The organism is Mesorhizobium sp. P2_F8 (genome assembly GCF_056403655.1).
Genome location: NZ_JBFUFB010000014.1, coordinates 55024 through 112150 on the forward strand (window position 1 = coordinate 55024; position 57127 = coordinate 112150).

The 57127-nt window shown below is 63.8% G+C and carries 50 protein-coding genes, 1 tRNA gene and 1 riboswitch (1 of these 52 cut by a window edge); of the genes, 27 read left to right on the forward strand and 24 right to left on the reverse strand.

Annotation, left to right across the window (positions count from 1 at the left end):
* Positions 1 to 432: 432 nt before the first annotated feature.
* The 4 genes from proS (at position 433) to AC1DZP_RS28595 (ending at position 5509) form a co-directional block, all read left to right on the forward strand.
* A complete protein-coding gene (gene proS / locus AC1DZP_RS28580) occupies positions 433 to 1761 on the forward strand; it encodes a proline--tRNA ligase (RefSeq protein ID WP_477307036.1) in 1329 nt (442 codons plus the stop codon).
* Complete coding sequence (locus AC1DZP_RS28585; RefSeq protein WP_477228755.1) at positions 1758 to 3044, forward strand: lipoprotein-releasing ABC transporter permease subunit; 1287 nt, start codon at positions 1758 to 1760, stop codon at positions 3042 to 3044. The genes proS and AC1DZP_RS28585 overlap by 4 nt, the downstream gene beginning before the upstream one ends.
* A complete protein-coding gene (locus AC1DZP_RS28590; protein ID WP_206073731.1) occupies positions 3041 to 3733 on the forward strand; it encodes an ABC transporter ATP-binding protein in 693 nt (230 codons plus the stop codon). The genes AC1DZP_RS28585 and AC1DZP_RS28590 overlap by 4 nt, the downstream gene beginning before the upstream one ends.
* A gap of 525 nt (positions 3734 to 4258) precedes the next feature.
* Positions 4259 to 5509: a site-2 protease family protein gene (locus tag AC1DZP_RS28595; RefSeq protein WP_477307039.1), complete on the forward strand. Its 1251-nt coding sequence runs from the start codon at positions 4259 to 4261 to the stop codon at positions 5507 to 5509.
* Positions 5510 to 5579: 70 nt separating this feature from the next.
* Here AC1DZP_RS28595 and lipB read toward each other — a convergent pair whose 3' ends face one another.
* Positions 5580 to 6323 (reverse strand): lipoyl(octanoyl) transferase LipB, encoded by a 744-nt coding sequence (lipB, locus tag AC1DZP_RS28600; RefSeq protein ID WP_477307041.1) that lies wholly within the window; start codon positions 6321 to 6323, stop codon positions 5580 to 5582.
* A gap of 234 nt (positions 6324 to 6557) precedes the next feature.
* Between lipB and AC1DZP_RS28605 the strand changes: the two genes are divergently transcribed.
* Positions 6558 to 6642: transfer RNA gene (locus AC1DZP_RS28605), tRNA-Leu, on the forward strand.
* Positions 6643 to 6778: 136 nt separating this feature from the next.
* Here AC1DZP_RS28605 and AC1DZP_RS28610 read toward each other — a convergent pair.
* The 7 genes from AC1DZP_RS28610 to AC1DZP_RS28640 form a co-directional block, all read right to left on the reverse strand.
* Positions 6779 to 9463 carry a phosphoenolpyruvate carboxylase gene (locus AC1DZP_RS28610; RefSeq protein WP_477307043.1) on the reverse strand — a complete coding sequence of 895 codons (2685 nt, stop codon included), beginning with the start codon at positions 9461 to 9463 and terminating at the stop codon, positions 6779 to 6781.
* A 70-nt stretch (positions 9464 to 9533) separates the two neighbouring features.
* Entirely contained in the window at positions 9534 to 10502 is a 969-nt protein-coding gene (locus AC1DZP_RS28615) for a 2-hydroxyacid dehydrogenase (RefSeq protein ID WP_477307045.1), read from the reverse strand.
* 77 nt (positions 10503 to 10579) lie between these two features.
* A complete protein-coding gene (gene sucD, locus AC1DZP_RS28620; RefSeq protein WP_095087264.1) occupies positions 10580 to 11479 on the reverse strand; it encodes a succinate--CoA ligase subunit alpha in 900 nt (299 codons plus the stop codon).
* A 14-nt stretch (positions 11480 to 11493) separates the two neighbouring features.
* Positions 11494 to 12678: a malate--CoA ligase subunit beta gene (locus AC1DZP_RS28625; protein WP_477307047.1), complete on the reverse strand. Its 1185-nt coding sequence runs from the start codon at positions 12676 to 12678 to the stop codon at positions 11494 to 11496.
* A gap of 21 nt (positions 12679 to 12699) precedes the next feature.
* Positions 12700 to 13662, reverse strand: coding sequence for an HpcH/HpaI aldolase/citrate lyase family protein (locus AC1DZP_RS28630; RefSeq protein ID WP_477307049.1), 963 nt, complete (start codon positions 13660 to 13662; stop codon positions 12700 to 12702).
* Positions 13663 to 13675: 13 nt separating this feature from the next.
* Positions 13676 to 14866: an aminotransferase class V-fold PLP-dependent enzyme gene (locus tag AC1DZP_RS28635; RefSeq protein WP_477307051.1), complete on the reverse strand. Its 1191-nt coding sequence runs from the start codon at positions 14864 to 14866 to the stop codon at positions 13676 to 13678.
* 134 nt (positions 14867 to 15000) lie between these two features.
* Complete coding sequence (locus tag AC1DZP_RS28640) at positions 15001 to 15624, reverse strand: response regulator transcription factor (protein ID WP_095087975.1); 624 nt, start codon at positions 15622 to 15624, stop codon at positions 15001 to 15003.
* A gap of 448 nt (positions 15625 to 16072) precedes the next feature.
* On the opposite strand from AC1DZP_RS28640, the gene mgtE reads away from it, so the two are divergent.
* Both mgtE and AC1DZP_RS28650 read left to right on the forward strand, forming a co-directional pair.
* Complete coding sequence (gene mgtE, locus AC1DZP_RS28645; RefSeq protein ID WP_477307053.1) at positions 16073 to 17491, forward strand: magnesium transporter; 1419 nt, start codon at positions 16073 to 16075, stop codon at positions 17489 to 17491.
* A gap of 150 nt (positions 17492 to 17641) precedes the next feature.
* On the forward strand, positions 17642 to 18028 hold the full coding sequence (locus AC1DZP_RS28650) for a MerR family transcriptional regulator (RefSeq protein ID WP_006203215.1): 387 nt from the start codon (positions 17642 to 17644) through the stop codon (positions 18026 to 18028).
* A 5-nt stretch (positions 18029 to 18033) separates the two neighbouring features.
* Here the strand turns inward: AC1DZP_RS28650 and AC1DZP_RS28655 are convergent, their stop codons facing one another.
* Complete coding sequence (locus tag AC1DZP_RS28655; protein ID WP_184873484.1) at positions 18034 to 18510, reverse strand: methyltransferase family protein; 477 nt, start codon at positions 18508 to 18510, stop codon at positions 18034 to 18036.
* The gene (locus AC1DZP_RS28660) at positions 18507 to 19505 is read right to left on the reverse strand and encodes a heparan-alpha-glucosaminide N-acetyltransferase (protein ID WP_477307056.1); all 999 of its coding nucleotides are present in this window, start codon (positions 19503 to 19505) and stop codon (positions 18507 to 18509) included. Before AC1DZP_RS28660 ends, AC1DZP_RS28655 begins: the two co-directional genes overlap by 4 nt.
* Before the next feature lie 221 nt (positions 19506 to 19726).
* Here AC1DZP_RS28660 and AC1DZP_RS28665 point away from each other — a divergent pair, with 221 nt between their 5' ends.
* Positions 19727 to 20926 carry an MFS transporter gene (locus AC1DZP_RS28665; protein ID WP_477307058.1) on the forward strand — a complete coding sequence of 400 codons (1200 nt, stop codon included), beginning with the start codon at positions 19727 to 19729 and terminating at the stop codon, positions 20924 to 20926.
* A gap of 3 nt (positions 20927 to 20929) precedes the next feature.
* On the opposite strand, the gene AC1DZP_RS28670 is transcribed toward AC1DZP_RS28665, so the two are convergent.
* Complete coding sequence (locus AC1DZP_RS28670; RefSeq protein ID WP_477307060.1) at positions 20930 to 22105, reverse strand: aromatic ring-hydroxylating oxygenase subunit alpha; 1176 nt, start codon at positions 22103 to 22105, stop codon at positions 20930 to 20932.
* 140 nt (positions 22106 to 22245) lie between these two features.
* Positions 22246 to 22443, forward strand: a riboswitch (cobalamin riboswitch).
* Positions 22444 to 22479: 36 nt separating this feature from the next.
* Here AC1DZP_RS28670 and AC1DZP_RS28675 point away from each other — a divergent pair.
* Genes AC1DZP_RS28675 through cobO form a run of 4 tightly spaced genes read left to right on the forward strand, consistent with a single transcriptional unit; the run spans position 22480 to position 24611 of the window.
* Positions 22480 to 22659, forward strand: a complete 180-nt coding sequence (locus AC1DZP_RS28675; RefSeq protein ID WP_095087280.1) for a CbtB domain-containing protein — start codon at positions 22480 to 22482, stop codon at positions 22657 to 22659.
* A gap of 15 nt (positions 22660 to 22674) precedes the next feature.
* Positions 22675 to 23478, forward strand: a complete 804-nt coding sequence (locus AC1DZP_RS28680; protein ID WP_095087281.1) for a CbtA family protein — start codon at positions 22675 to 22677, stop codon at positions 23476 to 23478.
* A complete protein-coding gene (cobU, locus tag AC1DZP_RS28685; protein ID WP_477307062.1) occupies positions 23471 to 23986 on the forward strand; it encodes a bifunctional adenosylcobinamide kinase/adenosylcobinamide-phosphate guanylyltransferase in 516 nt (171 codons plus the stop codon). Before AC1DZP_RS28680 ends, cobU begins: the two co-directional genes overlap by 8 nt.
* Before the next feature lies 1 nt (position 23987).
* Complete coding sequence (cobO, locus tag AC1DZP_RS28690; RefSeq protein WP_095087285.1) at positions 23988 to 24611, forward strand: cob(I)yrinic acid a,c-diamide adenosyltransferase; 624 nt, start codon at positions 23988 to 23990, stop codon at positions 24609 to 24611.
* A 22-nt stretch (positions 24612 to 24633) separates the two neighbouring features.
* Here cobO and cbiB read toward each other — a convergent pair whose 3' ends face one another.
* Positions 24634 to 25602, reverse strand: coding sequence for an adenosylcobinamide-phosphate synthase CbiB (gene cbiB / locus AC1DZP_RS28695; RefSeq protein WP_477307064.1), 969 nt, complete (start codon positions 25600 to 25602; stop codon positions 24634 to 24636).
* Here cbiB and cobD point away from each other — a divergent pair.
* Both cobD and AC1DZP_RS28705 read left to right on the forward strand, forming a co-directional pair.
* On the forward strand, positions 25601 to 26650 hold the full coding sequence (gene cobD / locus AC1DZP_RS28700; protein ID WP_477307066.1) for a threonine-phosphate decarboxylase CobD: 1050 nt from the start codon (positions 25601 to 25603) through the stop codon (positions 26648 to 26650). The two genes, cbiB and cobD, sit on opposite strands and share 2 nt — an antisense overlap.
* Positions 26647 to 27156, forward strand: a complete 510-nt coding sequence (locus AC1DZP_RS28705) for a tyrosine phosphatase family protein (RefSeq protein WP_477307068.1) — start codon at positions 26647 to 26649, stop codon at positions 27154 to 27156. Before cobD ends, AC1DZP_RS28705 begins: the two co-directional genes overlap by 4 nt.
* A 41-nt stretch (positions 27157 to 27197) precedes the next feature.
* Here AC1DZP_RS28705 and AC1DZP_RS28710 read toward each other — a convergent pair whose 3' ends face one another.
* Complete coding sequence (locus tag AC1DZP_RS28710; RefSeq protein ID WP_457150509.1) at positions 27198 to 28001, reverse strand: creatininase family protein; 804 nt, start codon at positions 27999 to 28001, stop codon at positions 27198 to 27200.
* 54 nt (positions 28002 to 28055) lie between these two features.
* Entirely contained in the window at positions 28056 to 28439 is a 384-nt protein-coding gene (locus AC1DZP_RS28715) for a RidA family protein (protein WP_140778289.1), read from the reverse strand.
* A gap of 264 nt (positions 28440 to 28703) precedes the next feature.
* On the opposite strand from AC1DZP_RS28715, the gene AC1DZP_RS28720 reads away from it, so the two are divergent.
* From AC1DZP_RS28720 to AC1DZP_RS28750, 7 genes are read left to right on the forward strand one after another with little or no spacing between them, the layout of a single operon-like run.
* Positions 28704 to 29708 (forward strand): ABC transporter substrate-binding protein, encoded by a 1005-nt coding sequence (locus AC1DZP_RS28720; RefSeq protein WP_095087295.1) that lies wholly within the window; start codon positions 28704 to 28706, stop codon positions 29706 to 29708.
* 11 nt (positions 29709 to 29719) lie between these two features.
* Positions 29720 to 30550: an ABC transporter ATP-binding protein gene (locus tag AC1DZP_RS28725; protein WP_477307071.1), complete on the forward strand. Its 831-nt coding sequence runs from the start codon at positions 29720 to 29722 to the stop codon at positions 30548 to 30550.
* On the forward strand, positions 30537 to 31388 hold the full coding sequence (locus AC1DZP_RS28730) for an ABC transporter permease (protein WP_477307073.1): 852 nt from the start codon (positions 30537 to 30539) through the stop codon (positions 31386 to 31388). The genes AC1DZP_RS28725 and AC1DZP_RS28730 overlap by 14 nt, the downstream gene beginning before the upstream one ends.
* Positions 31389 to 31392: 4 nt before the next feature.
* Positions 31393 to 32694, forward strand: coding sequence for a cytosine deaminase (locus tag AC1DZP_RS28735; protein WP_477307075.1), 1302 nt, complete (start codon positions 31393 to 31395; stop codon positions 32692 to 32694).
* A complete protein-coding gene (locus AC1DZP_RS28740; protein WP_477307136.1) occupies positions 32694 to 34097 on the forward strand; it encodes an FAD-binding oxidoreductase in 1404 nt (467 codons plus the stop codon). Before AC1DZP_RS28735 ends, AC1DZP_RS28740 begins: the two co-directional genes overlap by 1 nt.
* Positions 34097 to 34678, forward strand: a complete 582-nt coding sequence (locus AC1DZP_RS28745) for an NAD(P)H-dependent oxidoreductase (RefSeq protein ID WP_477307077.1) — start codon at positions 34097 to 34099, stop codon at positions 34676 to 34678. The genes AC1DZP_RS28740 and AC1DZP_RS28745 overlap by 1 nt, the downstream gene beginning before the upstream one ends.
* Entirely contained in the window at positions 34678 to 35265 is a 588-nt protein-coding gene (locus AC1DZP_RS28750) for an NAD(P)H-dependent oxidoreductase (RefSeq protein WP_477307079.1), read from the forward strand. The genes AC1DZP_RS28745 and AC1DZP_RS28750 overlap by 1 nt, the downstream gene beginning before the upstream one ends.
* Positions 35266 to 35432: 167 nt before the next feature.
* Here the strand turns inward: AC1DZP_RS28750 and AC1DZP_RS28755 are convergent, their stop codons facing one another.
* The 5 genes from AC1DZP_RS28755 to AC1DZP_RS28775 form a co-directional block, all read right to left on the reverse strand.
* A complete protein-coding gene (locus AC1DZP_RS28755) occupies positions 35433 to 37883 on the reverse strand; it encodes a GcvT family protein (protein WP_477307081.1) in 2451 nt (816 codons plus the stop codon).
* Positions 37880 to 39061 carry a pyridoxal phosphate-dependent aminotransferase gene (locus AC1DZP_RS28760; protein ID WP_477307083.1) on the reverse strand — a complete coding sequence of 394 codons (1182 nt, stop codon included), beginning with the start codon at positions 39059 to 39061 and terminating at the stop codon, positions 37880 to 37882. The genes AC1DZP_RS28755 and AC1DZP_RS28760 overlap by 4 nt, the downstream gene beginning before the upstream one ends.
* Entirely contained in the window at positions 39054 to 39959 is a 906-nt protein-coding gene (locus tag AC1DZP_RS28765; protein ID WP_477307085.1) for a homocysteine S-methyltransferase family protein, read from the reverse strand. The genes AC1DZP_RS28760 and AC1DZP_RS28765 overlap by 8 nt, the downstream gene beginning before the upstream one ends.
* Positions 39956 to 42409: a GcvT family protein gene (locus tag AC1DZP_RS28770; protein ID WP_477307087.1), complete on the reverse strand. Its 2454-nt coding sequence runs from the start codon at positions 42407 to 42409 to the stop codon at positions 39956 to 39958. The genes AC1DZP_RS28765 and AC1DZP_RS28770 overlap by 4 nt, the downstream gene beginning before the upstream one ends.
* A gap of 104 nt (positions 42410 to 42513) precedes the next feature.
* Positions 42514 to 43056: a helix-turn-helix domain-containing protein gene (locus AC1DZP_RS28775; protein ID WP_477307138.1), complete on the reverse strand. Its 543-nt coding sequence runs from the start codon at positions 43054 to 43056 to the stop codon at positions 42514 to 42516.
* A gap of 225 nt (positions 43057 to 43281) precedes the next feature.
* On the opposite strand from AC1DZP_RS28775, the gene AC1DZP_RS28780 reads away from it, so the two are divergent.
* Complete coding sequence (locus AC1DZP_RS28780; protein ID WP_477307089.1) at positions 43282 to 43986, forward strand: nitroreductase; 705 nt, start codon at positions 43282 to 43284, stop codon at positions 43984 to 43986.
* 42 nt (positions 43987 to 44028) lie between these two features.
* On the opposite strand, the gene AC1DZP_RS28785 is transcribed toward AC1DZP_RS28780, so the two are convergent.
* The 5 genes from AC1DZP_RS28785 to AC1DZP_RS28805 form a co-directional block, all read right to left on the reverse strand.
* A complete protein-coding gene (locus AC1DZP_RS28785) occupies positions 44029 to 45471 on the reverse strand; it encodes an MFS transporter (RefSeq protein ID WP_477307091.1) in 1443 nt (480 codons plus the stop codon).
* 175 nt (positions 45472 to 45646) lie between these two features.
* A complete protein-coding gene (locus tag AC1DZP_RS28790) occupies positions 45647 to 46234 on the reverse strand; it encodes a sarcosine oxidase subunit gamma (RefSeq protein ID WP_477307093.1) in 588 nt (195 codons plus the stop codon).
* Positions 46227 to 49235, reverse strand: coding sequence for a sarcosine oxidase subunit alpha (locus tag AC1DZP_RS28795; RefSeq protein ID WP_477307095.1), 3009 nt, complete (start codon positions 49233 to 49235; stop codon positions 46227 to 46229). The genes AC1DZP_RS28790 and AC1DZP_RS28795 overlap by 8 nt, the downstream gene beginning before the upstream one ends.
* Positions 49232 to 49528 (reverse strand): sarcosine oxidase subunit delta, encoded by a 297-nt coding sequence (locus AC1DZP_RS28800; RefSeq protein WP_477307097.1) that lies wholly within the window; start codon positions 49526 to 49528, stop codon positions 49232 to 49234. Before AC1DZP_RS28800 ends, AC1DZP_RS28795 begins: the two co-directional genes overlap by 4 nt.
* Positions 49529 to 49538: 10 nt before the next feature.
* Positions 49539 to 50798 carry a sarcosine oxidase subunit beta gene (locus AC1DZP_RS28805; RefSeq protein ID WP_477228725.1) on the reverse strand — a complete coding sequence of 420 codons (1260 nt, stop codon included), beginning with the start codon at positions 50796 to 50798 and terminating at the stop codon, positions 49539 to 49541.
* A 207-nt stretch (positions 50799 to 51005) separates the two neighbouring features.
* Here AC1DZP_RS28805 and AC1DZP_RS28810 point away from each other — a divergent pair, with 207 nt between their 5' ends.
* From AC1DZP_RS28810 to AC1DZP_RS28830, 5 genes are all read left to right on the forward strand, one after another.
* Positions 51006 to 53495 (forward strand): mechanosensitive ion channel family protein, encoded by a 2490-nt coding sequence (locus tag AC1DZP_RS28810; RefSeq protein ID WP_477307099.1) that lies wholly within the window; start codon positions 51006 to 51008, stop codon positions 53493 to 53495.
* Between the two features lie 176 nt (positions 53496 to 53671).
* Positions 53672 to 53935: a hypothetical protein gene (locus AC1DZP_RS28815; RefSeq protein ID WP_167392187.1), complete on the forward strand. Its 264-nt coding sequence runs from the start codon at positions 53672 to 53674 to the stop codon at positions 53933 to 53935.
* Positions 53936 to 54163: 228 nt separating this feature from the next.
* A complete protein-coding gene (locus tag AC1DZP_RS28820; RefSeq protein ID WP_477307101.1) occupies positions 54164 to 55597 on the forward strand; it encodes a UbiA family prenyltransferase in 1434 nt (477 codons plus the stop codon).
* 3 nt (positions 55598 to 55600) lie between these two features.
* The gene (locus tag AC1DZP_RS28825; protein WP_477307103.1) at positions 55601 to 56953 is read left to right on the forward strand and encodes an FAD-binding oxidoreductase; all 1353 of its coding nucleotides are present in this window, start codon (positions 55601 to 55603) and stop codon (positions 56951 to 56953) included.
* Positions 56954 to 57077: 124 nt separating this feature from the next.
* A protein-coding gene (locus tag AC1DZP_RS28830) for an EamA family transporter (RefSeq protein WP_095087322.1) crosses the window boundary here: on the forward strand, positions 57078 to 57127 show its 5' portion. The gene runs 382 nt beyond the window's last position; only the first 50 of its 432 coding nucleotides appear in the window; the start codon lies at positions 57078 to 57080; the stop codon falls past the right edge of the window.

Genomic DNA, 57127 nt, shown 5'->3' on the forward strand with positions numbered 1-57127 from the left:
GCGGCAGCGAGTTACCGCGCCTAGATCGCATCCTCCCAAGACTTTGACCGCGTAGGAGAGCAGATTTTTCTCTACCCTCTCGGTTATCGGGGCACATTAGCCCAACGCGAATGAAAATGTCACGTAGAATTTTGCCTTGAAACGGGCATTCTCGTGCTGCACTGCACAATAGTGTGGCAGGCTTTGCTTGGGAAACGACCAGTAAGACGCGCGCGGCACTGCAGCATCCCTGGAACGCCGGGTGTCCGAGGCACGCGCGAGGCCGCTCAGGCATGTTCGACCCAATGTATCGTGCCTTTCCGAAGCCGATTTCCGATTTTCGGATCGATGCGTCCGGGTTTCCATTCCGCCATGAAATGGCTATGAAGCCGGGGCAAGCAAGCCCGTGTCGCGCCGATTCCCGCGCGGCCATCCTCACTCACGGACCAGTCCATGCGTTTGTCGCGCTATTTCCTGCCTATCCTCAAAGAAAATCCGCGCGAGGCCGAAATCGTCTCGCACCGGCTGATGCTGCGCGCCGGCATGATCCGCCAGCAGGGGCAGGGCAGTTTCTCGTGGCTGCCACTCGGCAAGCGGGTGCTGGACAAGGTTTGCCGGATCATCCGCGAGGAGCAGAACCGCGCCGGTGCGCTGGAAATCCTGATGCCGACCATCCAGTCGGCGGATCTGTGGCGCGAAAGCGGACGCTATGATGACTACGGCAAGGAGATGCTGCGCATCAAGGACCGGCAGGACCGCGACATGCTCTACGGCCCGACCAATGAGGAAGTGGTCACCGAGATCGTCCGAGCCTACGTGAAGTCCTACAAGGACCTGCCGCTCAATCTCTACCACATCCAGTGGAAATTCCGTGACGAAGTGCGGCCGCGCTTCGGCGTCATGCGTTCGCGCGAATTCCTGATGAAGGACGCCTATTCCTTCGACCTCGACTTCGAGGGCGCCAAGGCGGCGTACAACAGGATGTTCGTGTCCTATCTCAGGACGTTTACGCGCATGGGCCTGCAGGCGATTCCGATGCGGGCCGACACCGGGCCGATCGGTGGCGATCTCAGCCATGAATTCATCATCCTCGCCGACACCGGCGAGAGCCAGGTTTTCTGCCATCGCGACTATCTTTCGCTCGACGTGCCCGGAGAAAAGACCGACTTCGCCAACGACGTCGAGATCGGCGACATCGTCAAGACATGGACGACGCCCTACGCCGCCACCGACGAGATGCATGACGAGGCGGCATGGGAGAAGATCGGCGAAAGTGACAAGGTTTCGGCACGCGGCATCGAGGTTGGTCACATCTTCCATTTCGGCGACAAATACTCCAAGCCGATGGGCGCCAAGGTGACCGGCCCCGACGGCAAGGATCATTTCGTCTCCGGCGGCTCCTACGGCATCGGTCCGTCGCGCCTGGTCGCGGCGATCATCGAAGCCAGCCATGACGACAACGGCATCATCTGGCCGGAAGCGGTGGCGCCATTCGACATCGGATTGATCAACATGAAGGCGGGCGATGCCGAGTGCGACCGCGTCTGTGACGAGCTGCATGCTGCCTTCGTCGCTGCCGGCAAGGATGTGCTCTACGACGACACCGACCAGCGGCCGGGCGGCAAGTTCGCCACCGCCGACCTGATCGGCCTGCCGTGGCAAGTCATCGTCGGGCCGCGCGGCGTTGCCGCAGGCGAGATCGAGATCAAGAATCGCAAGACCGGTGAGCGCGAGACGCTGCCGATCGCCGACGCGAAAAAACGCTTTGGCAGTGCCGCATGAGCGACGTGGCGGCGGCAAGATCGGCGGGCGCAGGACCTTTTTCCATCTTCGAGCGCATGGTTGCCTGGCGCTACCTGCGCTCGCGGCGCAAGGAGACGGTGATCTCGGTGATCGCCTCGATCTCCTTCCTCGGCATCATGCTGGGGGTCGCCACGCTGATCGTGGTGATGGCGGTGATGAATGGCTTCCGGGCGGAGCTTTTGACGCGCATCCTCGGCGTCAACGGCCATCTGATCGCGCAGCCGCTCGATTCGCCGCTTGAGGACTACGCACAGGTCGCCGGCCGCATCAACGGCGTGCCCGGGGTTAAATACGCCATCCCGCTGATCGATGGCCAGGTGCTGGCGCAAGGCAATGTCGGCGGCGGAACCGGCGCGTTGGTGCGCGGCATACGCGGCGAGGATCTGAGCAAGATCGCCATCGTCGCGGCCAACGTCAAGCAGGGTTCGATCGCCGGTTTCGACACCGGCGAGGGCGTCGCTATCGGCAAGCGCATGGCCGAGAATCTCGGCCTGGCGCTCGGCGACACGATCACCTTGATCTCGCCCGACGGCGACGTGACGCCGCTTGGCACGACGCCGCGCATGAAGGGCTATCCGATCACCGCGATCTTCGAAGTCGGCATGTCGGAATATGACAGTTCCATCGTCTACATGCCGTTCTCGGAGGCGCAGCTCTATTTCAACATGGACGGCCGGGCCCAGACGATCGAGATCTATGTCGACAATCCCGATGATGTCGACGCACTGAAACCGAAGGTGGAGGAGGCGGCGCAGCGGCCAATCGACCTCGTCGACTGGCGCCAGCGTAACGAGACCTTCTTTTCCGCCCTGCAGGTCGAGCGCAACGTCATGTTCATGATCCTGACGCTGATCGTGCTGGTGGCGGCGCTCAATATCATTTCCGGCCTGATCATGCTGGTGAAGGACAAGGGGCATGACATTGCCATCCTGCGCACCATGGGGGCGTCGCGCGGCGCCATCCTGCGCATCTTCCTGATGACGGGGGCGGCGATCGGCGTGACCGGGACGATCGCCGGCGTGCTGCTCGGCGTGCTGATCTGCACCAACATCGAATCCATCCGCCAGTTCTTCTCCTGGATGACCGGCAAGGTGCTGTTCAACCCGGAGCTCTATTTCCTCAGCCAGCTGCCGGCAAAAATGGATCCGCGCGAGACGACCTATGTCATCCTGATGGCACTCGGGCTGTCCTTCCTGGCAACGGTGTTTCCAGCGTGGCGGGCCGCCCGGCTCGATCCCGTCGAAGCCTTGAGGTATGAATGATGGCCGAGGCCATTATCGAGCTGAAGAGCGTCGAGCGGCACTACGTCCAGGGGCCGCGCAAGCTCACCATTCTCAACGGCGCCGATTTCTCGCTGAAGCGCGGCGAGATGGTGGCGCTGGTGGCGCCGTCGGGCACCGGCAAGTCGACGCTGCTGCACACTGCCGGCCTGCTGGAGCGGCCTGATGCCGGCGACGTCATCCTGGCCGGCCGTGCCTGCGGGCGGCTCTCCGACGACGAGCGCACGGCGATCCGCCGCAACGATGTCGGCTTCGTCTATCAGTTCCATCACCTGCTGCCGGAATTCTCGGCGCTGGAAAACATCATGATGCCGCAGCTCATCAAAGGGCTGAGCCGCAAGGAGGCGTCGGAGCGCGCGGCGCAACTTCTCGACTACATGCAGATCGGCAAGCGCGCGTCGCACCGTCCGTCCGAGCTTTCCGGCGGCGAGCAGCAGCGCGTCGCCATTGCCCGCGCGGTTGCCAACGCACCTCTGGTGCTGTTGGCCGACGAGCCGACCGGCAACCTCGACCCGGTCACCGCCTCCTATGTGTTCGAGGCGCTGGCGGCGCTGGTCAAGCAATCGGGCCTCGCGGCGCTGATCGCCACCCACAATCACGAACTGGCCTCGCGCATGGACCGGCGCGTCACGCTGGCCGACGGCAAAGTGGTGCCGCTCGGCTCGAGCTGATCTCAGTCTCGACAGACCTGGCGCGCTCGCGGACAGCCCGCCCTCAGTGCGCGTTGCGGCTCCATTGATGGTTGTCGCACGCCCGTCAACCTTTCCTTAACCCTGCCGATTTGATCGCCCGGAAATTCCGGACGCGGCCGGATTCCGACCGTTGACAATAGAACAAAATTAGAACAAATTAAAAACATATCAACAACAGGAGAGAGTTATGACCGATCTGGTTCAGGATGTCATCTCACTGGTTTGCATGAGCACCTTTCTCATTTCCATGGCGATCTGGATCGGCGCCATGTGATCTGGAGTTGAGGACGTGGCGCGAACGCAAGCGTCCCTCGGGCGCGAAACTCCTCACACTTACCCTCTCCCCGTTAAAAACGGGGAGAGGGGGGCATCAACGCTGGCGGCATGCCATTCACTGAGACGCCGACGCGAATGGCATGCATCCGGGAACCGAGCTTTCCTGTTAAGCTTTTCTTGCCGCCGCGACGTTTAGGGTAGTCCCTCCAAGACAGGGAGCAACGTCGCGTGTCGCCCATCGTCACGACCATCCTCGTGGCCAGCAATCTCGGGCTGATCTTTCTCTTGATGAGCGTGCCGCTTGGTTTGCGCACGATCAGGCTCAGCCGTGTCGTGGCTATGGACCGGCAGCGCCTCTGGCAGGCGCTGTGGCCGCTTGGCAGCGATGCCGGCTGGTCCGGCGAGATCCTTTCGGCCGAGCCGCTGGACGGCGAGGGCATGGCCCGCATCATGCTGTCCTGGGAAGGCCGCGACGGTAAGCCGATCGAGCGCAAGTCGCGGTTTGAAGACGTGGTCGAGGGCAGCCGTTTCTCGATGCGGGTCATCGAGGATACCGCGCTCGACGCCTCGTTCTGGAAGGATTTTCGCGAGACCACTGAGCTCGTTTCTGAAGGCAGCGGCACGCGGATCACGCTTGGCCAGACCGATCGCTATCGCGGCTTTGCCTTCCTGGTGTTCCGCTATTTCGCCATGCGCCGAGAACTCTCCAAGCTGCAGCGCTGGGCAAGAACGGGACAGTATCGCAAGGGCGGCTGGTTCGAGCATCCGCTCAGCCAGGTCGGCTTCGCGGCATTGTCGGCATTGATCCTGTGGCCGTTCTTCGGTCTTCATCTCGGCGGACTGGCGCTGGCAGCGATCCTCACGTCGGTGGTGGCCCTGCACGAGCTCGGCCACATGGCCGCGTTTCGCCTGATGGGTCACAACAAGGCGCGCATGATCTTCATTCCGCTGCTCGGCGGCATCGCCATTGGCGGGCGGCCATATGACAGCCGTTTCGAAGTCGCCTTCGTGGCGTTGATGGGCGCTGGCTTTTCCGCCTTCCTGGTGCCGGTCGTCATCGCCGCCAGCACCTTTGCCGGCGCGGAAGGATATCGACTGGCAGCAATCCTGCTGGCGACGCTGGCGGGTTTTGCTGCCCTGTTCAACATTGCCAATCTGGTACCTGTGTGGAAGTTCGATGGCGGCCAGGTGCTGCGCCAGATCTGCCCGGGGCCGATCGTGCTGGCGCTGGCCTCGTTCTCCCTGCTTTCGGCCTTCCTGGCGCTTGGCCGACAGGCCGGCTTCTCCCCAGGCTTTCTGCTCGCCGCGGGCGCGGTCTTTTCAATACTCAGCCTGCTGACGATGCGCAGCGGGGTAAAGCCGCGCCATGAGCTGAAACCGATCCGCACCGTCGACCGCTTCGTCATCGCCGGCGCGCTGCTGGCGGTGTTCGCCATCCATGGCTTCGGCGTCCTGTGGGCGTCGGCGCAGCTCATCTGAGGTGTTGATATTCAGATGATGCCGGCCTGAGATCTCAACACCACCTTGAGCCGTTTCCAGACCGGATGGGTCAGCCGGCCTTGCGGGCGGCTTCGACAGGCAAAGCCGTGGCGGGACCGAAGACGTCGTCGAAGGCAGATTTCAGGGCCAGGTCGAGGTCCGCCATTGTTACAGGCAAGCCGAGGTCGACAAGGCTGGTGACGCCGTGGTCCTGCACGCCGCACGGCACGATGCCGCTGAAATGGTCGAGATCCGGTTCGACATTGATGGCGATGCCGTGAAAGCTCACCCAGCGCCGCAGCCTGATGCCGATGGCGGCAATCTTGTCCTCGGCCGGCGAGCCGTCCGGCAGGGCAGGGCGATCCGGCCGCACCACCCAGACGCCGACGCGGTCCTCGCGGCGTTCGCCGTGCACGTTGAAGGCGGCGAGCGTGCCGATGATCCACTGTTCAAGCGCGGCGACAAAAGCACGGACATCCTCGCGGCGCCGCTTCAGGTCGAGCATCACATAGGCGACCCGCTGGCCCGGCCCATGATAGGTGTACTCACCGCCGCGCCCAGCCGCGAACACTGGAAAACGGTTCGCGTCGATCAGGTCCTCGCTACGGGCACTGGTGCCGGCGGTGTAAAGCGGCGGATGTTCGACAAGCCAGACCATTTCGCCGGCGGCACCGCTTCGGATCGCCTCGGCACGCTCCTCCATGAAGGCCAGCGCATCGGGATAGGCGGTGAGGCCAGGCTCGATGCGCCATTCGACCGGTGCTGAACCGGGGAGCGGCAGGAACGACGTGGCGATCTGGCTGCGTTCTGGCATGGCTTCTCGCTTCGTTATGCATGCGATGATCCCAAAAACCGCCTTGCGCTTTTGGGCGGGATGCATTTGCCTTCCATATGGCGCTATCGGGCCGAAACGTCCAGTTTCGGCTACGCATTCCAATTCTGTGGAACGTTATGCCAATCGCTGGCGATTATTGCTTGCGGCGCACTTGTTTCGCCGGAAACGATTTGCTACACGCCGCGAGCCGGTCGGTTCCGGCTCCTACCACGTGCGGTCGTGGCGGAATTGGTAGACGCGCAGCGTTGAGGTCGCTGTGGGGCAACCCGTGGAAGTTCGAGTCTTCTCGACCGCACCAAATTTTCCCTGACAGATTGCTTATGGCGAGCTCTGACGGCAGGCGATGACACGTCGCGGCCACAGGGCTTTCCGCGGATCGAAACGGCAGCGGCGGCGCGTCCTTCAGACCACGCCGCCGCTTCGCCTTTTAGGGCCTATCCCGTCCACCCAAGGCCAGCCGAAATGCAATTGATCGATACAAGCAGAGCGTCGGTCGCCCGCTTTTGATCCGCCGTGCCGGTATTTGCCCGAACTTCACGCAGCAGATCGACCTGCAGCCGGTGAATGTCATCCATCTGTCGCCGCAGACTGTCGAAACGCCGCTTGAACATCGGAAAGCGCGCGGAAAGATCGCCTCCCGTGAGGTCACCGATAAGGCGTCGCGTCAACTCGTATTCGGCGGCGATGCGGGCGTAGATTCGCCGGGCCGCGTCGCTGTCGGACACCAGGCGGGCGTAGAGCCCTGCGATCTCCATGTCGGACTGGTAGAGCGTCTTCTCGGCCTCGTCGACGATCAAGCGGAAGAAGCGCGAGTGCTCGAACATGCCGGCCAGAAGTTCGCGCCCGGCCTCGCCGCGCACGGCGACGAAAGAGCTAAGCGCGCTGCCGATGCCATACCAGCCAGTCAGCAGATGACGGTTCTGGCTCCAGGCGAACACCCATGGAATGGCGCGCAGGTCAGCAATGCCGCTGGCGCCGAAACGGCGCTCGGGCCGTGACCCCATTTTCAGGAGCGCCAGCTCCGCGACCGGGCTCGCCTGGTTGAAATAATCGAGGAAACCGGGCTCGGCCATCAATCCGGCGTAGGATGCTTGCGACATGCCAGCCAGCGCTTCCAGCGCCTCGTCGAATTCCGGCGTTTCCTTCGGCTCGACATCACCGGGCGATCCGACACCGTGGGCCAGCACGCCAGCGGCGAGAACCTCGAGCTGGTTGAGGCCGGTGCCGCGATTGGCGAATTTCGACGATACGACCTCGCCCTGCTCCGTCACCCGCATGGATCCGGCGACAGTGCCCTCCGGTTGTGCCGCGATCGCCCGACCGGTCGGCGCGCCGCCACGGCTGACGGAGCCGCCGCGACCGTGAAAGAAACTGATCCTGACGTTGTGTTTGCGCCCGACGACGGCGAGGCGCTTTTGCGCTTTTGCCAGTTCCCAATTGGAAGCCAGGAAACCGCCGTCCTTGTTGGAATCCGAATAACCAAGCATGATTTCCTGGCGCGCGCCGAAATCTCGCACCGTCCGCCTCACCAGCGAAACGCCGAGCAATCCATTCAGGATGCCCGGTGCCGCTTGTAGATCGGCAATAGTCTCGAACAATGGCACGATCCGCAGCCTGATCGTGCCGCCACCACCGGGCGCGGTTGAAAGTCCGCAATATTGCGCCAGCAGATAGACCGCGAGCAGATCGTCGGCCGAGCGGGTCATGCTGAGAACGAAGGAGCCGACAGCGTCGGCATCCGAGCCGGAGATCTGCTCGCGGATGACGGAGAATGTCGAAAGCAGTTCACCTGCTTCAGGCGAGAGCCGGCCTGCGTCGATCTCCAGCCGCTCGCCCTGGCTGATGGCTGCGCGAATACGCGCCGACCATTGCGGCGTGCCGGCTACGACCGGATCGGCGGGATTTGCCAGCGCAAACAGCTCGGCCAGCACCCGGTTGACGACCGTGGAGTTCTGCCGGATGTCGAGCGAGACCGTACGGAAGCCGAAGCTTCCAACTTGCCAAAGCAGAGGCTGGATGAAGCGCTTGGCTACCGCGCGACCTCCGATCGCTTCGAGAACGGAAGACAGCCCGTTCAGATCGGCACGAAACGCCTCTGCCGAGAGATATGCCGCCGGACCGCTGTCTCGCGTGGCCTCCAGCCGGGCAAGCAAGGCCGAGGCGAACTGGCGAAGCGGTTCGTCGGGGTTGCGGGCGGCGATCACGTGCGCCAGTCCGCTTTTATCAAGCGCCGTTTGCAGCACCGGCTTGAAGCTGGCCGGCAGGTCGATGACGTTCGAGCTGGCGCTGAGCACCGTCACCAGCCGCTGCACCTGCGTCAGATACCAGCCTATTGCGGTGTTGCGGTATTCGGCCATGGCATGGGCGGTGACCGCGGCAGTCACATTTGGATTGCCATCGCGGTCCCCGCCGATCCACGAGGCATAGCGCATGAAGGAGGGAATTCTGATCTGCTCTCCCGGATAGTGACGCTCGAAGGCGCCCTGAAGCTTGCCATAGAGCTGCGGCGTTGCCTCGAAGATGACTTCGCGAAAGAAATGCAGGCCCCAGGCGATTTCACGTTCGACCGTCGGACGCTCCAGGCGCAGCTCACCCGTCATCCACAGAAGCTCGATCTCGCTTTCCAGATCGGCGACCAACAGCGAGCGTTCGCGCGGCGCCCAGCGTGGCTGGTCGAGCTCGGTCAGCTTGCGATAGATACGGCGGTGGATCTCCAGCACCGTGACCCGTTTGGCTTCCGTCGGGTGCGCGGTCATGGTCGGGCCAACGCGAAGCTCATCGAGCTTCGCCTGGACTTCCTGCGCCGAGTGGCCATTCGCCGCCATCTGCGCGATCACGCTGGCGAAGGAGCCGGGCACTTCGTCGACACCCGCGCCTTGTTCGAGTTCGCGGCGCGCCCGCATGGCAAGCAACTCGTCTGCTATCGCCAGCAACTGGAACCATACGCCGCTTGCCTGAAGCGCGGGGATGCGCTGCTCCGCGGCGAGGGAGACGAGCGACCGACGTCCGGCCAGAACGGCGGCGATCTCCGGCTCACGCGCGCTTGCGACCTGAAGCAGCAAGCGCAACAACAGGCTGCGCTCGTCCTCACGAAAGTTGATGCGTCTGCTCTGTTCCAAACCGGTTTCCTGCTTCGTCCGCACCGATGCCCAAGTAAGCCGCGCCCTGAATCGAGGGCGGCGCCTGATGTCAGGCGACCCGGTCGGGAACCGGGCGACCCTCGAAAAAGGCGGTCAGGTTCTCCACCACCTTCATGCCCATCGCCACCCGCGTTTCCTCGGTCGCACTCCCGAGATGCGGCAACAGCACCACGTTCTCCAACCGCTTCAGCGCCTCCGGAACGGCCGGCTCGTCGGCAAAGACGTCGAGACCCGCCCCCGCGATCTCGCGCCTTTCCAGTGCACCGATCAGGGCATCCTGGTCGACGACGTCGCCGCGCGCCGTGTTGATCAGGAACGCGTCGCCTTTCATCGACCGCAGGCTTCGAGCATTGATGAGATGGCGGTTTTCCGCGCCGCCCGGACAGTGCAGCGACACGAAATCAGATGTTGTGAGCACATTGTCCAAAGTTGGCATCTGGACCGCGCCCATGGCGCGCGTCTCGTCGTCATCGACCGGCGACCGATTGAAGAACACGATCTTCATACCGAAGCCGAAATGCGCGCGCCTGGCCGTCGCCTTGCCGATGCGCCCCATGCCGACAATACCCAAGGTTTTGCCCGACACCTTCGCGCCGGCCATATGGGTTGGCGACCAGCCCCGCCACTCTCCGGCCCGCAACTGCCGCTCGCCCTCACCAGTTCGGCGCGCGACAGCCAACAGCAAGCTGAGGGCGAGGTCGGCGGTGCAATCGGTCAGCACGCCCGGAGTGTTGGTCACGACGATGTCGCGGTCGCGGGCTGCCGCGACATCGATATGACTGAAGCCGACGCCGAAATTGGCAATGATCCGGGTGCGGGCGGTGTTCTCGGGAAACACCGCACCAGGCAAGCGGTCGCTGACCGTTGCCAGGATCGCGTCAAAATTCGCGAATGCCGATGTCATAGCGGCAGGGCTCAGCGGCGTATCGCTGGGGTTGAGTGTCGTGTCGAAGCGCTCGGCGAGGATCGCTTCAGCGGGGGCCGGCCATCTCCGAGTGACAATCAAACGCGGTTTCATCGAATTTCCTGGCGATCGATGGGCCGCGATGCATCCGCCGACCCGAAACAGACTTCACATCTTGCGCCATGCGACCGTCAGGCCGCCTTCTTCATCCCGGCCAGGGTATCGGCAACGACCTCCCCGAAGGACGATGGCGTCGGCACGATGACAACGCCGGCCTCTTTGAGGATTTCGACCTTTTCCTGCGCCGACTCGCCGAACGCCGAGATGATGGCGCCGGCATGGCCCATGCGCCGGCCCTTCGGCGCGGAAAGCCCAGCGATGTAGGCGATCAGCGGCTTGCGCATGTTGTCGCGCGCCCAGATCGCGGCTTCCGCCTCCTGCGGTCCGCCGATCTCGCCGATCATGACCACGGCATCGGTTTCGTCGTCCTGTTCGAACAGCTTCAGCATGTCCTTGAAGGACGAACCGTTGATCGGATCGCCGCCGATGCCGACGCTGGTCGAGACACCGATGCCGAGCGCCTTCATCTGGGAGGCCGCCTCATAGCCGAGCGTGCCCGAACGCCCGACGATGCCGACGCGGCCGGGGAGATAGATGCTGCCCGGCATGATGCCCATCAGTGCCTGTCCGGGCGTGATCATGCCGGCGCAGTTCGGACCGATCAGCCGCATGCGGTCCTCGAAACGGTAGCGAAGCATGTAGCGCTTCACCTGCATCATGTCCTGCGAGGGGATGCCGTCGGTGATGCAGACGCATAGCTTTATGCCGGCATCGGCGGCTTCCATGATCGAATCGGCAGCGAAAGGCGGCGGCACGAAGACGATGCTCGCTTCGGCGCGGGTTTCGCGAACGGCGCCCTTGACGGTGTTGAAGACCGGCAGGCCGAGATGCTTCTGACCGCCCTTGCCGGGCGTCACGCCGCCGACGAGCTTGGTGCCGTAGCGCTTCATGTCTTCGGCATGGAAGCTGCCGATCTTGCCGGTGAAGCCCTGGACGATGACCCGCGTGCCGCGGTTGAGCAGGATTGCCATATTTTTCAGCTCCCTCAGCTTGCTTTTTTGAGCATTGCCGAACGCCATGCGGCGACGGCTTTTTCGGCGGCTTCCGCCAGCGTTTCGGCGACGATCACCGCCTCGCCGGAATCGGCCAGGATGCGGCGCCCTTCCTCGACCTTGGTGCCGGCAAGCCGCACCACCAGGGGGACATTGACGCCGACTTCGCGGATCGCCTTGACGACGCCTTCGGCGACCCAGTCGCAACGGTTGATGCCGGCGAAGATGTTGACCAGGATGGTCTCGACATTCTTGTCGCCCAGCACGGCCCGAAACGATTTCGCGACCCGCTCGGGCGAGGCGCCGCCACCGATGTCGAGGAAGTTGGCCGGCTCGCCGCCGGCGATCTTGATCATGTCCATCGTCGCCATGGCGAGGCCGGCGCCGTTGATGATGCAGCCGATATTGCCGTCGAGACCGACATAGGAGAGGCCCCGGTCGCTGGCGAAGGTCTCACGAGGGTCCTCCTGGCTCTTGTCGCGCAGCTCCGAGATTTCCGGCCGCCGGAACAACGCGTTCTCGTCGAACGACATCTTGGCGTCGAGCGCGACGAGGTTGCCGTCGCGCGTCACCACCAGCGGATTGATCTCCAGCATCGAGGCGTCGTAGTCGCGGAACACCTGGTAGCAGCTGAAGATGGTTTCGGTCGCCTTGCCGATCAGGTTCTGATCCAGGCCGAGCCCGAAGGCGATCTCGCGCGCCTGGAAGCGCTGCATGCCGACGCCCGGATCGACCGTGGTCCGGATGATGGAATCCGGCGCCCTCTCGACGATATCCTCGATCTCCATGCCGCCGGCGGCCGACGCCACGATCATGACGCGCTCCTCCTTGCGGTCGAGAACGAAGCCGACATAGAGCTCCTGCGCGATGTCGACGGCCTCCTCGAGGTAGAGCCGCGATATCAGCTTGCCTCGCGGGCCGGTCTGCTGGGTCACGAGCTTGCGGCCGAGCATTGCTTCGGCCGCGTTGGAGATCTCCTCGTCATTGGCGCAGAGCTTGATGCCGCCGGCCTTGCCGCGGGCACCGGAATGAACCTGCGCCTTGAGAACCCATTTGCCGCCGCCGATCTCGCGCGCCCGATAGGTTGCCTGCTCGGGGCTGTAGGCCAGGCCGCCGCGCGGAACATGAATCCCGTGGCGGGCAAGCAGCTCCTTGGCCTGGTATTCGTGAATGTCCATTTTTTGTCCTCCCAAGGGCCTTCAGTGCGTGGCAGCGTGCGCTTGGCCGGCGCGTTCGATTGCTTCGTTGACCACCAGCACATTGCGCGCCATGCGTTCCGACGCCGCGTCGATCATTTTGCCGTCGAGCGCCGCCGCGCCTTTTCCGAGCGCCTCCGCTTCCTTGAGCACTTCCAGGATGCGCCTGGCGCGGACGACCTCCTTTTCAGGCGGCGAGAACACGGTGTTGGCAAGCGCGATCTGCGAGGGGTGGATCGCCCATTTGCCTTCGATGCCAAGTGCCGCCGCGCGCCTTGCCGCCGCCGTGTAGCCCTCGGGGTCCGAGAAGTCGCCGAACGGCCCGTCGATGGCGCGCAGGCCGTAGGCCCTGCAGGCAACGGTCATCCGCGACAGGGCGAAATGCCACTGGTCGCCCGGATAGTCGGGATTGAGACCGCCGATGTTGACGGTGCGTGCCTTGTTGCTGGCGGCATAGTCGGCGACGCCGAAATGCATCGCCTCCAGGCGGCCGGGCGTGGCGGCGATCGCCTCGACATTGGCCATGCCGAGCGCCGTCTCGATGAGGGCTTCGAGGCCGACGCGGGTCTTGTAGCCCTTGGCCATCTCGATCTGGTTGACCATGGCCTCGACCATATAGAGGTCGGCCGGAACGCCGACTTTCGGCACCAGTATGGTGTCCAGCCGGTCGCCGGCCTGTTCCATCACATCGACCACGTCGCGGTACATGTAGTGCGTGTCGAGGCCGTTGATGCGCACCGAAACGGTCTTGCCCTTGGCGCGCCAGTCGATGTCGTTGAGCGCCTGGATGATGTTTTTGCGGGCGCGTTCCTTGTCCGGCGGCGCCACCGCGTCCTCGATGTCGAGGAAGACGAAGTCGGCGGCGCTGTTTGCAGCCTTTTCGATCATCTCCGGGCTCGACCCGGGGACCGCGAGTTCGCTGCGCTGCAGCCTGAGTTTTTTGAGATGGTTGATCGTGTGGCTCATGGTCGCGTTCCTCTCACGCCGCTTCGGCGACAGGTACCTCGGCCGAGGCACGGAAGTGCTGGATGGCCGCGCCGACGCCCGAACCTGGCGCCAGCCGGACGCCGCAATCGAGCAGCGCCATTTCGGCCGCCGACAGCGAGGCGAGCACCATCACCTCGTTCAGCCAGCCGAGATGGCCGATGCGGAAGACCTTGCCGAGCACCTTGTTGAGTCCGCCTCCGAGCGAGGTCCGGTAGCTCTGGTAGGCGCGCTTGACGACGTCGCCGCTGTCGATGCCCTCAGGCACCAGGATGGCGCTGACGGTGTCGGAGTGCCATTTCGGCGCCTTCGCGCAAAGCTTCAGGCCCCAGGCGTCGACCGCCTTGCGCACGCCTTCGGCGAGGCGATGGTGACGGGCGAAGATGTTGTCGAGCCCTTCCTCGGCGATCAGGTCGAGCGAGGCGCGCAGTCCGCGCAGCAGCTGCGTTGCCGGCGTATAGGGGAAATAGCCGGCGTCGTTGGTGCGGATCATGTCCTCGAACGAGAAGAAGCAGCGGCGGTGGGTCGCGACCCTGGAAGCGGCCAGCGCTTTCTTGCTGACCGAGAGGAAGCCGAGGCCGGCGGGCAGCATGAAGCCTTTCTGCGAGCCGCTGACGGCGCAGTCRACACCCCATTCTTCCTGACGGAAGTCGATCGAGCCAATCGACGACACACCGTCGACAAAGAGCAGCGCTGGGTGGTTCGCCGCGTCGAGTATGGCTCGGCAGCCTGCGACATCGCTGGTGACGCCAGTGGCGGTCTCGTTCTGCGTGCAGAAGATTGCCTTGATGCCATGTGCCTTGTCGGCCTTCAGTCTTTCTGCATAGAGGTCGAGCGGCACGCCGGTTCCCCACTCGCAGTCGATCACGTCGACCTCGAGGCCGAGGCGCTCGGCCATGTCGACCCACAGATGCGAGAACTGTCCGAAGCGCGACATCAGCACGCGGTCACCGGGGCTGAGCACATTGGTCATCGCCGCCTCCCAGGCGCCGGTGCCCGACGACGGGTAGATGAAGACGCGGCCGGTTTCGTTCTTGAAGACTTTTTTGATGTCCTCGAACAGCGGCAGCGTGAAATCAGGAAACGATCCGGCGCGCATGTCCTCCATCGGGAGGTTCATCGCTTGCCGGACCTGCTCCGGAATGTTGGTGGGTCCTGGAATAAAAAGGTGGGTGAACCCAGCCATGCGTGAACTCCTCCGAAGTTAGAGATTTGTGGAGGGAGTGTCGTTTGGAAGGCGAGGGGCAACAACACCTTGGTGGGTAAGTTCTCGCCGCGCGCGGGTGGGGCGAGCCTACCCGCTCGGCCTACCCGGTCGCCTTACCCGACAGGCTGCTTGGGACTGCGACGCTTCTCGCTCGAATAGAGCGCGACGGCCATCGCGCGATTGCGGACGTCAAGCTTGTCATAGAGATTCTTGAGGTGATACTTCACCGTATTCTCGGAAATTCCCGTGCGCGTTGCGATCTGAAGGTTGGTCCAGCCGTCGGAAAGCACCGCCAGCAGTTCGCGCTCGCGAACAGTGAGCTGGGCCAAAGGCGTGTCGTTGACCTTGTTGATGTCGATGTAGGGGATGCAGATGCGGCCGTGCGCGACGGCCAGGATCGTCTCGAAGATGATATGCGGATCGTCGAACTGGAAGCAGTAGCCTTGAGCACCGAGTCGCACGCACTGCTTCAAGATGCCGATGTCGTGGTCGTTGGAAAACACCGTGATGCGCACATCGAGCTTGCGGCTCTGGACCTCGGCCAGGACATCCGCACCGTCCATGTCGGCCAGCCTCCAGCCGATGACGGCGACATCGAACGTGGTCTTTCCTGCCAGGTCCAGGAGTTGCCTGCCGCTCTGCACGGCGCTCAGCAATTCGAAACGACCGTCGCATTCCAGCATTTCGCGGAGCGCCGATATGACAAGCGGATTGCGCTCGGCGACAACGACGCGAATGCGTTGCTGTCCTGATGTGGCCTCGTTCGTTCTCGCCGACCTTGCGTTCAAAGGCTTCCGTTCTGGACCGTGTTGCGGGCATGGGCGGATCCGGCCGATGTCCGGACCCTGTGCCATGACAATCGCCGCAACCGCGCAGGAGTGCTCTTTCCCCAGCGACATGCGCTGTCGCGCCATCTGAACCGGTATCCTGTTGGTTTTGACGGGATCGGCATTGTCAGCCCAGGGCTCGGCGATGTCCGCCTCTCGCGAAGTCAGGCCGGTAGGAGAAGCGCGCATTTCGTTTGATATTCCGTGCGTTAGGACCATAGGTTCCCAAATCGAATCGTGTTGCCGCGCGATCCCTGGATTGAGCGGCGAATTCTCCCCAAAAGCGGTTTCCACTTTTGGGTCCGATGCTCTAGACCTGAGACGCACCTTTTCCGGATTGCGATGGCGGGAGGCGCTGATGGAAGGCCAGGACGAACGGACGACCGGCGCCAGGGCCGCTGAAGACGCCCACGCCGATATTTATGGCGAGGATGGCGCCGTCCTTTCGTCCTTCCTTGCCCAGATCGGTGCGGCGATCGCCGACCGCGACACGCTCACGCTCAAGCATGAAGTCGACCACCTGCACCAGTCGGAGCTCGGCGACCTGCTCGAGGCTCTGCATCCCGAACAGCGCCGCGCGCTGGTCGACTTGTTGGGCGCCGATTTCGACTTCTCAGCGCTGACCGAGGTCGACGAGGCGATCCGTATGGAGATCGTCGACAATCTGCCCAATGCGCAGATCGCCCAGGCGGTGCAGGAGCTCGATTCCGACGACGCGGTCTACATTCTCGAAGACCTCGAAAAGGAAGATCAGGACGAGATCCTGTCGCAACTGCCGTTCACCGAGCGGATCAGGCTGCGCCGCTCGCTCGACTATCCGGAAGAGACGGCCGGCCGCCGCATGCAGACCGAGTTCGTCGCGGTGCCGCCGTTCTGGACGATCGGCCAGACCATCGACTACATGCGCGAGGACAAGAACCTGCCTGAGCGCTTCAGCCAGATCTTCGTCATCGATCCGACCTTCAAGCTGCTCGGTGCCATCGACCTCGACCAGATCCTGCGCACCAAGCGCGCGGTCAAGGTGGAAGAGGTCATGCATGAGACGCGACACGCCATTCCCGCCACCATGGACCAGGAAGAGGCGGCGCGGGAATTCGAACAGTATGACCTTCTGTCTGCTGCCGTTGTCGACGAGAACGAACGGCTGGTCGGCGTGCTGACCATCGACGACGTCGTCGACGTCATCCAGCAGGAAGCGGAAGAAGATCTCCTGCGCATGGGCGGCGTCGGTGACGAAGAGCTCTCCGACAGCATCTTTTCGACCTCGCGCTCGCGCGTGCCTTGGCTGCTGGTCAACCTCTTGACCGCATTCCTGGCGGCATCGGTGATCGGCCTGTTCGACCGCACGATCGAGCATATCGTGGCGCTGGCAGTGCTGATGCCGATCGTCGCCGGCATGGGTGGCAATGCCGGCTCGCAAACCATGACGGTCACCGTGCGCGCGCTGGCGACCAAGGATATCGACATCTACAATGCCGGCCGCATCATCCGCCGCGAGATGGGTGTCGGCTTCATCAACGGAATCGTCTTTGCCATCCTGATCGGCATCGTCGCCGCGACCTGGTTCCACGACAACAATCTTGGCGGCATCATCGCCGCGGCGATGATCATCAACATGTTCGCGGCCGCTTTGGCCGGCATCCTGATCCCGCTGCTGCTCGACCGTTTCAAGATCGATCCGGCGGTCGCTTCGGCGGTCTTCGTCATCACGGTCACCGATGTCGTCGGCTTCTTTGCCTTTCTCGGCATTGCCACGTGGTGGTTTGCGGTGCCTTGAAGGCGCATCGTGCCCTCAATTGACTTTTACGTAAATGCCGTGCGAGGCTTGCGCGGGGTGCCATGTCGATTCCGGCTTGGCATGGGTTTGGTTCGGGACAGGAGGGGGTGCCGCATGGCGATCCCCGGGTTCCGGGGTGTGGGAGTGACAATGCGGGAATATTATTCGATCACCGAGCTGACCCGCGAATTCGACGTGTCGACGCGGACGCTGCGCTTCTATGAGGACGAGGGGCTGGTGCAGCCGGTGCGGCGCGGCCGCACGCGGCTGTTTCGCCCGTCCGACCGCCACCTCATTCGCCAGATCATGCGGGGAAAACGGCTCGGCTTTTCGATCAATGAGATCCGCGAGATCATCCAGATGTACAAGGAGCCGCCCGGCGAGGTCGGTCAACTCAAGCTGATGATCAAGCGCATCGAGGAAAAGCGCGAGGACCTGCGGCAGAAGCGCCGCGACCTCGAGGAGACGCTGGCCGAACTCGACCAGGCTGAGGAATCCTGCGTCGAGCGGCTCGTCGAACTCGGCGTCAACACCTAGCGCGTTCAAATCCAGCGCCGCACTCTTTTGGCGTAATCCCGGTATTTCTTGCCGAATTTCGCCGCCAGCACCTTTTCCTCGCCCTCGATGGCGATCTTTTGCGTGGCATAGGCCGCGATGAAGGCGAGCGGCAGGAACCATACGATCCCCGAGACAAAGGCGACGCCGATCAACAGCAGCGTGTTGGCCAGATACATCGGATTGCGGGTGATGCCGAAGGGGCCCGTGGTAACCAGGTGATCGGGCACCGCGTTGGGATTGAGCGTGGTCTTGGCCCGAATCATGGTGCGGATCGCGGTGAACCAGAGTGCCGCGACGCCGAGCAGGGCCACCCAGCCGGCGGCGAACAGGATATCGCCCAAAAGGTCGCCAATCCAGGGCAGGGGATAGAGCAGGCCGAGTGCGATGCTGATGGCGATGGCAGCAACGTAGATCACCGGCGGCCACGGTATGAGCCCTGCCTTCGGCTGGTTCTCGGTCATTTGACCCCTCCCTCCGTCATCTTGTCTTCGGTCTTGGCGGTGCACATACCGGCGAGATCGGATATATGCGTCTTCCATTCGGCAGTCTGGTCGTTGTTGTAGAGCCGATCAAGTGAGGCTTCGCTCTCGAGCGTGTCGAGCATGCAGACACAGTAGCTCGAACAGAATTCGGTGTCGCGCGACTGCTCGCAAGACAACTGGCAGGTCTTCAGGAAGTTCACCTGCGGGGTTTCGACCTTGGCCGGCATGACTTGCGCGAACAGCCACACACAGCCGATCAAAAGCGGCTGGTGGATCAGGTAGAAGGCCAGGCTGTGGCGGCCGATGAAGACCAGCGGGTTGGCCCAGCGGCCGGGTGTCAATTCGGCAAGCCGGGCCAGCAGGCCCGAAGCGGAGGCGAGTTTAGTTACCGCGATGCCTGCAAGTACGGCGCCGAACCACGGAAACAGCGGAACGTAGTCGTTGGAACGGGGATTGATCGCCGACAGGCCGATCCACCACAGCCACGGATGGTCGAAGGCCTCGAAGCGCAGATAGACGGGCGCTGCGATGACCAGCACTGCCACAAGCAGCGTCAGCAGCGCCGGCAGCCGCAGGAAGGCGAGGCCGAGCAGGCTGGCCAGCGCGATCTCGTGCAGGATGCCGAAGAAGATAAAACCGTCCGGGGTGGCAATGCGGGTGACAACCGAGATGGCGATCGCCGCTCCCGCGACCATGGCGAAGCGCCTCCAGAAGCCGTTCCAGCGGATTTGCCGGCCATGGGCGAGGCACAGGCTGACGCCGACCAGGAACAGGAAGGTCGAGGCGATGCAGCGCGCGTAGATCTTCCACCAGCCGAAGGCGGTGAGGCCCGGGTCGGTATAGCCGAAGAATTCCAGGTCCCAGGTGAAATGATAGCTCGCCATGGCGATGAGCGCGATGCCGCGCACGATGTCGATGGCGACGATGCGCTTCGGTCGATCCTGAACGGGTGCGGTCGGCGTGTGGATGCTCATGGTCTCGTATTTCTGATTCAGCCCCGCAAGACGACTATCACGGTTGCCCCGGACAAAAGAAGGCCGGCAGCTTCGGCAGACGCTGGATCAGGCGCCGCTTTAGGCCAGCGTCGGAAAGCCTTTGGCCGACTTCGCTTTTGCCGGATAGGCGTCGGTTTCCTGTTACCCGCGCAGGAATCACCACGGCAGATTTGACCCGCTGATTCTGCTTTGGGGAAGCAATGTCCACCCATGTGCGCCACCCGGTCTGGCTGCCGGCCTTGCGGCCGGCCGACGCGCGCACCTTCGCCTCGCTCTATGCGGTCGAATCCTTCGCCCGCGCCACGGTGTCGAGCGTCATCCCGATCCAGGCCTACGAGATCCTGCATAACGAGCAGATCGTCTCGATCCTCTACACCATCGTGGCGATGCTCGGCCTGTCGGTAACGCTGTTCATGCCGATGCTGATCCGCCGCTTCGCCCGGCGCTGGGTCTACACGGCCGGCGCCTGCCTGCTGGCCATCGGCTCGCTGTTCTTCGTCACCCATACGCTTGCCGGACAATTGGCCGGCATGCTGTGCCGCGTGATGGGCGCCAGCGCGCTGTCGATCACGCTCAACCTCTACATCATGGACCACATCCGCAAGACCGATTTCATGCAGGCCGAATCACTGCGCATGGCGTGGTCGATGTTGGCCTGGACCGGCGGGCCAACGCTCGGCATCTTCCTCTACACGCGCTTCGGCATCTACGCCGCGCATGGTGCGGTGGCGGTGTTCGCGCTGGCCTTGCTGGCGCTGTTCTGGACCTATCGGCTCGGCGACAACCCATCGATCCGCCCTGGCAAGACGCGGCCGGCCAATCCGCTCGCCAATATCGGCCGCTTCGTCGCCCAGCCCAGGTTGCGGCTGGCCTGGCTGATCGCCTTTGGCCGCTCCTGTTTCTGGACGACGTTCTTCGTCTACGGGCCGCTGTTCATGGTCATCACCGGCGAGGGCAAGCTGGCCGGCGGTCTTTTGGTTTCGGCCGGCAATGCGCTGCTGTTCATGGCCATCTTCTGGGGCAAGGCGGGCAAGCGCTTCGGTGGCCGCCGGACGATGACATTTGCCTATTTCGCCATGTCGGCCATGCTGCTGGCGGCGGGTGCGGTCGGCCAAACCGTGCCGCTGCTCACCGGGGCCTTTCTGCTCTGCGGCGCTTTCTTCACCATCGCGCTCGATGCACTGGGCTCGACCGCCTTCATGCGCTCGGTACGATCCTATGAAAGGTCGCAGATGGCTGCGGTCTACCGGACCTATCTCGACTTTTCCGAACTGACGCCGCCGCTGGTCTATTCGGTGGTGCTGGCGTTCTTCGGGCTGGGCTCGGTGTTCGTCACGCTCGGCCTGCTGGCGGCGGTCTGCGGCTTCGTGACGTGGCGATACCTGCCGAAATCGCTGTGATCATCAGGGCTTGGGGGTAGCCGCTGCGTGCCGTTCGCGGATCCAGTTGTGGAAGCGGTGCAGGTCGTACTCCTCGGGCATCAGCACGCCGGCCGCGTGGCGCATCGAGCGCAAGCCTTTCTGGTTGACCTCGCAGATCCCTGCATCCTCCTCCAGCACCTGTTTGCCGAAGGCGACGATGTTGTCGATGTCGGTTGCATCAAGCGCCTCGGGCGCAAACAGCCATTCGGCGACAAGCTCGGTCTGCTCGGGGCCAAGCGGCACCAGCCGCACGGTCCTGATATAGTCGACATGCCCGACGATGAACATCGACGGCAGGTTGGTGGCGTAGGTCTGGCCGGCGGCGCGTTCGGCTGATGTGAGGCCGGTGAAGACCGGCCCATGCGCCTGTCCGTCGCGCGACCATGTCTGCGCGCCGGCGCGCAGGCCGCCGGAAAACTCCGGCGCGTCATTGTCGGCGTGGCGGGACCATTCGGGATCGTCATGGCGACCCATCAGGCCGCGGCCATAGATCGGCACCAGCCGCGACAGGTCCTTGTGGACGCCCGGACAATGCAGGCACTCGTTGAAGTTCTCCCAAAAGACCTTCCAGTTGCAGTTCATCACCTTGCGCAGCACATGGCCGGTAACAAGCGTTTCCAGCGGCCAGTTGCTGAGACTGCCGGACGCTGGATCGAAGGATGTTTCCGCCGAGCCGGCGGCGTCCTCCTGCAGATTGACGAAGACAAAACCGCGCCACACCGAGAGTGCCACGCGATAGAGCGGATGATTTGCCTTGTCGAAGCCTTCCGGCAGCGATTTCGACGGCACGCGCACGAGATCGCCGCGCAGCGAATAGGACCAGGCATGGTATGGGCAGGTGATGAGCCGAGCCTTCAGCCGGCCTTCGCTTTCCTGGCAAAGCTGCGAGCCGCGATGGCGGCACGTGTTGTGGAAGGCGCGCAGTTCGCCGGTTTCGTCTCGGAGCACGACGATTTCCTGCGTGCCGACGCGGAAGGTGCGGAATGAAAGCGGCTGCGCAAGGTCGGCCTGGCGGCAGACGAGCAACCAGCTTTTGTACCAGATGGCGTCGAGATCGCGCTGATAACTGTCCGCATCCCAATAGGCCGACGATGGCAGCGTCGGTTCGGCCCGGGTCAGGCCGTTGTAAGGATCGCGCTCGCTGGCAATGGGCTGCATGGCTGGCTTCCTGTGGATTTGTCAGCCGACACCCGACCATGGGAATTGTCAATTGTTGTGCCGGAGAACCGATTTATCTGCATGGCGCAATCGCGCTGGTTGTCGGCGGAATTTGGTTTGCCGGTCGCGGCGATTTTCCCTATAGTCGCGTTGTCGTCGGTTCCGTTTGGAGCCAAGAGGGAATGCGGTGCGGGCGGACTTGTTGGCCCAATGCCGTGGCTGCCCCCGCAACTGTGTGCGGTAGTCCTCTCCATATGCCACTGAAGGTTTCTCTTCGGGAAGGTGGGGAAGGGCGCTGATCCGCGAGCCAGGAGACCTGCCGGCGACAGGAAACTGACTTCGATGCCCTCGGGTGGAGGGTGAAAGGACAAAACATGACTACCGCTTCCGTCTCCCTCGGCGCCTCCGTCTCCTCGCAGTCGCGCTTCATGCAGCTTGCACTGGTGGCGCTGCTCGGCATCTTCGTCGTCGGCTTTGTCGGCTTCTCGCATATCGATGCGGTCCACAATGCGGCTCACGACTATCGCCATTCGATGGCGTTTCCCTGCCACTGACGAGGATTTGACATCATGAACCTGTTTCGCAACGTCGTGTTCATCGCGGCGATCGCAGGGCTCGTGGCCGGCGTCGTTCTCGCCTGCCTGCAGGCCTATGCCACCGTGCCGCTGATCCTCAAGGCGGAAGTCTACGAACAGGCCGGCGGCGGCCATCACCATGACCATGCCGCTCCGGCCGCAACCGATTCCAGCGCAATGAGCACAGCCGCTCCGGCGGGGAATGCGATGAGCTCTGCCGCCCCGGCGCCGGCGGAAGCAGCCGCTCCGGCGGCGGAAGACGAAGGCTGGGCGCCGGCCGACGGTTTCGAGCGTTTCGCCTTCAGCGTGGTTGCCAATATCGTCACCGGAATCGGTTTTGCGCTGATCCTGGTCGCGGTTTCCGAATTCGCCGGCGGCATCGGCAATTGGCGCCAGGGCGTGTTCTGGGGTCTGGCAGGCTTTGCCGTGTTCACGCTGGCACCGGGCCTCGGCCTGCCACCGGAATTACCCGCGATGCCGGCGGCCGATCTCACGCAGCGCCAGATCTGGTGGTGGGCGACGGTGGTGGCGACCGCGGCTGGTCTCGGCCTGATCGCGTTCCGCAAGTCGCTGCCGCTTGCGATCCTTGCCGTCCTGCTGATCGTCGCGCCGCATATTGTCGGCGCACCGCAGCCCGACAGTTTCGAGACGCCGATCCCGGAAGGCCTGCACCACCAGTTCGTGGTGGCGGTTACGGTGACCAACCTGGTGTTCTGGCTGGTGCTCGGCGCCGTCGTCGGCGTGGTGCGCGGCCGCTTCACCGGCACCGCGACCAGCCTGCGCGACAGCTTTGCCTGATCGCAGCAAGCTGACCTTCATCATCGGCGGTGCGCGCTCCGGCAAGAGCGCGCATGCCGAAACCCWGGCGACGGTTCTACCCTCGCCATGGACCTATATCGCCACGGCCCAAGCCTATGATGACGAAATGCGTGAGCGTATCGCGTTGCACCGCTCGCGGCGCGGCGAGGGCTGGGCGACCATCGACGCACCGCTCGATCTCGCCGGCACGCTTGAGGCCCTGCCGGACGACCGGCCGGTGCTTGTCGACTGCCTGACACTGTGGCTGACCAATCATATGCTGGCCGAACACGACCTCGACCTTGAGTGCCGTCGGCTGGCGGACGTGCTGTCGCGGCCGCGCGGGCCCTGGTTCGTCGTGTCCAATGAAGTCGGCCAAGGGATCGTGCCTGACAACGCGCTGGCGCGCCGTTTTCGCGATGCCGCCGGTCGGCTCAACCAGCTGGTGGCCGCTGTCGCCGATACGGTGCTGCTGATGGTGGCGGGGCTGCCGCTCAAGGTGAAATGAAATGACCGATATCGACAACAAGACCGACCGGGATGAAGAACGCCACCGCGCCAAGATGGCCAAGCGCAAGGCGGTGCAGGATGCCGAGGTGGCGGCAAAGACGATCGAGAAGGGGCTGCTGATCGTCAACACCGGGCCGGGCAAGGGCAAGACCACCGCCGCCTTTGGTCTGGCGCTGCGGATGCTCGGCTACGGCAAGCGTGTCGGCGTCGTCCAGTTCATCAAGGGCAAATGGCACACCGGCGAGAAGGATGCCTTCGCCGCCTTTGGCGACCGCGTCGTCTGGCACGCCATGGGCGAGGGGTTCACCTGGGAAACCCAGGATCTGAAGCGCGACATTGCCGCAGCCGAAGCCGCATGGGCCAAAGTGCTCGAACTGATGGCCGATCCATCGATCAGCCTGCTGGTGCTCGACGAACTGAACATCGCGCTGCGCTACGATTATCTCGATCTCGACAAAGTGGTTGCGGCGCTGAAGGCGCGGCGCGAGGGCCTGCACGTCGTCGTCACCGGCCGCAACGCCAAGCCGGCAATGGTCGAGGCGGCCGATCTCGTCACCGAAATGGGTGTAACCAAGCACCATTTCTCGGCGGGCGTGAAGGCGCAGCAAGGCATCGAGTTCTGATAGCCTTAACCAGCAGGCCCGATTACGCGACGATGACGATTGCCGAGACCAAACCGAACAGCGCGATCAGCAGATAATCGGCGACACGATAGAGTTTCAGCGCCTGCCTGATGTCGATGCTGTCGGCTTCGCGGCGGCCGCCTTCGCCCATGAAGACGTCATCGACCAGCACGCCGCCGTAGCTGCGCGGCCCGGCGAGGGCCAGGCCGAGCGCGCCGGCCATCGCCGCTTCGGGCCAGCCGGCATTGGGCGAGCGGTGTTTTTTCGCGTCGCGCCACACGGCATGCCAGGCGTTTTTCGCATCAGCACCCCTGACGAGGAATGCGGCCAGCACGATCAACAGCGCCGTCAGCCGCGATGCCGGCAAGTTGATCCAATCGTCGAAGCGCGCCGCCGCCCAACCGAACGCTTCATGGCGCGGGGTGCGGTGGCCGATCATCGAATCGGCGGTGTTGGCTGCCTTGTAGGCAGCGCCTCCTGCCAGCCCGCCGACGCCGGTCCAGAAGGCGGGAGCAACGATGCCGTCGGAAAAATTCTCGGCCAGGCTCTCGATCGCCGCGCGGCTGACACCGGCCCGGTCCAGCGATTCGGGATCGCGGCCGACGATGCGCGAGACGGCGATGCGTCCAAGAGCAAGGCCACCTGTGTCGAGCGCGTCGGCCACGGCCTCGACATGCTCGTAGAGGCTCTTCTGCGACAGAAGCGATGTCGCCAGAAGGGCGGCAACGATCAATCCCATGGGAACGAACCAGAGCAGGATCTGCACGCCGAGCCCGATCGCCGCCGGCACCAGCACGATGACCAACAGCGCCTGGACACCACGCTTGCGACGCAGCACGTCGGGATCAGTGGCGCGGTTGAGCCGGCCGTCGAGAAAGGATATCAGCCTGCCGAACCACGTCACCGGATGGCCGATGGCGCGAAACAGCCAGTCCGGGTAACCCAGGACGAATTCAGCGGCCAATGACAGGAAAGCGATCAGGATTGACATGAAGCTTCTTGATGGGGCGGCGGTGGACCATGGTGGAAGTCTCGGCCGGGCGAGGGCGCTTTTCCCCAACGCGCCGCAGCCTTTCGTCGACCTCTCGACCGGTATCAATCCGCACTCCTACCCGCTTTTCGAGTTGCCCGCCACCACCCTGTCGCGGCTGCCGGAGGCAGCGCGTGCCAGCGAGCTGGTCGAGATCGCGGCGAGCGCCTATGGCGCGCCTTCGCCAGCCAACCTTGTCGCGGCACCCGGCACGCAGATCCTGTTGCCGCGCGTCGCATCGCTGATCGCGCCCGGCAAGGCGCTGGTGCTGGGTCCGACTTATGCCGAACATGCGCGGGCAGCGGCGATCGCCGGGCACGCGGTGACGGAGGTCGGCGATTTCGAAGGATTGGCGGAAGCCGACCTTGCCATCATCGTCAATCCCAACAATCCGGATGGGCGCATCATAGAGCGCGACAGGCTGCTGGCGCTAGCCGCAGGGCTGCGCGCCAAGGGCGGGCTGCTGGTCGTCGACGAGGCGTTCATGGATGTCGGCCCGCGCGAGCACAGCCTTGGCGGCGATGTCGGTCAGGGCGGCATCGTGGTGCTGCGCTCATTCGGCAAGTTCTTTGGCCTGGCCGGGCTGCGGCTCGGGTTTGCGCTTTCCGATGCGGTGACGGTCGGCCGGCTGGACACACAATTCGGACCATGGGCCGTCGCCGGCCCGGCGCTGGAATACGGCATTCGCGCGCTTGCCGACCTTGAGTGGCAGGACGCGATGCGGGCATCCCTTGCGGAGGCATCGGCACGGCTCGACGCGCTGTTCGGCCGCTTCGGCGCTGCTGTCGCGGGCGGCACCACATTGTTCCGCTATCTCCACTTGCCCGACGCCGCCGACCTGTTCGCCACACTTGGCGAGCGAGGCATCCTGCTGCGCCATTTCGCCGACCGTCCTGGCGTCTTGCGCGCCGGCCTGCCGGGGAGCGAGGTGGAATGGCAGCGGCTCGAATCCGCTCTTGCCGAATGGGCGCCGCGGCGCAAGGATCGATCGAAGGGTTCGAAACAATGATCCATGTCTGTTCGCTGGCAAAGGTCGAGGAAACGGTGGCAAGGACCGGCGCCGATCACTTGCTGTCGTTGCTCGCCGCCGGAACCGACGTTGTGCGCCCGGCCTCGATCAGCCGGGAAAACCATCTGCATCTGGTCATGCACGACATTGCGGTGGCGCAGGACGGCATGACCATGCCGGGCGAGGAGCATGTCCGCAACCTGCTCGATTTCGCGCGCCGATGGGACCGGGCAAAGCCGATGGTCGTGCATTGCTATGCCGGCATCAGCCGCTCGACCGCCTCGGCCTACATCATCGCCGCGGCATTGGCACCGAAGCGCGACGAAGCCGAACTGGCTCAGACGCTGCGGACGCTGTCTCCCTCAGCGACGCCCAACCCGCGGCTGATTGCGGTGGCCGACCTCCTGCTCGACCGCAACGGCCGCATGATCGAGGCGATCCAGGCGATCGGGCGCGGCGCCGACGCTTTTGAAGGAGCGCCCTTTGCGCTGAAGATCGACCTCTAGGACATGTTGATATTCAGGTGACCTGCCCTGAGACGGGAGTGCTATTTCAGCCAGTCGGCAAGCTCTGCCTTACGCACATCGCGCAGCAGGCTGATGAAACCATCGGCCTGATGTTCTGATGTCAGCCGGCCTTTCTCGGCCGTGGCGATGCTGGCATCGCCGACCACGCCATTCGGGTTGAGATCGCTGGCGATCCAGGCAAAGGCATGGGTGCCGGTGTGGCGCAGCAGCGAAAATTCCTTTTCAGCCTTCGCGACATTGGAAACGAAATTGTCGGCCTTGCCCATGTCGACGAGATCTGGCCGGAAATGCAGCATCAGCGACGTCTCGACATCGCCGCCATGGATGCCGTGACGGTCCTCGATTTCGGTGTACATGCCCGCCGGGCGGCCAAAGCGCTGCCAGCTGGTCTTCACCGCCAGCATGTTTTCGCGCACGCGCAGTTCGCGCGTGACGATGCCCATGATCTCTTCATTGCCGCCATGCGAATTGACGACGATCAGCTTGCGCACGCCGGCCCGTGCGATCGACAGGCCAATTTCGGTCCAGGCGTCGACCAGCGTCGTTGCCGGCAGGGTGAGGGTGCCCGGTGCGTGAAGATGCTCGTTCGACTTGCCCACCGCCTGCACCGGCAGGATGCGGATGTCGAGATCGTCTGGAAGGCGGGCAATCACTGTGTCGAGCATGCCGTTCATGATCGCAGTGTCGGTCGAGACCGGCAGATGCGGACCATGCTGCTCGATCGCCGCCAGCGGCAGCACGGCGATCGTCGCCTCCGGGTCGATCGAGGCGTATTCGGTCGTGCGGTAGTCGCCCCACCACACGCGTTTGTTTGCAACGGTCATGTCACGCCTCTTCGATAATAGGTCAGACCTAGCGCGGCAAGCGCGGCCTGTCGATCACCCAGCCGCGATGGCCTCGACCTCGACCTTGAATTCAGGCCGGGCGAAACCCGAGACGATCATCAGCGTCGAGGCCGGCGCCGGGCTGGAAAACAGCCGGTCGCGGACATCCATATAGGGTCGCAGGTGCGCGCGGTCGGTGACGTAGGCGTTGATGCGGACGATATCCTGCAGCCCCAAACCGGCCTCTCCGAGCACTGCCGCGATGTTGCGGAAGCAGAGTTCGGCCTGTGCGCCGGCATCTTCCGGTATCTGGTCGTCCGCCGTGATGGCGACCTGGCCCGAGCACAGCACCAGCCGCTTGCCGGCGGGCACCTCGACGCCGTGGCTGTAGCGGGCAAAGGGTGGCTTTATCGACTTCGGGGTGAGGAACTTGAACATGGCAATCTCCGGTTCGCCGGTAGCCTAAGACCGGATGCACCATACCTTCAAGATGGCGGTGCATGTCGCTGGGGCGATTGTGGACAGGCGTTCAAAAAATAGGCACGATGCCTCCGGTGCAGCACGACCCGTCCGGCTTCGCAGATGGCTGTGGTGCAAGCGGGCGGTCCCGGCGCAAGACGCCGGTGGCATGTGTCTTGCTTCTTGAATCTCTGGTGTCGAGCCTGGCGCGTGGCGTGCCGGAGCAAACAAAGGGTGATGTTGATGTACGGAAAACAGAAGATCTCGGTGGCGGTGGTGGCCCTGCTTGCGGCCAGCACGCTCGGTGCCGCGGCGAATGAAAAAGTCACCTTCGGCACCAACTGGTTGGCCGAGCCGGAGCATGGCGGATATTATCAGGCGGTGGCTGACGGCACCTACGCCGCCTGCGGCCTCGACGTCACCATCATGCAGGGCGGTCCGCAGGTCAGCGGCCGGCCGATGCTGCTTGCCGGCAAGATCGATTTCTACATGGGCGGCAATCTGCTGTCGGCTTTCGATGCCGTCCAGCAAGGCATTCCGATGCGCGTGGTGGCGGCGGATTTCCAGAAGGACCCGCAGGTCATCATGTCCCACCCCGGCGAGGGGCTCGACAAGTGGGAAGATCTGAAGAACGCCGACCAGTACATATTGGGCGACGAGGGCGTGCAGACCTTCTTCCAGTGGATGGTCATCGAGCTCGGCTTCGACGCCGCCAAGCGCGCGCCCTACACCTACAACACCGCTCCCTTCCTCGCCAACAAGAAGTCGATCCAGCAGGGCTACGTCACCTCCGAGCCGTTCGCGGTCAAGAAGGAAGGCGGCTTCGTACCGAACCAGTTCCTGCTTGCCGACTATGGCTGGGACACCTACTCGACGACGATCGAGGTGATGCAGGACACGATCGACAAGAAGCCGGAGGTGGTCCAGTGCTTCGTCGATGGCTCGGCCAAGGGCTGGTACAAATATCTCTACGGCGACAACAAGGCCGCCAACGACATGATCAAGAAAGACAATCCTGACATGAGCGACGAGCAGATCGCTTTCTCGATCGAGCAGATGAAAAAGTTCGGCCTTGCCGATTCAGGCGACACCGAAAAGCTCGGCATCGGCGCCATGACCGACGCGCGCATCCAGAGCTTCTACGACAAGATGGTCAAGGCCAAGGTCACGCCAGCCGGCATCGACATCAAGAAGGCCTACACGCTGACCTTCGTCAACAAGGGTGTCGGGCTCGAGCTGAAGAAGTAGGCCGTTCCGGCATGATGCAGGAGAATGTGGCGCAAGCGCCGGCGAACGCGTCGGATGTCGCTCCGACATTGCTGGCGCTGCGTGGCGTCGGCAAGGTCTTTTCCAACGGCGTGACGGCGCTCAACGATGTCGATCTGACGATCCGGGAAGGCGATTTCCTCAGTCTGCTCGGACCGTCCGGTTGCGGCAAGTCGACGGCGCTGCGGCTGATCGCCGGCCTGTCGACCCCGACCTCCGGCGTGCTCGACTGGCGCGGCGGCGGCTCGCTTGACCGCTCCAACATCGGCTTCGTCTTCCAGGAGCCGACGCTGCTGCCCTGGGCCAGCGTCTTCGACAATGTCTGGCTGCCGCTCAGGCTGAAAGGCGTTTCCCGCGCCAAGGCGGCGCCGGCGGTGACGCAAATGCTGGCGCGGGTTCACCTGACCGGCTTCGAAGACGCGGTGCCGCGCGAACTGTCCGGCGGCATGAAGATGCGTGTCTCGATCGCGCGCGACATGGTGACGAAACCGCGTGTGCTGTTGATGGACGAGCCGTTCGCCGCGCTCGACGAGATCACCCGCTTCAAGCTCAACAACGATCTTCTGGAGCTGTGGCAGGACGAGCGCTTCACCGTCGTCTTCGTCACCCACAGCGTCTTCGAAAGCGTGTTTCTCTCCAACCGCGTCGTCGTCATGGCGGCGCGGCCGGGCAGGGTGTTCGACGAACTCGCCATCGAGGCAGCCTATCCGCGCGACGAGGCGTTCCGGACCTCGCCCGACTATGCGGCGTTGTGCCGGCAGGCCTCCGACGTGTTGGTCAAGGCCATCAATTCAACAGCAGGCGCGCATCATGACGGCCATTGACGAGGGCGTGCTCAAGCTCGATCCCGAGGAAGCGCGCCGCGTGCGCCAGGAGCGGCTCGAACGGATTGGTCGCTGGGTGTTGCCGCTGGCGATCATGATCCTGGCGATCTGGCTATGGGATCGCATCTGCGTGTGGAATGGGATCCCGCAATACATCCTGCCGCGCCCCGGCGTGGTGCTTTGGACGCTCTACAACGATGCCGGCCTGCTGTTTTCCGCGCTGCTGGTGACCTTGCGCATCACCTTCCTCAGCCTGGCCTTGGCCGTCATCGGCGGTGTCGGGCTGGCGGTGCTGTTCGCGCAATCGAAATGGGTCGAGATGTCGTTCTTCCCATTCGCCATCGTGCTGCAGGTGACGCCGATCGTGGCGATCTTTCCGCTGATCAACATCTATGTCGACAACCAGACGACCAAGCTCCTGCTCTGCGCCTGGATCGTTGCCTTCTTTCCGATCCTGTCCAACACCACGCTCGGCCTCAATTCGGTCGACCGCAACCTGCGCGACATGTTCAAGCTCAATGGCGCGACGCGCTGGCAGCAGTTGCGCTATCTCAGATTGCCGGCGGCGATGCCGTATTTCCTGGGCGGGTTGAAGATCGCCGGCGGCCTGTCGCTGATCGGTGCCGTGGTGGCCGAGTTCGTCGCCGGCGCCACCGGCCAGTCGTCGGGGCTTGCCTCACGCATCATTGAAGCCGGTTACCGGCTCAACGCGCCGCGGCTGTTTGCGGCGCTGTTCCTGATTTCGCTAACCGGCATCCTGATCTTCCTCGTGTTGTCGCTGATTTCGCATCTCATTCTAAGGCGCTGGCATGAAAGCGCGCTGAAGCAGGAGCGCTAGTTCCTTGGTGCCGAACACAGGTTCATACCGCCTCGCCAACGCCCGGCTTCACGCGTCCCTGACGCCGGGATTCACCGCCGCTTTCGACAGCGATGGCTTTGCGCTTGCAGACATCGCTGTCGCCGACGGCAAGATTTCCAGCATTGCCGCCCATGGCCGTACCGCAGTGCCGGTGGACGCCGTCGACCTTGCCGGCCGGATCATCCTGCCGTGCTTCGTCGACTGCCATACGCATATCGACAAGGGCCATATCTGGCCACGAAAACCCAATCCGGATGGCACCTTCATGGGTGCGCTGAACGCCACCGGCGCCGACCGCACTGCGCGCTGGAGCGCCGAGGACGTGGCGCGGCGCATGGATTTCTCGCTGCGCTCAGCCTACGCGCATGGCACCAGGGCGCTGCGGACTCATCTCGACAGCGTCGCGCCGCAAGAGGAAATCTCCTGGCCGGTGTTCGAAACGATGCGCGAGACATGGCGCGGCCGCATCGAATTGCAGGGCGCGTGCCTGATCGGCATCGAGGGCGTGCGCGACAGGAAATGGTTCGACAGGCTGGCAAAAAGGGTTGCCGCGGCCAAGGGTGTTCTCGGTGTCGTCACCTATATGGTGCCGGATCTCGAAGAGCTGCTCGACCACGTTTTCGCGCAGGCGATCAAGCATGGCCTCGATCTCGATTTCCATGCCGACGAGACCGACGACATCGCGGCGATCTCGCTGAAGAAGATCGCCGAGGCGGCACTCTGGAACGGCTTCGAGGGCAACATCCTCGTCGGCCATTGCTGCTCGCTGGCGCGCCAGCCGGACCTCGATGTTCTCGACACGCTGGACAAGGTGGCGAAGGCCGGGCTCGCGGTCGTATCGCTGCCGATGTGCAATCTCTATCTGCAGGACCGGCGCGGCGACCACACCACACCGCGCTGGCGCGGCGTGACGCTGCTGCACGAGATGAAGGCGCGTGGCATTCCGGTCGCTGTCGCTTCCGACAACACGCGTGACCCGTTCTATGCCTATGGCGATCTCGACATGCTGGAGGTCTACCGCATGGCGACGCGCATCCTGCATTTCGATCATCCGGTCGCCGACTGGCCGCAAGCGGTCACCGCGACACCTGCCAGGGTGATGCGGCTCGACGGTTTCGGCACGCTCGCTGCCGGCGGTGATGCCGACTTCGTCGTGTTCAAGGGCAGGAGCTGGACGGAATTGCTGTCGCGGCCCGAATCGGATCGCATCGTCGTGCGCAGCGGGCGCGCGATCGACCGGCAACTGCCCGACTATGCCGAACTCGACGAACTGATGGTGGAATGATGGAAGTTTCGGCGCTCAAACGCGATCTCGAGGGCCTCAAGCTCGACGACAATCCGGCCATCGTCCAGCAGAAGAGCCGCGACTTCTACTGGTACAGCCCGGTGCTGAAGCAGCAGCTCGATCATGTCACCGGCGACCTGATCGTGACGCCGAAGGACGAGGCCGAGCTGATCCGCGTGCTTGCGGCCTGCCACAAGCATGGCGTGCCGGTGACGCCGCGCGGCAGCGGCACCGGCAATTACGGCCAGGCCATGCCGCTCTCCGGCGGCGTGGTGCTCAACCTCGCCGAAATGAACGAGATCAAGTCGATCGCGCCGGGTCGCGTGGTGACCGGACCGGGTGCGGTCCTGGCCGACATCGACAAGGCAACGCGGGCGCATTCCGGCCAGGAACTCCGGCTGTCGCCGTCCACCTACAACACCGCCTCGATCGGCGGCTTCATCGCGGGCGGTTCCGGCGGCGTCGGCTCGATCAATTTCGGCGGCCTGCGCGATTTCGGCAATGTGTTGCGGCTGCGCGTGGTGACCATGGAGGCCGAGCCGAAGGCGCTCGAACTCACCGGCGAGGATTTGCACAAGGTGACCCACGCCTATGGCACCAACGGCATCATCACCGAAGTCGAGATGCCGCTGACATCAGCCTATGACTGGGTCGATGTGATTGTCGGCTTCGACAGCTTCATGGAGGCGGCCCGCTATGGCAATGCGCTGGCTTGCCAGGACGGCATCCTGACCAAGCTGATCACGCCGATAGCGGCGCCCGTGCCGCAGCTCTATTTCAAGCGGCACCAGAAGTTCCTCAAGAAAGGGCAGAGCATCTGCGTCGTCATGGTGGCGCAGCATGGGCTCGACGCCTTCCTGGCCTTCACCCGCCGAGCCGGCGGCGAGGTCATTTTCAATGCCGCCACAGCGACGCCGGAGGACAAGAAGGGCCTGCCGCCCGCCTATGAGCTGGCCTGGAACCACACCACGCTCAGGGCGCTGCGCGTGGACCCCTCGATCACCTATCTGCAATCGCTCTATCCCTTCCCCAACCAGCTGGCGTTGGTCGAGAAGATGGATGCGATGTTTCCTGGCGAGGTGTTTTCGCACCTGGAATTCGTGCGGCTGGACGGCAACATCACCTGCTTCGGCCTGCCGCTGGTCAAGTTCACCACCGAAGCGCGGCTCGACGAGATCGTGCGCCTGCATGAGGAGAATGGCTGCCCGATCTTCAATCCGCACCGCTACACTCTGGAAGAGGGCGGCATGAAGCAGACGGATGCGGTGCAGCTTGCCTTCAAGCGCGAGACCGATCCGCAGGGCCTGCTCAACCCCGGCAAGATGATCGCTTGGGAAAACCCGGACTATGATTACCGTTCGGGCCGGACCTTCCTGTTCAAGGGGCTGCAAAAGGCCGGCTGATGAACATTCTCGTCCTCCACGCCCATCCGGTCGAGACCAGCTTCAATGCCGGCCTGCACCGGATGATCGTCGAGCGGCTGACGAGAGCGGGCCACAAGGTCGACGATTGCGATCTCTACGCCGAGAATTTCGATCCGCGCCTGACACGTCAGGAGCGGCTGGACTACCACGATGCGCGCGGCCCGGCCGACCCTGTGGCGCCTTATGTCGAGCGCCTGCTGCGGGCCGAAGCGCTGGTGCTGTCCTACCCGGTCTGGAACTATGGCTTTCCGGCGGTCCTGAAAGGCTTCTTCGATCGCGTCTTCCTGCCCGGCGTGTCGTTCAAGCTGGTCAACGGCAAGGTGCAGCCCTCGCTGCACAACATCATCAAGGTCGCGGCGGTCACCACCTATGGCGGCAGCCGGTTCCGCGCCATGCTGATGGGCGATCCCCCACGCAAGCTGATCAAGCGCATGCTGCGCGCCACTGTAAAGCCCGGCGCGCCGGTGAGCTATCTCGCGCACTATGCAATGAACCTGTCGACCGCTGAAACGCGCAAGGCGTTCATGACCAAGGTCGCGGCCAGTATGGACGCCTTCTGATGCGGGCACTGGTGGTCTACTGCCATCCGGTGCCGGAGAGCTTTTGCGCGGCGATCCGCGACACTGCCGTCGAGGTGCTGAAGGCGCGAGGCTGGGAGGTGCGGCTGCTCGACCTCTATGCCGAGAAATTTGACCCGGTGATGGGATGCGACGAACGGCGCTCCTACAACGACCAGGCGCCGCAGGATCCGGCGCTGAAGCCGCATTTCGAGCTGCTCAACTGGGCTGAAGCGATCCTGTTTGTCTATCCGACCTGGTGGTACGGGCTGCCTGCGATGCTGAAAGGCTGGCTCGATCGGGTGTGGGCGACGGACGTCGCCTTCAAGCTGCCGGAGGGCAAGGGGCGGATCAAGTCGCTGATGACGCATGTGACCAAGGTCGGTGTCATCACCACCTGCGGTGCGCCGACCTGGTGGAGCGTCGTTGTCGGCCAGCCCGGACGCAAGACCCTGCTGCGCGGCATGCGGGCACTGTGCGCGAGGCGCTGCCGGACCTTCTTCCTGGCGCACTATCTGATGGATGCCTCTACGCCACGGACGCGGGCCGCGTTTCTGGCGAAGGTGCGATGGAAGCTGGAGCGGTTCTGAGGGGCTTGACCCTCCCCCTTGTGGGGAGGGTCACACAGCAAATGCCGCAAAGCGGCTTTTGCGAAGTGGGGTGGGGGTCTCGTAGGGCGCACCCCCCACCCCGTCTCGCCATCTTCGCTTCGCTACGACTGCGAGCCGACCCTCCCCACAAGGGGAGGGTGAAACAACTACATCCTCGTCCGCTCCGACTTCGGGTCATACATCGGCTTCAGCGATGCTTCCGCAGCAAAACGCTCGCCGGCGATCTCGATCTCGTAGGACGATGCCAGAACATCCGCCTCGCTCTCGCCCAGACACGGCACATAGCCCAGCCCAATGGCGCCGCCGAGATGATGGCCGTAATTGCCCGAGGTGATCGGGCCGACGATCCTGCCGTCGCGCAGGATCGCCTCGTTGTGGAAGAGCAGGGGCTGCGGCTCCTTCAACCGGAACTGCACCAGCCGGCGTGACAGGCCGGCCTCCTTTTTCCGCAGCACCGCATCGCGACCGATGAAGTCGCCCTTGGCTGTCTTCACGGCAAAGCCGAGGCCTGCTTCCAGCACATTGTCCTCATCGGTGATGTCGTGGCCGAAATGCCGGAAGGCCTTTTCGATGCGGCAGGAATCCAGCGTGTGCAGGCCGCAGAGCTTTAGGCCGACATCAGCACCCGCCTCGTCGATCGCCTCGAAGACATGAGCTCCCTGGTCGGTCGAGACGTAGAGTTCCCAGCCGAGTTCACCGACATAGGTGACGCGATGGGCGCGGGCCAGGCCCATGCCGATCTCGATCTCCTGGAACGTCCCAAACGGGTTGGCTTCGTTGGAGAAATCATTCGGGCTGACCTTCTGGATCAGCTTCCGTGAGTCCGGCCCCATCAGGCAGAGCACGGCTTCAGCGGCGGTGACATCGGTGATGACCACGAATTCGTCGGTCAGATGCTTGCGCAGCCAGGCGAGGTCTCGCTGCAGCGTCGCGCCGGGAACGACAAGGAAGAAAGCAGTTTCCGACAGCCGCGAGACGGTGAGGTCGCTTTCGATGCCGCCGCGCTGGTTGAGCATCTGCGTGTAGACGATCTTGCCCGGCGCCACGTCCATGTCGTTGGCGCAGAGCCGTTGTAGGAAGGCGCAGGCATCGCGGCCCTCGACGCGGATCTTGCCGAACGAGGTCATGTCGAACAGGCCGACCTTGTTCCTGACCGCCAGATGCTCCTCGCGCTGGTTGTCGAACCAGTTCTGCCGCTTCCAGGAATAGCGGTATTCGCGCTCCTGGCCCTCGCGGGCGAACCAGTTGGCGCGCTCCCAGCCGGCGACCTCACCGAAGACGGCGCCACGCGTCTTGAGATGTTCATGCAGGGGCGAGCGGCGGACATTGCGCGAGGTCGCCATCTGCCGATAGGGGAAATGATCGGCATAGAGCAGGCCGAGCGTTTCGGAGACTCGCTCCTTCAAATAGCGGCGGTTCTTCTGGAATGGCTGGGCGCGGCGAATGTCGACTTCCCAGAGATCAAAGGGTGCTTCGCCGTCATTGATCCACTGCGCCAGCGCCATGCCGGCGCCACCGGAGGAGACGATGCCGATCGAGTTGTAGCCGGTCGCCATCCAGTAGCCGGACAGCTCCGGTGCCTCGCCGAGATAATAGCGGTCGTCGGGGGTGAAGCTCTCGGGACCGTTGAAGAAGGTGTGGATGCCGGCGGTCGCCAGCATCGGCATCCGGTTGACGCCCATTTCGAGGATCGGCTCGAAATGGTCCATGTCCTCAGGCAATTGGTCGAAGCAGAAATCCTCGCGGATGCCGTCCATGCCCCAGGGTTTTGCCACCGGCTCGAAGGCGCCCAGCATCATCTTGCCGGCGTCTTCCTTGTAGTAGGCGCATTCGTCCGGCACGCGCAGCACCGGCAGGCGGGTAAGGCCCGGGATTGGCTCGGTGACGAGATAAAAGTGCTCGCAGGCGTGCAGAGGGATGGTGACGCCGTTCTGGGCGCCAAGCTCACGCGCCCACATGCCGGCGCAGTTGATGACGATGTCGGCTTCGACCGTGCCTTGTTCTTCACCTTGCGCCCACGACACGCCGGCGACGCGACCGGCCTTGGTGTGGACCTTGGTGACCTTCACATTCTCGACGATGGTGGCGCCGCGCTGGCGGGCACCCTTGGCCAGCGCCATCGCGATGTTGGCGGGGTCGCATTGGCCGTCGAGCGGCAGATGCACGGCGCCGACGACGTCTGACAAATTGAGATGCGGGTACATCTCCTTGACTTCATTCGGTGAAATCTCGCGCACGTCGACATCGAACGCACGGGCGAGAGACGCCTGTCGGTAGATCTCATGCTTGCGCTCTTCGGTCAGCGCCACCGTGATCGAGCCGACCTGGCGCATGCCGGTGCCGACCTCGGTCTCGGCTTCTAGCTTGACGTAGAGGTCGGCCGAATATTTCGCCAACCGGGTCATGTTCTGCGAGCCGCGCAGCTGGCCAATAAGGCCGGCGGCATGCCAGGTTGTGCCCGACGTCAGCTGCTTTCGCTCCAGGAGCACGATATCGGTCCAGCCGAGCTTGGCCAGATGATAGGCGACCGAACAGCCGGAGACGCCGCCGCCGATGACGACAGCTCTGGCCTTGGTGGGGATGGCCTTGGCGGTCATGCGGCCTCCCGGCGATAGCTGGAGGTAAAACGGCGCAGCCGAAGCGCTGCTTCTCGCAGCACGGCCTCCGGCTGGCAGAGGCTGATGCGAATGTGGCCGGCGGCCGCCTCGCCGAAGCTGGAGCCAGGCATCACGCCGACCTTTTCCTTGTCGAGCAGGGCCCAGGCGAATTTCTCGTCGTCGGGTTCGACGGCCGATATGTCGAGCATGACGTACATACCGCCCTCGGAACCGCGCACGGTAACATCGTTCATGCCACGCACGGCGTCGAGCAGGACGGTGCGGCGCGCGGCGTAGCGTTCGGCGATTTCCTTGACGCCATAACGGTTCTCGAGCGCCTCGGCGCAGGCAATCGAGATGAAGGCCGGCAAGCCATAGGTCGTCACCAGATTGAGATTGACCAGCAGCGAAATCATCTCTTTTGGTCCCGTCAGCCAGCCCATGCGCCAGCCGGTCATGCCGTGGCTCTTCGACATGGAATTGATGACCAGAGTGCGCTCGGCCATGCCGGACAGCGAGCGCGGCGAGACGTGCTCGCCGCCGCCCAGTGTCCAGTAGACCTCGTCCGACAACAGCCAGAGGTCATGCTCCCTGCAGACCTCCGCCAGCTGTTCCAGCCGCTCGCGCGAATAGACCGCACCGGTCGGGTTGTTCGGCGTGTTGATCAGGATGGCGCGGGTGTTGGGCCGAAGTGCTGCGCGGATCATGTCGGCGTGCGGCTGGAAGCCATCCTCGGCCGGTGTCTCGACCACGGTGAAACTGGCACCGGCGGCGCTGAACGTGTTGGGATAGGTGGCGTAGTAGGGCGCCACCACGATGGCATGGTCGCCTTGGTCGAGAACAGCCTGCACGGCCGCGTAGAGTGCGGCCTGGCCGCCCGGCGTGGCGATGACCTGATCCGGCGTCGTCTCGACGCCGGTGCAGGCGCTCGAGGCTGCCGCCATAGCCTTGCGCAGGCGCGGCAGGCCGGGAAGCGGGGTGTAGTGGTGATTGCTGCCGCGAACCGCGGTCACACAGGCTTCGATGGTTTCTGAGGGCGTGTCGAAATCATGGTCGCCCACTGACAGCATGATGATGTCTTCGCCGGCCGCCTTGCGGGCCCAAGCGGCCGAATGGACTTCCCAACCGTCCTTGCCCGAAGGCACGATGCCGGAAATGCGCGATGATGGTCTAGGCATGTATATCTCCCGAAATTTCGTAGCCGGCCTGTTCGAGCCGGTCGCGCAGCGCGGCGATGTGTGGCGGTCCGACTTCACAGCAGCCGCCGACAATGCTCGCGCCGGCCTCCACCCAGCCGATCGCCTGGTCGGCATAGGCATCCGGACCGAGGTCGTGGCGTGCGTGCAGGACATCCACCGTGCCGCCATGCTTGAGCGCTTCGACCGAGGTGAAGCCGTTGGCATAGGCGCCGACCGGGCCGCCGAGATCAATCAGCTCGGGCAGCGCTGCGCTGACTGCCTCGGGCCGGCAACAATTGACCAGCCGCGCTGCCACCGGCAGGCCATCGAGAGCGCTTGCCGCCGCGGCTAATGCCTCGCCACTGCGCAGGCGTGGCTTGCCATGATCGGCCAGCGTCCACGAAACCCATACCGGCTTGCCGCTTTCCGACGCCGCGGTCACCGCCGCACGCGCCTCCGCGGTGGAAGCCATGGTCTCGCACAGGAACAAGTCGACGCCATCAGCCTGCTCGGCAACGATGCGGCGGTAGATGTCGAGCGTATCCTCGAATGAAATGGTCAGCGCATGGGCATAGCTGCCGAAGAGCGGCGACAGGCAGCCGGCGATGGTTGCCTCGCCGGCCTGGTCGCAGGCTTGCCTCGCAAGCTCGATGCCGCGCTTCTGCAAGGGCTTGAAGAGGTCTTCCGCGCCCTCGCGCGCCAAGCGTTCGGGTGTCGCCGAATAGGTGTTTATGGTGATGACGCGGGCGCCGGCACGGATAAATTCCGCGTGCAGGTCGCGCACGAGATCCGGCTCGTCGATCAGCACTCTGGCCGACCATAGCGGCGTCGGCTCGGATTTGCTGCGGCGGACCAGTTCTTGGCCCATGCCGCCATCCGTGAGGATGATTTTCTTCACGCGCGCAGCCTCTCGTTCTTTGGATCCCACAAAGGCTCGTCTTTCTGCACGACCGCCTGAAAACGGTCGCCGAAGATTTCGACCTCGATCGCTGTTCCCGGTTCCGCCAGATCGGCGCGCAGCATGCCGAGCGCGATCGATTTGTCGATCCGATGACCCCAGCCGCCTGATGTCGTTTCGCCGACGATCTTGCCGTCGTGCCAGAGTGTGGAAACAGAAGGGGCGTCGCAGTCACCAGGGTTCTCGACGACCAAAGTGACGAAACGCTTCGTCACGCCTTGCTGCTTCTCGTTCAGCAGTGCCGCTTTGCCGCGGAAATCGGGCTTGTCCCATTTGACGAAGCGCTCCAATCCGCCCTGGAGGATCGAATAGTCGGTCGACAAGTCGCCCTTCCAGGTGCGGTAGCCCTTTTCGAGCCGGAGCGAATCCAGCGCGTACATGCCGAATGGCCTGAGGCCATGCTGTTCTCCGGCCGCGCAGATGGCGTCAAAGATGGCGGCGGTGTCGTCGACCCTGGTGTGGATTTCCCAGCCGAGTTCGCCGGCGAACGAGACGCGCACCAGCTTCGCCCAGCGTCCGGCGATCTTCGTCTCCTGATGCGTCAGCCACGGCAAAGTGAGGTCGGCCTCACAGATATCAGCGAGGATTTTTCGCGAGTTCGGGCCGGCCAGGATCTGGGTGGAAAATTCCTCGGTGCGGTCGATCAGCCTGAACGGCGCATCCTTGGGCATCCTCGATTTCAGCCATTCGAAATCATGCCATTGCGCGACCGCCGCGGTGATCAGCGTCATCAGGTTCTCATCATGGCGCACGACCGACATTTCGGTGACGATGCGGCCCTTGTCGTCGGCGAAATAGACGAGGCCGATGCGGCCGATCTTCGGCACCAGCCCGGTGACCTGCAGGCTCAGCCATTCGGCGGCACCTGGCCCGTCGAGGTTGAAGCGCGAGAAGCCCGGCAGGTCGAGGATGCCGGCTGCGTCGCGAACGGCAAGGCATTCCTCGCGGACGCGATGCTGCCACGGTCCTTCGCGACGGAAGGTCAGCGTCGCCTCCTCGGAAACGTCGTCGCCGTCCTTGGCGTACCAGGTGGCGCGTTCCCAGCCATTATAGGCGTCGAAGCGGGCGCCGAGCGCCTTGATGCGATCGTGGATCGGCGACAGCTTGCGGTCACGGCCTTCCGGCCAGGCATGGCGCGGGAACTGGATGGCGTATTCGTTGCCGTAGATCTCCATGCCCTTGGCGACGCAGTAGTCCGGCGCTGCAGCAAAGGAGGTGAAGCGGCGTGGATCGCACGACCACATGTCCCATTCGGTCTGGCCCTGTGTCACCCATTCGGCCAGCACCTTGCCGGCGCCGCCGCCCTGGGCGATGCCGAAGGTGAAGACGCAGGCCTCGAAGGCGTTGGGAACGCCGGGCATAGGCCCGATCAGCGGATTGCCGTCCGGCGTATAAGGGATTGGACCATTGATGACCTTGGACAGGCCGGCGGTACCCAGGATCGGCACGCGGGCGACGGCATCGGCCAGATAATGCTCCAGCCGGTCGAGGTCGTCGGGGAACAACTGGAAGGAAAAGTCCTCCGGCATCGGATCATTATGGGTCGCCCAATGCGCGCGGCAGTTGCGCTCATAGGGACCGAGATTCATGCCGTTTTTTTCCTGGCGCAGATAGTAGGAGGTGTCGACGTCGCGCAGCAGCGGCAGTTTCTTGCCCTGTTCCTTCGACCATGCCGCCAGTTCGGGGATTTCCTCGAACAATATGTACTGATGGCTCATCACCATCATCGGCACCTCGCGGCCGAACATCTTGCCGACTTCGGCGGCGCGGTAGCCGGCGGCATTGACGACGATCTCGCAGCGGATTTCGCCTTGCGCGGTCTCGACCACCCATTCGTCGTTCTCGCGGCGCACGCCGGTGACCGGGCAGAAGCGGATGATCCTGGCGCCCATGTCGCGCGCGCCCTTGGCCAGCGCCTGGGTCAACTGCGCCGGATCGATGTCGCCGTCGCTCGGGTCGTAGAGCGCGCCTTTCAGATCATGCGTCTCGATGAAGGGATAGCGGCGCTTGATCTCGTCGACGCCGACGACGTCGATGTCCATGCCCTGATAGCGGCCCATGCCCTTGGCACGCTGGAACTCCTGCATGCGCTCGACCGAGTGGGCGAGGCGCAGCGAACCGGTGACGTGGTAGTTCATGGGATAGTCGACCGCTTCGGCCAGTCCGCGGTAGAGCTCGGTCGAATAGCGCTGCATGTTCATCAGCGACCAGGACGAGGAGAAGGTCGGCACATTGCCGGCGGCATGCCAAGTCGAGCCGGAGGTCAGCTCGTTCTTTTCGAGCAGCACGCAGTCGGTCCAACCCGCTTTGGCGAGATGATAGAGCGCGGACGTGCCGACGGCACCACCTCCGATGATCACCACGCGTGCCGTGCTCGGAAAACCGGCCATGTTCTTCTCCCTGACAAAACCCAAAAGCGCGTTGCGCTTTCCATTTTTTGTTTTTGATACTTGTCGTTATCCCAAGCCGCTGCACGCTTCTGGGCGACATGCATTCAATAGACTGGCGGCGCAACCACCCAGATGACAACCGCCGGCTCGGCACCCGGATTGCGCCAGCGGTAGGGCTTGCCTTCGAAGCGAAAGGAGTCGCCTTCGCCGAGCCGATGCCAGACGCCCGATATCTCGATGTCGAACAGTCCGGACGCGACGTAACCGGCCTCTTCGGTCGGCCGACGCGCCTCGTTTTTCAGCTCCGCGCCCGGCGCGAAGGCCGAACGCACCATCTCGAAGCTACCGCCGAGATCGGGCGACAGAAGCTCCTCCACCAGGCCGGATTCGCTTGTGCCAAGCGTGCGGCGCCTGCCGGCGCGCACAACCACGCCACGCTCGCTTTCGACCGGCACGTCATGGCTGAAGAACAGGCTGATCGGCACGCCGAACAGTTCAGCGAAGGCTCTGAGATCGCTGAGCGATGGCGTCGACAGGCCACGCTCGACCTGGCTGACCCAGCCGACGGAACGGCCAAGCTTCAGGCCGATCTCGGCAAGCGTCAGCCCGCGCGCCTTGCGCAGCGCCCTGATATCGCTGGCCAGCACGCGTTCGTCAGGTCCCTGCAATGTTCGTGCGATAGGTGAAGGCAAAACGCTCACTTCATGAAAATTTGCATCCGAATTTCATGAGAAATGAAGCTCATGAAAAAATCAAGTGGATTTTCACGTATGCTCAAGATTTGCTTGCAGGATTTTGACGGTTCATGCAAAGGCTCGGGCACGAACGGCGAGTGGGGACGTCTGGTCGAGACGAGGGTTAAAGGACGGCCCATGCTTGAAAAGAACACCCGAATTGCGGACGAGGCCGAGGTTGTCGACGAGGCGATCCTGTCGCGCCGCTCGGTGCGCGCATTCCTGCCCGACATGGTCGACGACGACACCATCCGCGCCATTCTGTCGGTTGCGGCGCGGGCTCCATCCGGCACCAACATGCAGCCGTGGAAGGTCTACGTCACCAAGGGCGAGACCAAGCAGCAGATCACCGACGCCATCCTCAATTCGGGCATCCGCGCCGAAAAGGCCGATTGGGATGAGTACCGCTACTATCCCACCCAGTTCTTCGAGCCCTATCTGACCCGGCGGCGCGCCAACGGCTTCGGGCTCTATGGCGCGCTCGGTATCGGCCGTCGCGAGGTCGACAAGATGCGCGCCCAGCACGACCGCAACTTCGTCTTCTTCGACGCGCCGGTCGGCATGATCTTCACCATCGACCGCCGGCTCAACCAGGGTTCATGGATCGACTACGGCATGTTCCTGCAAAACATCATGGTCGCGGCGCGGGGCAGGGGCTTGCACACGTGCCCCCAAGCGGCGTTCGCCCCCTATCACCGGCAGATCAGGCCGGTGCTCAACATTCCCGACGAGGAGATCGTCGTCTGCGGCATGGCGCTTGGCCATGAGGACATTTCCAAACCAGAAAACGCCTTCCGCACCGACCGCGTGCCGCTGGAAGAGTGGGTGACGTTCAGCGAATAAGCCGGCCGCCCTGGCCAGAACCGGCCAACTGGGCGTCGAGCACTATTCCGTGTTCATCTGTGCGCCGTGACCGCTGACATGGGCGCCGTCCTGCGGCGTCAGCTTGAGATAAGCGAGCAGCGCACACAGCGTGATGACGCCCTCGATCACGAACAGGATCCGGAAATCGTTGGCGATCGCCGGACCGCCGCCGGCGAGAAACGACAGTGCCGCGGCGGCGAGGCCGACGCTGATCGCCACCGCGAGCTGCCACAGGATGTAATAGAGCGCGCTGAAGCGGGCGAGCTGCTCGGGTGCGATGTCGGAATAGGCGAGGTTGCCGGTCGACGCCCATTGCGCGGAGCGGAAGACGCCGAAGACGAAGATGTAGGCAAGCACGATCCACACCGGTGTGGTTGCCTGCATCAAGGCAAATCCAGCGACCATGGCGGCGACGATCGGCGTGTTGCAGACCAGCACGCGGCGGAAGCCGAAACGGTTGAGGACACGCGGCATGAAGAAGCGCATGGCCACCGAACCGACCGCGGCAACGAAAGTCAGAGATCCCGCCTGCACCGCGCTCATGCCGAAGCCGAGCTGGAACATCAGCGGCAGCAGGAAGACGACCGAGCTGAGGCCGATCGTGTCCAGGCCGCCGCCGGTCAGGAAGGAAATGCGGAAGGTGCGGATGCGCAGGAGCTTGAGATCGAGCAGCGGATTGCGCACGCGCAGGCAGTAGAACGAGGCAATGGTCAGGATGACGATCGCGAGCGCCAGTTCACCGGCGATGACGCCGCCGGCAGCGTCCTTGGCGGCAAGCGAATCCATGCCGAAGACCAGCAGCACCATGCCGCTGCCGACCAGCAGAAACCCCGGAAAATCGAACGGCGTGCGCCCGGGCTTGGTCACTGTCGGAAACAGCGAGGCGGCAAGCAAAGCCGCCGCAAGTGCGAACGGCACGTTGATGAAGAAGATCCAGCGCCAGGAAATGTAGGTGGTCAGCGCTCCGCCGACGAGCGGGCCGACCAGCGGTCCGGACTGGCCGGCCAGCGAGATGTACATGTTGATCTTCAGGGTGCGGCTGCGCGGAAAGGTCTGCAGGATGACGACCTGGCCGAGCGTGCCCATCAGCGCGCCGCCGAACCCTTGCAGCGCGCGGGCGCCGACCAGCATCCAGATGTTATCGGACAGCCCGCACAGGGCCGACGCGGTGGCGAACACCAGCAAGGCAAAGCAATAGACATTGCGCAGGCCGAAGCGGTCGGCGGCCCAACCGCCAAGCGGCATCGAGATGATCAGGCTGGCGACATAGACGGTGATCAGAAGGCCGAGCTGGCTGGGCGGGCGGCCGAGGCTTTCGCCGATACCGGGCAGCGCCGTCACCACGACATTCTGGTCGAGGCTGGTCATGAAGACGCCGCACGCGACCGTCAGTGGCAGCAGGAGCAAGGCTCTGGCCGACACATCGGCGCGATCGGTGGCGCCGGCGGATATTTCTGCGGTCATGGGATGTTCGAACCAAACGACTATGCCGAGCCTGAGACGGGCTTTGATGCCCCTTGGGCCGGTCTTGGCGGCCACGTTTCCCATCATGGCCGCCCGCAGAGCGATTCTCTAGCGGCAGAACCGGCTGGCCTTGATGCCAGAAGCCGCGGCGATGCGGCCATCCGGCCGGCGCTGCCTATTGCACCTCGTAGCCGACTTCCTCGCTGGCATGGCAGAGCGCCTTCCAGAACGAGCGTGCGAACGAGCGGAAGACATAGATGTCGAACTGGTCGGAGCCGGTACGCTGGATCTGGGCGAAGACATCGTGATGGGTGGTCGAGCGGCCGGCGCCAACCGGAAAGGCCGGCAGCGCGAAGTCGATGGCGAAGAACTTCGCCAGCACCCATTCGGCCTTTGGCCCGGCGATGCGAATGGCGGTGCGACCATGCGAAAGGTCGGTCACCGTGCCGATGGCCGGGGTGACCGCCTTGGCAAAGGCGCCGGCCAGGCCTTCGGCTTCATCGGCAACGGTGAATTTTCCCGGCGCGAAGCCGAACACCGACTTCACGCCGTCGCTCAGGCCGCCGCCGGCGCCATCGGGTAGCGCAAGCCCGGTGACGGTACGGATGGCGGCAATCAACTTCTTCTCCTCACCCGGCCAGGCTGCCAGCTGCACGATCGAGCCGAGCCCGGTCTCGGTCAGGATGATCTCGACGCCGTGTTCGAAATTGCCATGCGAGCCAATGTGAAACTCCGGCTCGAGCGGTGATTGGCGCTCAACCATGCATGCGGCTCCCGTCCGGATCGAAGAAGTGGTTGGAGACGATCTCGACCGGCCCGAACCGGTTGCGCAGGGGATCGGAGACATTGGCGCGCGTGCCGTGCCGTGCCTTGCCGCCCTTGACCAGCGCCAGCGCGATGTGCTTGCCGAGCGCCGGCGAATAGCAGCAGGCGGTGATGTGGCCGATCGAGCCGTGGGGATTGGCCTCGTCGAGTTGCTCGACGATGTGCGCGCCGCCATTGAGTGGGCGGTTGTCCAGCGCGATCAGGCCGACGAGCTCCAGACGATCAGACGCGATCAGGCCCTCGCGGTCCATCATCGCCGAGCCAATGAACGGCTTCTTCTTCGACAGCATCCAGTCGAGGTGCAGGTCGCGGGCCGTGGTGCGGCCGTCGATCTCGGCACCGGTGACATGGCCTTTCTCGATGCGCATCGTGCCCAGCGCCTCGAGCCCGTAGGTGACCAGCCCGAACGGCATGCCGGCCTCGATCAGCGCCTCCCAGACATGGGTGCCATGGCCGGCACCGGAATAGACCTCGAACGCCATTTCACCGGAGAAGGAGAGCCGGCAAATCATCACCGGGACACCCGATATCTCGCCGCGCACAATTCCCATGAAGGGCAAGGTGGCGTTGTCGACCGATGTGCCGGTGACGCAAGCAGCGAGGATCTGCCTGGCCTTCGGTCCGCCGATCGCGGCGCCCGCCCATTCGTCGGTGACCGAGGTGACGTGCACCTTGAGCTCCGGCCAGATCACGTCGAGGAAATATTCCAGATGCTGCATCACCTTGCCGGCGTTGGCCGTGGTGGTGGTCATCAGGAAATCCTGCTCGCCCAACCGCCAGGTGGTGCCGTCGTCGAAGGCGAGGCCGTCCTCGCGCAGCATCAGCCCGTAGCGGGCCTTGCCGACGGCCAGCGTCGAAAACATGTTGGTGTAGACGCGGTCGAGGAATGCGGCGGCGTCGGGCCCTTGCACGGCGATCTTGCCCAGCGTCGAGACATCGACGATGCCGGCGCTTACGCGGGTCGCCTTGGCTTCGCGCACATAGGCCTGCTCGACCGTCTCTCCGGCATGGCCGTAGATCATCGGACGGTACCACAGGCCGGCCGAATACATGGTCGCGCCATTGGCGAGATGCCAGTCATGCATCGGCGTCAGCCGCTCGGGTTTCAGGTCGCCGAAGCGCTCTGCCGCCAGCGAGCCGATCGATACCGGCGCAAAAGGCGGGCGGAAGCGTGTCGTGCCGACCTCGGGGATCGGCTTGCCCAGCGCCTCGGCCATGATGGCAAGGCCCGGAACATTGGAGCTCTTGCCCTGGTCGGTCGCCATGCCGAGCGTGGTGTAGCGCTTCAGGTGCTCGACCGAGACAAAGCCTTCGCGGTGTGCCAGCCGCACATCCTCCGCGGTGACGTCGTGCTGGAAATCGACAAAGCTCTTGCCCTTGGCTCTGATCTCGAACACCGGCGCCGGATCGGGGTCGCCAGGAACGGCTTCGACCGTGGGCAACGCCGCCGGCGTGCTGGTTCCACCGGCCGCGGCAAGGCCGGCGGCGCGGCCTTCGGCAATGGCTTCAGTGGTGGAAAAACTGCCGGTGAAGGCGCCGGCGCCAATCCAGTGCTGCGTTGGCCATTGCTGGGTCGGCTTCGGCGGCAGGAAAGCCTGCCGCGCGGCGTTCCACTCGGCCTTGGCACCGGCCTGGCTGGCCAGATGGATGGTCGGCGACCAGCCGCCCGACATCAGCAGGCAATCGGCATGGATGCTGCGGGCGTCGCCGGTGAGCGAGCCGTTGGTCATGTCGAAGCGTTGCAGCTTGAGGCCGGACAGCGCCTTGCCGCCCTCGGTGGCGATGACGGCATGGCCGGCGAAGATCTCGGCCTCGGCTTCGGCGGCCAGCTTGCGCATTTCGGCTGAGGGCTCTGGCCGAACGTCAACGATGGCAACGACCGCCGCACCCGCCTTCTTCAAGGCGACGGCCGCTCGGTAGGCGCTGTCGTTGTTGGTGAACAGCGCGATCCGTTCACCCGGCAATACGCCGAACTCGTTGGCGTAGCGCTCGGCGGCATGCGCCAGCATCACGCCTGGCCTGTCATTGCCCGGAAACACCAGCGGCCGTTCGAAGGCGCCGGTAGCGAGCACCACGGAGCGGGCGCGAATCGCCCAATAGCGATGGCGCGGCTCGCCCTTGCCGGGCTGCTCCTTGTGGTCGCTGACCCGTTCGAGCGCGGCAAGCGTGTTGTTGTCGTAATAGCCCCAGACCGTGGTGCGCGGCAAAAGCCGGACATTGTCGCGGCCTTCGAGCTGGGCAACGGTGCGGCGGGCCCAGTCGGCGGCCGGTGCGCCATCGATGGTTTCGCCTGACCAGTTGGCAGAGCCGCCGAAACGCGGCTCAAGATCAGCCAGCATGACCCGGGCGCCCTGATCGGCAGCGGCCTTGGCGGCCATCAGCCCGGCCGGGCCGGAGCCGACCACCAGCACGTCGCAAAAGGCGTTCATGCGTTCATAGCGGGCCGGGTCCTTCGCCGATCCGGCGCTGCCGAGACCGGCGGCGCGGCGGATGAAATGCTCGCAGAACATCCAGAAGCGAGTGCCTTTGAGCGGACCGATCACCGGCCCCATGAAGGTCTTGTAGTAGAAGCCGGCCGACAGGATCTTGCCGCCAAGCTGGTTGACGGCGTTGACGTCCCAGGCAAGCGAGGGAAAGCGGTTCTGGCTGATGGCGACCAGTCCGTCATGGATCTCGACCATGGTCGCGGGAATGTTGGGCTCGCGAACATCGCCCTTCAGCACCGTCACCAGCGCGTTGGGCTCCTCGACGCCTGCGGTGAGCAGGCCGCGCGGGCGGTGATATTTGAATGAACGCCCGTAAAGGGTGACGCCCTTGGCCGACAGCGCCGACGCCAGCGTGTCGCCGGCATGGCCGGTATAGGCGGCTCCGTCGAAGGTGAAGCGGATGGTTTTCAGCCGGTCGATACGGCCGCCAGTGTCGGTGCGACGCGGGCTCATGACTTGTCCTCCACCTTACGGCGTGCGGTCGAGGTGTGGGTGCCGCGCATGAAGGCGACGCTCAAAATCTCATGCGTCAGCGTGTTGCGTACGACCCTGAGATGCGCGCGGCACCCGCCGGAATGCTGCCAGATCTCGTTGTGGTCGCCGGCCGGGTTCAGCCGGTCGTAGACATAGGCGTTCCATGCCTCGAAATTCTGCGAGGCGGGGTCGGGACGCTCGCGGTTGCCGTCACCTTGATAGGTAAATTCGACGACGTCGCGCGGGCCGCAATATGGACAGGTGATCAACATGGGACTTTACCTAATGCAGCCGCGGGTTTGCACCCTGGCCCTTGTCGTCGATCACCAGGCCGCGGTGGAAGCGGTCGAGCGTGAAGGGGGCGTTGAACTCGTGCGGCTGATCCTTGGCGATGGTCCAGGCGAAGCACCAGCCGGAAGCCGGCGTCGCCTTGAAGCCGCCATAGCACCAGCCGCAGTTGAGATACATGCCGGGCAGGGGGCCGGTAGTGATGATCGGCGAGCCGTCCATCGACATGTCGCAGACGCCGCCCCAGGAGCGCAGCATGCGCACGCGGGCAAGGCCCGGAAACAGCGCCAGCATCTCGCTCATCACTTCGTCGACGATGGGCAGGTTGCCGCGCTGGGCGTAGCTGTTGTAGCCGTCGATGTCGCCGCCATAGATGAGGCCGCCCTTGTCCGACTGCGACATGTAGAAATGCCCCATGCCGAAGGTGACGACGGTGTCGATGAAAGGCTTCAGCGATTCGGTGACGAAGGCCTGCAGCACGTGGCTCTCGATCGGCATCGTCTCGACGCCGGCCAACTGCATGACGCGCCCGGTGCTGCCGGCGACCGTCACGGCCACTTTTTTGGCGCGGATGTCGCCGCGCGACGTCGTGACGCCGGTGACGCGGTCGCCGTCGCGCAGGAAGCCGGTGACCTCGCAATTCTCGATGATGTCGACGCCGCGCCGGTCGGCGCCGCGCGCATAGCCCCAGGCGACCGCATCGTGGCGGGCGGTGCCGGCGCGCCGCTGCATCAGGCCGCCGACCACGGGGAAGCGTGCGCTGTCGGAGATATCGAGCGCCGGGATCAGGCGTTTGATCTGCGCTGGCGTCATCAATTCAGCATCGACGCCGAGATGGCGCATGGCGTTGCCGCGCCGTGCATAATCGTCGAACTGGGCCGGCGTGTGCGCCAGGTTCAGGCAGCCGCGCTGGGAGAACATGACGTTGTAATTCAACTCGTGCGACAGGTTCTCCCACATCTTCATCGAATGCTCGTAGAAGCGGGTGTTGGCGGGCAGCAGATAGTTCGAGCGCACGGCCGTCGTGTTGCGGCCGACATTGCCGGAGCCGAGCCAACCCTTTTCCAGCACCGCGACATTGGTGATACCGTGCTCCTTGGCGAGATAGTAGGCGGTTGCCAGCCCGTGACCGCCGCCACCGATGATGATGACATCATAGGACGCCTTCGGATCCGGCTTGCGCCAGGCCGGTTTCCAGTCCTTGTTTCCCTTGAGCGCGTTCGCGAGCAGCGAAAAGGCCGAGTACTCTGCCATCATTGTCATCCGGTTCGGGCGATGCGGCAGACTATAGAGCAGGCCGCATCCGCAAAGCCAATATTGCGCCATCGCCTTTCGACTGGCCGACGCCCGCGATCGGATCAGTGGAGCGATCGGATGCGACGGCTTGCCCCATGATATGGCCGTCTTTATCAATGACAGGCTTTTTAGATGCCTTTGCTGCTCGTGAGTCGCCAACAAATCATGCTTTTCCGGTTGCTTCGCCTCATTTTGATCCTAGCGCTTGTCGTCTCGGCGCCGCCTTCGTTTGACGCGATGGCGCAAGCGCTCGGTCAGGGCGCTGCCGGATTGATCACCGATCAGCAGAAAGTCATCCAGGGCCTGACGGCCAAGACTGACGACCTCGAGAAGAAAATACAGCAGGACGGTGAGGACGATGCCTCACTCGTCGATATTCGTCTGCAACTGGAGGACGTGTCGCGTGCGGCACTTACCAGTGCGCTGGCGTTTCGTTCGCGCCTCACCGACATCAACAATCGGATCGAGGTGCTGGGCCCGCCACCCGCGGCGGGGCAGCCGCAGGAGCCTGACATAGTGACAGGCGAACGCCAGGCGTTGGCGTCGGAAAAGGCCGAGATCAACGCAGTCGTCGCCAGCGCGCAGAACCTGTCGATCCGCATCAGCGGGCTGGTCGACAAGATCGGCAACATGCGCAGCGCGCTGTTCCGCAACCTTTTGACCAAGCGCTACGTGCTGTCCGATGCCCTGAGCCCTGAGGTCTTCTCCGACGCCCATGACGAATACGCCAACCTGTACAAGGCGGTGTCGTCCTGGCTGATCTTCGCTTTCAAGTTCAAGTTTAAGGCCATCCTGGCAGCGACCTTCGTGGCGCTCGGACTGGCGCTGGTGCTGCTGGTCGGGGGCAGGCGGCTGTTCGGGCGGGTCTTCGAAGCCGACCCGACGGTCGAGCAACCGTCCTATCTCAGCCGTCTATCGGTGGCGTTCTGGTCGACTTTGCTGCCGTCATTGGCGGTCAGCGTATTCCTGGCCTCCACGGTGTTCTTATTCAACTATTACAATGTGTTGCGTGGCGACATCGGGGTCTTCCTGAACGCGCTGGCGGCTGTCATCGCTGTGGTGTTCGGCGTCAACCGGCTGACCAATGCGGCGCTCGAGCCGCGGCTGCCGAACTGGCGGCTCATTCCCGTCGAAACCGGCCCGGCGCGCTGGCTGGTGCGGCTGACGACCGCCATGGCAGTGGTCATCGGCGTCAACTATTTCCTGTCGATCGTCAACGACAAGATGGGCTCGCCGCTGTCGCTGACCATTGCCCGCAGTTTCGGCGCCACGATCATCTTTGGCGTGATCCTGATCCTGATGGCGATGCTGCGGCCGTTCAGGGCGCGTGACGGAAGCTGGCGGCCGTGGCCGGCATGGCTGCGCTACATGGCGCTCGCGCTCGGTTTGTTCACCATCGCTGCGGCCTTGCTCGGCTATATTGGCCTTGCCATCTTTGTCTCGGTGCAAGTGTTGGTCACCGGCACCATCCTCATCACTTCCTATATCGGCTTCCTGTCGGCGCGGGCGATCGGCGAGGAGGGCGCTTTCGCCGACACGTCCGTTGGGCGCTGGCTGTCGGCCAATTCGAGTTACGATGACGCCGCCCTCGATCAACTCGGCCTCGCCGTCAGCGTCGCCATCAACTTGATGATCGTGCTGGTCTTCCTGCCGCTGATCCTGTTGATGTGGGGTTTCCAGCCCGGCGACATCGAGGCCTGGGCCTACAGGCTGGCAACCGGGATCACCGTCGGTTCGGTGACGATTTCGGTCACCGGCATCCTTTCCGGCATCGTCGTCTTCATCATCGGCTATTTCCTGACGCGCTGGTTCCAGGGCTGGCTCGACGGTTCGGTGATGGCGCGCGGCAAGGTCGATACCGGAGTGCGCAACTCGATCCGGCTGGCGGTCGGCTACTCCGGTGTTGCGCTGGCGGCACTGGTCGGCATTTCGGCTGCGGGCATCGACCTGTCCAATCTAGCGCTGGTCGCCGGTGCCCTCTCTCTCGGCATCGGCTTTGGCCTGCAGAATGTGGTGTCCAATTTCGTCTCCGGCCTGATTCTTTTGGCCGAGCGGCCATTCAAGGTCGGCGACTGGATCGTCGCCGGCGATGTCAGCGGCACCGTCAAGAAGATCAGCGTGCGCGCCACCGAGATCGAGACGTTCCAGCGGCAGTCGGTGATCCTGCCCAATTCGAACCTGATCAACAACGCCGTCGGCAACTGGACGCATCGCAACAAGCTTGGCCGGGTCGACATCAAGGTCGGCGTCGCCTATGGCAGCGACGTCAAAAAGGTTCACGCCATCCTGACGGAGATTGCACGCGGCCACCCGATGGTGCTGAAGAATCCGGAACCTTTCGTGCTGTTTTCCAATTTCGGCGCGGCAGCACTGGAATTCGAGATCCGCGTGTTCCTGGCCGATGTGATGAACGGCAATATCGCGCAGAACGACATCCGTTTTGCCGTGCTCGAGAAATTCAACGGCGAGCATATCGAGATTCCCTCGACGCCACGCGCTGTCGTCGAGGTCCGCAAGCCAGAGGCCTGGCCGACCGACGACGACAAGATCGAGGCCGATTTCGTCGAACAGGAGCAGGCCAAGGTGGAAGCCGCGGCCGAAGCAAAAAAGCTCGCCAAGACGGGACGCAAGGCGCGCAAGCCCGATCCGGACTAGGCGTGTAGTCAGTCAACTGCCCCTTGAACGGGTGCGCTCGCAACCGGGCAAAGCCAATTGCGGCATGAATGCGGCATTCAGTTGCGGTTCAGCTTCCATCTCATATAAGCTCCCATGCAAAGGCGAAAATGCCTTGCGAAATGCAACAGAGGCGGTGGGAACACCGATATTGCAACATGTGGAAGTCTCTCGTCGCTGCCGTCGCTTTGGCCGCTGCCATCGGCTCGACCCATGCCGCCAGCGCGGTCAACAAGGACGCCGAGACCCGCACGCTGATCGTGACGGAGGGCGGCAGCAAATCAGACCTTGCGCTGGCCGCTGGCGAAACCGTTGAATTCTGCCCGAACGGTTGCTTCGTCACCTTGCCCAATGGCGATCTCGAAGCCCTGACCGGCTCGGAAACGGTCGAGATCTCGGGCGGCGTTGCCCGCATCAAGTAATCCCCGACGGCATGACAGGAAAGGCCGGGCATTTGCCCGGCCTTTTATTGTTTTCGGTAGCGTTTGCTTAACAATGAAGCCGGAAATACCGCCGCAACAACCGCCTGCATCCGGGCGTTTTAACGTTCGCTATGCCGTTCCCGGCTATACCAGCTTCAAGACGCCGAAACGCGGCGCGCAACGAGGCTCCGGTTTTCCGGATCATACGATGGTAGGGCAGGACGGGTTATGGATGCGAGGTCGGACAGGAACGCAATACCGTTTGCGGTCGATCTCGACGGCACGCTGATTGCTACCGACCTGTTGTGGGAAGGGCTGTTCATCCTTCTCAAAAAGAACCCGCTCTATATCTTCCTCGTGCCTTTCTGGGCCGCCGGCGGCCCGGCCCGGTTGAAGCAGGCGATCGCCCAGCGCATCGACATCGATCCGGCATCGCTGCCCTATCGCGAGGCGTTGCTCTGCCGCCTCCGGACCGAGCACGCCGAAGGCCGCAAGATCGTGCTGGCGACCGGCACGCCGCGCAAGTTCGCCGATGCCATCGCTGCCCATCTCGGCATTTTCGACCGGGTGATGGCCACCGACGGCTTCGACAATCTCACCTCCGGCAAGAAGCGCGCCTCACTGATCGCGGCCTATGGCGACGGCGGCTTCGATTACGCCGGCAACAGCCGCCACGACCTCCAGGTCTTCGACGCGGCGCGCACGGCGATCGTGGTGGCGCCCGACCGTCATGCCGCGCGCTGGCAGGCAGCACACGGCGCCGAGACGATGCCGACGCCGAAGCCGACATTGCGAACCGTCGTCAAGATGTTGCGCGTGCATCAGTGGCTCAAGAACTCGCTGATCGCCGTGCCGATGGTGCTGTCGCATGAATACTTCAACACCGCCATGATCTGGCAATGCCTGCTGGCGTTCGTCTCGTTCAGCGCGGTGGCGTCGGCCATCTACATCCTCAACGATTTCTTCGACCTTGCGCTCGACCGCAAGCACGCCACCAAGCGCAACCGGCCGTTCGCCAGCGGCGCGCTGTCGATCCCGTTCGGCCTTGGCGCGATCGCGGTGCTGCTGGCGATCGGCATCGCCACCGGGTTGCTTTTGTCGCCCGAATTCCTGGCCGTGCTTGGCGGCTACATGGTGGTCACGACGGCCTATTCGCTGTCGTTCAAGCGGATGCTGCTTGTCGACGTGCTGACGCTTGCAGGCCTCTACACGATCCGCGTCCTGGCGGGTGCGGCCGCGACCGGTGTCGACGTCTCGTTCTGGCTGCTCGCTTTCTCGATCTTCTTCTTCCTGTCGCTGGCGTTGGTGAAGCGCTTCGTCGAACTGCGCACCACCGCCATTCCGCCCGGCGAGCGCATTGCCGGCCGTGGCTATCGCACCGAAGACCAGGAGATCGTCGCCCAGGCCGGAATGGCTTCGGCCTTCTCCTCGGCGCTGGTGCTGGCGCTCTACATGGACAGCGTCGCGGTGCGCGAGCTTTATCCGCATCCGTGGCTGATCTGGCCGCTGGCGCCGATCGTGCTTTATCTCACTATGCGCGTCTGGATTCTGGCGCGCCGCGACGAGATGCATGACGACCCGGTCGTCTTCATCATCCGCGACTGGCGCAGCCAGATCGTGGTGCTGATCGGCGCGGTGATGCTGGTCATCGGAGGCTGGTAGGGGATGGCCGCCGAACGCTTCCCGAGCTTTGGTCTTGCCACGCCGCCGGCACCACGCGCGATCGGTGCCGACCATGGCATTGCGCTGCTGAAGGGCGGCCAGGCCAAGCCGGCGTCGCTGCTCGCCTATGGCAACGGCCGTTCCTACGGCGATTCTTGCCAGAACGAGGCCGGCACGGTCGTCGACATGCGGTCCTTGAATACCATCCGCGCCTTCAATGCCGAGACAGGCCTTCTTGAGGCCGATGGCGGCGTGCTGCTATCCGACATCATCGCACACGCTGCCCCTTACGGCTTCTTCCCGGCGGTTGTTCCAGGCACGCAATTCGTCACGCTCGGCGGCGCCATCGCCAATGATGTGCATGGCAAGAACCATCATCGGCGCGGCACCTTCGGCTGCCATGTCGAGACCTTGACGCTGCTCAGGTCCGACGGAAAGACCCGCCGCTGTTCGGCGACCGACAATGCGCGGCTGTTTCGGGCGACGATCGGCGGAATGGGGCTGACCGGCCTCATCCTGTCGGCCTCGATCCGGCTGATGCGGGTGCCTTCGCTCGTCATCGTCGAGACGGCGACGCCGTTTCGCGATCTCGGCGAATTTTTCGGTCTGGCCGAGGCGGCCGACCAGGCCAATGAGTACGCGGTCGCCTGGATCGACCAGTTGGCCGGTGGCCGCAACAGTGGTCGCGGCCTGCTGTTTACCGGCAATCACGCCGAGCACGGCTCGCATGCCGCCGCGCGCGCCGGCGGCACGCTATCGGTGCCGGTCCAGCCGCCTTTCAATGTCCTTAACCGGCCGTTCCTGACCGCCTTCAATGGCGCATACAGGTGGAAGAAGGGACGGTCCGCGGCGCCGCGCCAGGTCGGATACCAGGGCTTCTTCTTTCCGCTTGATGGCGTGCGCGACTGGAACCGGCTTTACGGACCGAAAGGGCTTTTCCAGCACCAGAGCGTGGTCCCTGAAGAGACGGCGCACGAGGTGGTGCCGGCGCTGCTGGCGGCAGCAAGGCGGGCCGGGCAGAACTCGTTCCTTACCGTGCTGAAGCGGTTCGGCTCAATCCGCTCGCCGGCGCTGCTGTCGTTCCCGCGTCCCGGCTATACGCTGACGCTGGACTTCCCCAACAGGGGGGCGGCAACGCTCGCGCTGCTGCGGGAACTCGATCGCATCACCGTCGAGGCCGGCGGCGCGGTCAACCCCTATAAGGATGCCCGCATGGGCGCCGACATCTTCGCTTCGTCCTTTCCCGAATGGCAGCGGCTGGAGGCGTTGCGCGATCCCGCCTTCATGTCGTCATTCTGGGCTCGGACGGCAAGGAAACTCGATGCGCGACGCGGCACGGTCGAGGCGGCGGAATAGATAAAACTTGAGTAATTCTTGGTTATCGAATCGTTAAATTGACGATTCACTCAAAACATTCTTGTGGCTTCACGAAATGTTTGCGGGTTTGTAATAGGAAGCGTGAAGGGGTGGTTGGGAACACATGAAATACATCGTCTTCATTCTCTTTACGGTCATGACCAATGCCGCTGC

Bases quoted from the DNA above. Each gene is read 5' to 3' on its own strand.
- AC1DZP_RS28665 (WP_477307058.1), top strand. From the start codon at position 19,727: ATGTCCACCCATGTGCGCCACCCGGTCTGGCTGCCGGCCTTGCGGCCG.
- AC1DZP_RS28745 (WP_477307077.1), top strand. From the start codon at position 34,097: ATGAACATTCTCGTCCTCCACGCCCATCCGGTCGAGACCAGCTTCAAT.
- AC1DZP_RS28790 (WP_477307093.1), bottom strand. From the start codon at position 46,234: ATGGTTGAGCGCCAATCACCGCTCGAGCCGGAGTTTCACATTGGCTCG.
- AC1DZP_RS28625 (WP_477307047.1), bottom strand. From the start codon at position 12,678: ATGGACATTCACGAATACCAGGCCAAGGAGCTGCTTGCCCGCCACGGG.
- AC1DZP_RS28795 (WP_477307095.1), bottom strand. From the start codon at position 49,235: ATGAGCCCGCGTCGCACCGACACTGGCGGCCGTATCGACCGGCTGAAA.
- proS (WP_477307036.1), top strand. From the start codon at position 433: ATGCGTTTGTCGCGCTATTTCCTGCCTATCCTCAAAGAAAATCCGCGC.
- cobO (WP_095087285.1), top strand. From the start codon at position 23,988: ATGACCGATATCGACAACAAGACCGACCGGGATGAAGAACGCCACCGC.
- AC1DZP_RS28720 (WP_095087295.1), top strand. From the start codon at position 28,704: ATGTACGGAAAACAGAAGATCTCGGTGGCGGTGGTGGCCCTGCTTGCG.
- AC1DZP_RS28585 (WP_477228755.1), top strand. From the start codon at position 1,758: ATGAGCGACGTGGCGGCGGCAAGATCGGCGGGCGCAGGACCTTTTTCC.
- AC1DZP_RS28675 (WP_095087280.1), top strand. From the start codon at position 22,480: ATGACTACCGCTTCCGTCTCCCTCGGCGCCTCCGTCTCCTCGCAGTCG.
- AC1DZP_RS28725 (WP_477307071.1), top strand. From the start codon at position 29,720: ATGATGCAGGAGAATGTGGCGCAAGCGCCGGCGAACGCGTCGGATGTC.
- AC1DZP_RS28785 (WP_477307091.1), bottom strand. From the start codon at position 45,471: ATGACCGCAGAAATATCCGCCGGCGCCACCGATCGCGCCGATGTGTCG.
- cbiB (WP_477307064.1), bottom strand. From the start codon at position 25,602: ATGTCAATCCTGATCGCTTTCCTGTCATTGGCCGCTGAATTCGTCCTG.
- AC1DZP_RS28760 (WP_477307083.1), bottom strand. From the start codon at position 39,061: ATGCCTAGACCATCATCGCGCATTTCCGGCATCGTGCCTTCGGGCAAG.
- cobD (WP_477307066.1), top strand. From the start codon at position 25,601: ATGAAGCTTCTTGATGGGGCGGCGGTGGACCATGGTGGAAGTCTCGGC.
- AC1DZP_RS28810 (WP_477307099.1), top strand. From the start codon at position 51,006: ATGCTTTTCCGGTTGCTTCGCCTCATTTTGATCCTAGCGCTTGTCGTC.
- AC1DZP_RS28755 (WP_477307081.1), bottom strand. From the start codon at position 37,883: ATGACCGCCAAGGCCATCCCCACCAAGGCCAGAGCTGTCGTCATCGGC.
- AC1DZP_RS28770 (WP_477307087.1), bottom strand. From the start codon at position 42,409: ATGGCCGGTTTTCCGAGCACGGCACGCGTGGTGATCATCGGAGGTGGT.
- mgtE (WP_477307053.1), top strand. From the start codon at position 16,073: ATGGAAGGCCAGGACGAACGGACGACCGGCGCCAGGGCCGCTGAAGAC.
- AC1DZP_RS28740 (WP_477307136.1), top strand. From the start codon at position 32,694: ATGGAAGTTTCGGCGCTCAAACGCGATCTCGAGGGCCTCAAGCTCGAC.
- AC1DZP_RS28710 (WP_457150509.1), bottom strand. From the start codon at position 28,001: ATGACCGTTGCAAACAAACGCGTGTGGTGGGGCGACTACCGCACGACC.
- AC1DZP_RS28590 (WP_206073731.1), top strand. From the start codon at position 3,041: ATGATGGCCGAGGCCATTATCGAGCTGAAGAGCGTCGAGCGGCACTAC.
- AC1DZP_RS28730 (WP_477307073.1), top strand. From the start codon at position 30,537: ATGACGGCCATTGACGAGGGCGTGCTCAAGCTCGATCCCGAGGAAGCG.
- AC1DZP_RS28800 (WP_477307097.1), bottom strand. From the start codon at position 49,528: ATGTTGATCACCTGTCCATATTGCGGCCCGCGCGACGTCGTCGAATTT.
- AC1DZP_RS28805 (WP_477228725.1), bottom strand. From the start codon at position 50,798: ATGGCAGAGTACTCGGCCTTTTCGCTGCTCGCGAACGCGCTCAAGGGA.
- AC1DZP_RS28825 (WP_477307103.1), top strand. From the start codon at position 55,601: ATGGCCGCCGAACGCTTCCCGAGCTTTGGTCTTGCCACGCCGCCGGCA.
- AC1DZP_RS28660 (WP_477307056.1), bottom strand. From the start codon at position 19,505: ATGAGCATCCACACGCCGACCGCACCCGTTCAGGATCGACCGAAGCGC.
- AC1DZP_RS28780 (WP_477307089.1), top strand. From the start codon at position 43,282: ATGCTTGAAAAGAACACCCGAATTGCGGACGAGGCCGAGGTTGTCGAC.
- lipB (WP_477307041.1), bottom strand. From the start codon at position 6,323: ATGCCAGAACGCAGCCAGATCGCCACGTCGTTCCTGCCGCTCCCCGGT.
- AC1DZP_RS28680 (WP_095087281.1), top strand. From the start codon at position 22,675: ATGAACCTGTTTCGCAACGTCGTGTTCATCGCGGCGATCGCAGGGCTC.
- AC1DZP_RS28705 (WP_477307068.1), top strand. From the start codon at position 26,647: ATGATCCATGTCTGTTCGCTGGCAAAGGTCGAGGAAACGGTGGCAAGG.
- AC1DZP_RS28630 (WP_477307049.1), bottom strand. From the start codon at position 13,662: ATGAGCCACACGATCAACCATCTCAAAAAACTCAGGCTGCAGCGCAGC.
- AC1DZP_RS28650 (WP_006203215.1), top strand. From the start codon at position 17,642: ATGCGGGAATATTATTCGATCACCGAGCTGACCCGCGAATTCGACGTG.
- AC1DZP_RS28820 (WP_477307101.1), top strand. From the start codon at position 54,164: ATGGATGCGAGGTCGGACAGGAACGCAATACCGTTTGCGGTCGATCTC.
- AC1DZP_RS28615 (WP_477307045.1), bottom strand. From the start codon at position 10,502: ATGAAACCGCGTTTGATTGTCACTCGGAGATGGCCGGCCCCCGCTGAA.
- sucD (WP_095087264.1), bottom strand. From the start codon at position 11,479: ATGGCAATCCTGCTCAACCGCGGCACGCGGGTCATCGTCCAGGGCTTC.
- AC1DZP_RS28655 (WP_184873484.1), bottom strand. From the start codon at position 18,510: ATGACCGAGAACCAGCCGAAGGCAGGGCTCATACCGTGGCCGCCGGTG.
- AC1DZP_RS28670 (WP_477307060.1), bottom strand. From the start codon at position 22,105: ATGCAGCCCATTGCCAGCGAGCGCGATCCTTACAACGGCCTGACCCGG.
- AC1DZP_RS28815 (WP_167392187.1), top strand. From the start codon at position 53,672: ATGTGGAAGTCTCTCGTCGCTGCCGTCGCTTTGGCCGCTGCCATCGGC.
- AC1DZP_RS28750 (WP_477307079.1), top strand. From the start codon at position 34,678: ATGCGGGCACTGGTGGTCTACTGCCATCCGGTGCCGGAGAGCTTTTGC.
- AC1DZP_RS28715 (WP_140778289.1), bottom strand. From the start codon at position 28,439: ATGTTCAAGTTCCTCACCCCGAAGTCGATAAAGCCACCCTTTGCCCGC.